Source organism: Amycolatopsis sp. NPDC043889, from assembly GCF_056435645.1.
The window spans coordinates 283077-339353 of the sequence record NZ_JBWKEC010000003.1; the positions used below are offsets into that span (position 1 = coordinate 283077).

Sequence of the window (56277 nt, forward strand, 5' to 3'; positions counted from 1 at the left end):
GAGGGCTCGGCCGGGCTGGTCCTCGATGTGAAGACCGGTTCGGGCGCGTTCATGAAGACGCTTCCGCAGGCCCGCGAACTCGCGCGGACGCTGGTGGAGATCGGGACCGCGCACGGCGTCGCGACGACGGCGCTGATCACGGACATGAACGTGCCGTTGGGCCATGCCGTCGGCAACGCGATCGAGGTCGCGGAGTCGGTCGAGGTGCTGCGCGGCGGCGGCCCGGCCGACGTCGTCGAGCTGACCGTGGCTTTGGCCAGGGAGATGCTGGCGCTGGCCGGATTGTCCGATGTGGACCCGGCGGCGGTGCTCGCGTCGGGGAAGGCCTACGAGACGTGGTGCCGGATGATCGCCGCTCAGGGCGGGGATCCCGAGGCGGAGCTGCCGCGGCCTAAGCACGTCCACGTCGTCTCGGCGCCTTCGGATGGTGTCTTGACGTCTTTGGACGCGTACTCGGTCGGGGTCGCCGCTTGGCGGCTCGGGGCCGGACGGGCGCGCAAGGAGGATCCGGTGCAGGCCGCGGCGGGTGTCCTGTGCCTGGCGAAGCCGGGCGACACGGTGTCGGCGGGGCAGCCGCTGCTGGAGCTGCACACCGATACGCCGGAGGCTGTTCCTTCGGCTCTCGCTGCGCTCGAAGACGCCTACGCCGTCTCCTCGGAGGCCTCGGCCTCCGCTCCGCTCGTCCTGGAGACCGTGCGGCCCTGACCTGCGTTTAGCCCCCTAATCGCGATCTGTCGGTGGTGCCGGCCCTGGTCGCGATCCCTGTGTCCTGAAGGCCCGCATTTAGTCCTCTGGATGCGGTACTTGCGCGTGCAACTACCGCATCCGGAGGACGAAATGCCTGGGGCGCAGGGCGTGGCGGCTGGGTCTTGCCGGGAGCCAGTGTCCCCAATGTGGCATTGGGGACACTGGGCGCCTCCAATGTCACATTGGGGACATCGACCCGGCCCGACCGCCGCCGGGCCTCGGACGTGCACCCTCGTCGAGGTTGGGCCCTGCCGCATCCAGAGGACGAAATGCCTGAGGGTGGGCGGATCGCGATTAGCCCGCTAAACGCAGGTCGTGGCCGGAGAAGCGTGAAGGCCCCTTCCCTCGGCGGAGCCGGAGGAAGGGGGCCTTCACGCGTTAAGAGAGCGTCAGTCGGTGGTCTCGTCGGCGCCGTCGGCCTTCGCCTTGGCGTCGGCCGCCTTGGGCGCCCGGCCGTTGCGCGAGCTGCGGCGCGGCTGACGCGGGGCGGGCGGCGGCGGGGCGATCTGCTGCACGGCCGGTCCGCCGCCGAGCATCAGCTCCGCGAAGGTCGCCATGGCCTCGTCCAGCTGGCCGCCGATGCGGCGCACGGACTCGTCGTTGCTCTTGCGCACCAGCGAGTCGACCGAGTCGGTGTCCGGCTGCTTCTGCAGCGTGCTCTCGACCTTCGACAGGCCGGAGCGGATCGAGCCGTCGAGGTCGCCGAGGCGCCCGGTGAAGCCGTCCTCGACCTTGTCGAGCCGCTCGGCCAGGTCGTCCAGTCGCGAGGTGACCTTCTCGAGGCGGTCGCCGAGGCCGTCGAGGCGCTCCGAGGCGTCGATCATCTCGCCGGTCTCGGTCAGCGCGGTCTTCAGCGCCTCGGTGTTCGCGGTGAGGCTTTCCTTGGTCGCCTTGTCGAGGTTCTCGACGCGGGTGCGCAGCTCGCGGTCGACGGTGTCGACGCGGTCCCGCAAGGTGGACTCGGCCTGCTCGACGCGCTCGCGCACCGGCCCGATCACCGACTGCGGCAGCGCGTCGGTCCTCACGTCCTGCTTGTCGAGGTGCGCGCCGAGCTCGTCGAGGCGGCGGTGGATGTTCTGGAGCTTGTCCTCGAGCCCGTCCATCCGGCCCCCGACGCCTTCCAGACGCGCGGCCATGCCGTCGAGGCGGCCGTCGAGCTGAGCGAACGGCTTGGCCAGCTTGTCGACGATGCTTTCGACGGCGCGGGTCAGCGCGGCGATCGCGGTGTCCTGCGCTTCGAGCCGCGACATGGTCTCGTCGAGACGTTCGGCGAGCACGCTGGTCTCGGTGCGGTCGGGCATCTCCGAGAGCCGCTTGCGCACCGCGCCGAGCGAGTCGACGGGGGCCAGACGTGCGTAGATGTCGTCGAGCGCGTCGAAGATCTGCTGCTGTTCGCTCTCACGCACTTCGGCCGCGCGCACCAGCATGTTGCGCATCCGGTCGAAGGACGGGGCTGCAATGTGGTTGTCAGTGGTCACTGCGGTGTCCTTCGTGGGCGGGGAAATGGGAGGGACGTGACGTGAAGCTTATCCATTGCGAAATTGCTCTGCGTATGGCCCCCGGGTATCGGACAATGCCGAGCTCTGCCCCTGATGGCCGATTCAGCCCGTGATCGACAAAGCCGAGGGTTAACCGGCTCGCGGAAGTTACCACCATGTAGGGGAATGACAGGCTGGTTACCGTTACGTATGTCCTCTGAAAGCAGCAGACCCAGCATCCCGGAGGCGGTACTGGCCCGCGCTCCCAAGGTTCTCCTCCACGACCACCTGGACGGCGGATTGCGGCCCGCCACGGTCGCCGAACTCGCCGAACAGACCGGGTATCGGGCCTTGCCGACCAGCGATCCCGTCGAACTCGGCCGGTGGTTCCGCGACGCGGCCGATTCCGGCTCCCTCGTCTCGTACCTTGAGACGTTCGCGCATACCTGTGGCGTCATGCAGACCGAGGAAGCGCTGGTCAGAGTGGCCGCCGAGGCGGTGGAAGACCTCGCGGTCGACGGCGTCGTCTACGCCGAGGTGCGTTACGCCCCAGAACTCTTCGTCGAACGCGGACTGTCACTCGATGCGGTGGTCGAGGCCATTCAGGCCGGGTTCGCCGAAGGTGAACGGAGAGTGGCGGCCGGCGGCGGCCGGATCCGCGTCGGGACGTTGCTCTGCGCGATGCGCCAGCACGCCAGGGCGCTCGAGATCGCCGGCCTCGCCGTCCGCTACCGCGACGCCGGTGTGGTCGGGTTCGACATCGCCGGACCGGAAGACGGTTTTCCGCCTACCAGAAATCTCGACGCATTCGAGTTCCTGCGGACGAATAATGCGCATTTCACCATTCATGCCGGTGAGGCGTTCGGGCTCGCGTCCATTTGGGAGGCGATTCAGCATTGTGGCGCGGAGCGGCTCGGTCACGGCGTGCGCATCGTCGACGACATCAAGACCGACAGCGACGGCACGGTCCATTTGGGACGGTTGGCCGCCTACGTCCGCGACCGGCGCATCCCGCTCGAGATCTGTCCCACGTCCAATGTCCAGACGGGAGCGGCGCGCTCGATCGCCGAGCATCCGATCGGCCTGCTCGCCAGGCTGCGGTTCCGGGTCACCGTCAACACCGACAACCGGCTGATGAGCGGCTGCTCGATGACCAGCGAATTCGCGGCACTGAGCGACGCGTTCGGCTACGGGGTGGCCGATCTCGAGTGGTTCACGATCAATGCGATGAAATCCGCCTTCCTCGATTTCGACCAGCGGCTCGACATCATCAACACGGTCATCAAGCCGGGGTATGCGTCCTTGCGTTCGTTAGCATAGCCAACTATTGTTCACTATGTAGGAGTTGGTTCCCATATAGTGAAACGGTGGCGAAGGTGGCGCAGGTCGTGGACGTGAGGAATGGCGGCAAACGACGCTGGCTCATCCTCACGCTCGGTCTCGCCGCGCAGACCGCGAGCTGTTCGTTCCTCTACGGGATCCCGTTCCTGGTGCCGTCGATGCAGAGTGCGGAGGGGCTCTCGCTCGCCGAAGCGGGGACTGTGGTCGCGGCGCCGAGCCTTGGCCTGTTGTTCACCTTGATCTTGTGGGGTGCGGCGGCGGACCGTTACGGAGAGCGTTTGGTAATGGCCATCGGGCTCGGCGTCTCGGGGTTACTCCTCGTGTACGCCGCCGTCGGCGACCACTCGCTCGGGACCCTCTTTGGGGTGTTCCTGCTCGCCGGCGCGAGCACCGCGTCAGTGAACGCCGCGAGCGGCCGGGCCGTCCTCGGCTGGTTCGGCCCGGCCGAACGCGGCCTCGCGATGGGCATCCGCCAGATGGCCCAGCCGCTCGGGGTGGGTGTCGCCGCCTTCGGGCTCCCGCCGCTCGCGGACCGCTGGGGCTTCCAGGTCTCGCTCCTGCTGCCCGCGCTGACCGCGATCGGTGTCGCGCTCCTGGTCGCCTGGCTCCTGGTCGATCCGCCGCGCCCGGAGGCCGAAGCGGGCAAGGTGGAGAAACCGCCGTCGCCGTACCGGAAGCCGGCGTTGTGGCGGGTCCACGGCGCGAGCGCGCTGCTCGTCGTCCCGCAGTTCGCGGTCTCCGCGTTCACCCCCGTGTACCTGGTGACCATGCACGGCTGGACGGCGGCGTCCGCGGGCTGGTTCGTCGGCGCCGTCCAGATCCTCGGCGCGCTGGGCAGGATCGCGTCGGGCTACTGGTCCGACCGCGCCGGCAGCAGGCTGCGGCCGATGCGGCGGCTGGCGGTCGCGAGCGCCGCGGTGATGCTGCTGGTCGCGCTCGGGGACGCGACGTGGCCGTGGCTGGTGCTGCTCGCGCTGGTCCTGGCCGCGGTGATCACCGTGTCCGACAACGGGCTCGGGTTCACCGCGTCGGCGGAGATGGCCGGGCTCGCGTGGGCGGGGCGGGCGATGGGCACGCAGAACACCGGCCAGAACATCGCCGCGGCCCTGACACCGCCGATGCTGGGGCTCGTGATCGGTGATTCGCGGTACGCCCTGGCGTTCTGCGTGGCCGCGATCTTCCCCGCACTCGCCGTGGCCCTGGTCCCCGTCAACCACGAAGCGACCATGGCCACGGCCCCAAGACCAGCGCGCCCCACCAAGTGACCGGCAGACCGTCTCTCGAAGCGCGCCAGCGCGACGAGAGACTTCACCTCGCGCGCCCTCTTTCGGGCCGAAGGCCCACGAAAACGCGATGAAGGGGCGCCTCCCCGCTCAACTCGACGTTGAAGCGGAACGACGCCCCTTCGGCGCGCTTTTCGTCAGCGCGCGACAACCAACACAGTCAGCGCGCGACAGCCAGCCTGTTCTCGAAGGTCTCGACGAGTTTGCGCCACTCCGACTGCTCGGCGTCGAACGGAGCGCTCGGCTCGAGGCGCGAGGGGTCCGGCCGCAGCACGAACGACACCAGCCAACCGAGGCTTTCGTTGGCGGCCAGCGCGGTTTCGACGCTGTCGTCGTCGGCCCACTCGGCGGCGTCGGTGATCAGCTCGACGGCCAGCTCCAGCTGGGTCGGGTCGATCGACTCCGGGCCTTCGGCGATGTCCTCGGCGATGCCGTTCAGCACGTACGTGTTCTCGGCGTCGACCTCGATCTCGAGCTCACCGGCGGTGGCCTTCGTGGCCACCTCGTCCCAAGTGGACACTTGGGCGAGGTCGTTGTCCGCCAGGTCCTTGCCGTCCGCGATCGCGCGGATCAGGGCCTTCTCGGAGGTGAAGACGTCGATCTCGCCTTCGCTGCCGAGGAAGATCGGCTTGTCGTCGAGGTAGCAGCGCAGCGTGTAGTACTCGGCGCCGGAGGTGATGATCTTGATCGGGTCGATGCCGACCTCGCCCCAGAAGCCGACGGGCTCGTCGTCTTCGTCGTCGTCCTCGTCCGCGTCGTCCACCAGGTCCGCGTCGACGGCGGCCGCTTCGGCCTCGGCGGACTCCGCGAGGAAGGTCGCGAGTTCCTCCGCGGTCTGCTCCAGCACCTTCTCGTCGACGTCGGGGACGGTCACGAGACCGTCGATCGCGTCGAGCACGGTGTCCCACTTCTCGGAGACCGCCTGCGACAGGTCCGCCCAGAGACGCTCGCCGTCACGGCCGGAGAAGGGCAGCGTGCCCTGGTCCAGCAGCGAGAAGCTCTCGTGCGCGTCGAGGACTTCGTGGACCTCTTCGAGCTCGCACACGTCCGCGAGCGAACGCACGATGCCGATGATCTCGGCCAGCTCGCCGAGCGTCCACTGGTCCGGCTTCTCGGCGACCAGCTCGGGGACGCCCACCAGGTCGTAGGTGTGGTCGTCGTCCGGGATGAGCTCGGGCACGTTCAGCGCCGGGACGACCTCCCACGCGGGGTGGTCGAGCAGGTCGTGCTGCTCGGAGGTCCGTACGAAAGCGGCGAGATGCGCGGCGTCCGGGAAGGCGTACAGGTCTTCCTCGTCGCCGAGGAAGGCTTCCCACTCCTCGCCGTCTTCCCGCCAGCGCGGCGCCCAGAGAGTGACGACGTCACCCTGTGGCAGGCCGAGTTCGATCGGGATGATGTCCTGTGCCATTCCTTTAGCCCTCTCGGATTACCGCCTGTGTGCGCGGCCGGGTGATGGTGCCCGGAAGGTGCGCGGTACCGCGAAGCCTACGGGTTTCCGGCGGAGGGCGCGATCACCCCTGGGCAAGAAGCGACCAACGGATGGCACGATAGGTCCTCTGATGACACTTACAGACCTCCTGCCTGCGGATCCCGATCCCGACTCGCTGTTCGAAGCCTTCTCCACCTGGACGGCCGAGCGCGGGTTGGAGCTGTACCCCGCGCAGGAAGAGGCCATCATCGAGGTGGTCTCCGGAGCGAACCTGATCCTGTCGACGCCGACGGGCTCGGGAAAGAGCCTGGTCGCGGTCGGGGCGCACTTCACCGCGCTCGCGCACGGCCGCCGCAGCTACTACACGGCCCCGATCAAGGCGCTCGTCTCGGAGAAGTTCTTCCAGCTGATCGAGATCTTCGGCCCGGAGAACGTCGGCATGATGACCGGTGACTCGGCGGTGAACGCCGACGCGCCGATCATCTGCTGCACGGCGGAGATCCTGGCGAACATGGCGTTGCGCTTCGGTGCCGACGCGCCGGTGGGCCAGGTCGTCGCCGACGAGTTCCATTTCTACTCGGAGCCGGATCGCGGCTGGGCGTGGCAGGTGCCGCTGCTGGAGCTGCCGAACGCGCAGTTCGTGCTCATGTCGGCGACGCTGGGCGACGTCTCGTTCTTCGAAAAAGATCTCACCCGCCGGACCGGCCGTCCGACCGCGGTGGTCACCTCGGCGCAGCGGCCGGTGCCGCTCACCTTCCGCTACGCGCTGACGCCGTTGCACGAGACGATGTCCGAGCTGCTCCACGGCGGGCAGTCGCCGGTCTACGTCGTGCACTTCTCGCAGGCCGCGGCGATCGAGCGCGCGCAGACGCTGATGAGCATCAACGTCACCTCGAAGGCGGAGAAGGAGGCCATCGCCGAGATGCTCGGCGACTTCCGCTTCTCGGCCGGGTTCGGGAAGACGCTGTCGAGGCTGGTCCGGCACGGGATCGGCGTGCACCACGCCGGCATGCTGCCGAAGTACCGGCGCCTGGTCGAGCAGCTCGCGCAGGCCGGGTTGCTGAAGGTGATCTGCGGGACCGACACGCTCGGCGTCGGCATCAACGTACCAATCCGCACAGTGGTCTTTTCGGCGCTGACGAAATACGACGGTGTGCGGCAACGGCATCTCAAGGCGCGCGAGTTCCATCAGATCGCCGGCCGCGCGGGCCGTGCGGGCTACGACACCGACGGTTACGTCGTCGTTCAGGCGCCGGACCACGTCGTCGAAAACGCCAAGGCGCTGGAGAAGGCGGGCGACGATCCGAAGAAGAAAAAGAAGATCGTCCGCAAGAAGGCGCCCGAGGGGTTCGTCAACTGGACGGAGAGCACCTTCGACCGGCTGATCGCGGCCGAGCCGGAGCCGCTGACGTCGAGTTTCCACGTCAGTCACTCGATGCTGCTGAACGTCATCTCCCGGCCGGGCAACGCCTTCGACTCGATGCGGCATCTGCTGGAGGACAACCACTCCGACCGTCCCGCCCAGCGGAAACTGATCCTGCGCGCGATCGCGATCTATCGCGCGCTGCTCGCGGCGGGTGTTGTGGAACGGCTCGACGAGCCCGACGAGCAGGGCCGCATCGTCCGGCTCACCGTGGACCTGCAGTTCGACTTCGCGCTGAACCAGCCGCTTTCGCCGTTCGCGCTGGCGGCGATCGAGCTCCTCGACGTCGAGTCGCCGTCCTATCCGCTCGACGTCGTGTCCATTGTGGAATCTACTGTGGACAATCCGCGTCCGGTCCTGTCGCAGCAGCAGTTCAAGGCGCGCGGCGAGGCCGTGCAGGCGATGAAGGCCGAGGGCATCGAGTACGACGAGCGGATGGAACTGCTCGAAAACGTCACGTACCCGAAGCCGCTGGAGGAACTGCTGGAAGCGGCGTACTCCCGCTACCGGCAAGGGCATCCGTGGGTCGAGGACTACGAGCTCAAGCCGAAGTCGGTCGTGCGCGACATGTACGAGCGCGCGATGAACTTCGTGGAGTACATCGGTTTCTACCAGCTGGCCCGCTCGGAAGGGCTGGTGCTGCGGTACCTCACCGACACGTACGACTCGTTGCGGCACACGGTTCCGGACGAGGCCAAGACCGAGGGGTTGCAGGACCTCATCGAGTGGCTCGGCGAACTGGTGCGCCAGGTCGACTCCAGCCTCCTCGACGAATGGGAAGCCTTGCGCCATCCCGAAGAGGAAGGCCCGGTCTCGACGCGGCCGCCGTCCGAGCCGCCCGCGGTCACGCGGAACGAGCGGGCGTTCCGGGTGCTCGTGCGCAACGAACTGTTCCGCCGGGTGGAGCTGGCGTCGCGGCGTGCCTACGGGACGCTCGGCGAACTGGACGCCGCCTCGGGCTGGGACGCGGACGCGTGGGAAGACGCCATCGAGGACTACTTCGACGAGCACGAAACGCTCGGCATCGGGCCGGACGCACGCGGGCCGAAGCTGCTGATCATCGAGCAGGAGAAGGAGATCTGGCGGGTGCGGCAGATCTTCGACGATCCGGCGGGCGACCACGACTGGGGTATCAGCGCCGAGGTCGACCTGGCGGCTTCGGACGAGGCGGGCTCGGCGGTCATCCGGATCACGGCGGTGGACCAGCTGGGACTTTCGGCCGGGTGACGGCGCGGCGGCGGACCAGCTGCACGATCAGCACGATCAGCGACAACGCCGGCAACGGATAGCCGAGCATCAAGCCCACCGTGATGTCGGTGAGCGGCGCGAGGACAGCGGCGACGAACACCCACGTCGGCGCTGTCGGCAGTTTCGCGCCCGAGCGGACCTTGCCCCACGGCTTCGCCACCGAAAGCCACGCCTGGAACGCGAGCGCGCTCGCCATCAGCGCGGTCCCGGCGACCAGCGCCACCGGTGCCGGATCACCGCCCACGGAATCCCGTAAAGCCCCCGACAGCAGGAAGATCCCGGCGTAGAGCTGGACGAGCGTGATCACGAACTTCGCCAGCACCCACCAGTGCCGGGTGAACCCCCAGGCCGTCCCCGCGGCGAGCATGAAGCCGGTGAAGGCCGAGGCGTTGGCAAGTGGGGCCAGCAGGAGCGTGTCGATTTCGTGCGCCATCGATGTCGCCGCGACGCGGACCGCGCCGTCCTCACTCGCCCGGCTGATCGCCAGGAGGGTGAACAGCGCCAGGGCCTGCCCCATCCAGCCCACCGAAGTGACGACGTGCAGCCACACGGTCAGCTGCCGCCAGGTCTTCGTCCGCATGCCGCACAGGCTCGCGTGACCGCCCGGCCCGGCACATCGGGGACGACCCTGAAATCACACCGGAAGGGGCGGAAAGCAGGCCTGGGCGTCGTGGCCGTCGAACCAGAGCCCGACCATGAACGCCATCGTCGCCTCCATGAGCGCGGCCCGGTCGAGGCCGCCCGCGACCAGCGGAACGCACCCGATGTCGCGGACCAGTTCGCTCACTTCGCCGACCTTGTCGCCGCAGATCGGGACCGCGAGCGGACGGCCGCCGAACACCGGCGGAGTCATCCGCCAGACGTCCACATGGCACAGGTTGAACGCCTTGACCACGTGCGCGTCCGGTGCGGCGGCGGCGATCCGGGCGGCCTGGTCGGGGACCGTGAGCGCGGCGCCCGGGCCGACCGCGTTGGTGCAGTCGATCAAGACCTTTCCGGCAAGATCCCCCGCGGCGGCAAGGATTTCCGTCACCGACGCGGCGGGAACGGCGAGGAGGATCACGTCACTGGCGCGGGCGGTCTCCTCCCAGGTCCCCACTCGCGGGGAGATTTCGGCGGCCTTGGCCAGGTCGCGGGCGGCGACCATCACCTCGTGCCCGGCCTCGGCCCAGTGGCCGCCGAGCGCCTCCGCCATCCCGCCCGCGCCGAAAATACCGATACGCATGTGCTGCTCCCTAAGATCGAGTGGACAACACGACGGTAGAAAGCCGCGCGGGTACCGAATGGTTACCGGAGGTCCGATGAACGACGTCTTCCTCGCCGATTGCCGTGCCCGGCTGGCCTTCGACCTGATGGCGAACACGTGGAACCCGGTCGTCCTGTGGGCCCTGCGCGAAGGACCACTGCGGCCGGCGGAACTGCGGCGACGGCTGGGCGGGATCAGCACGAAGGTGCTCACTGAGACGGTCCGGCGGTTGGAGTTCAACGGCCTGGTCAGCAGGCGCGACTGTGGCCGGACGGCGAAGGTCGAGTACTCGCTGACGGAACTCGGGACCACGCTGCTGGCGCCCATCGAAGCCTTCGGGGAGTGGGCGTTCAGGCATGGCGACGAGGTGATGGAGGCGCAGGACGAGGCGTCCCGTTTACGCGAACTCGCGTGATTGGGCGGCGAACACGTGAGGGCGGCTAGGGGAGCGGGCGGGCCTCGGCCAGCTTGAGCAGCGGGACGGCCGCGGCGGCGTCGGTGATCAGCGTCGAGACCATGCCCGAGCGCAAGACGGCGTCGATCGCTTCGGCCTTCGGTTCCGTGTAGCCCAGCGCGATCACTTCGGGGACGGCCAGGAGGTCCTCGGCGCTGATGGCCAGCACGTGGTGGGCGAGGCCGGTGGACATCGGGGTCCCGTCGGCGTCGAACAGGCGCGCGGAAACCTCGGCTTTGGCCCCGCGTTTCGCTATGGCGCCGCGCTCGGCCTCGTCGAGCGCGTCGTAGACCGTCGATTCCTCGGGCTTCCAGGCACCGATGCTGACGACGGCCTTGGTCAGGTTCTTGAACTGCCCGAAGGTCTCCGCGATGCCGGGCTGCCTGCGCAGCGTTTCGGTGGTGCGGCGGTCGGGGAGCACGAGCGGGCCGAAGATCGGGTACGGCTCGCCGCCGGACACCGACGCGACCCGGCTGACCGTCTCCACCGACCGGTCGCGCATGTCCATCCCCGCCTGCACCCCGCACAGTTGCACGATCGGGCATTTCGGCAGTGACTCGATCGCGTCGGTCATCGCGTTCACCGAACGTGCCCACGACAGGCCGAGGACGTCGCCGGGAGTGACGATTTCGGTCAGGAGGCGGGCGGCGAGCGTGCCGATCTTGCGCCGCGCCACTTCGCGGGATTCCGGTTCCGGCGCTCGTTCGAGCACGAGGACCCGGTCGAGCCGGTACGCCGCGCGGATCTCCTCGGACAGCACGAGATCGACCGGCGCCGGTAGCCGGAACTCGACCCGGACGATGCCGGTTTCCCTGGCCGTGTCCAGCATCCGCGCGACCTTGAACCGGCTGATCCCGAACTCCTCGGCGATCTCCAGTTTCGAGGCGCCCTGTTCGTAGAACCGCCGGGCCACCGCGGCCAGGTGAAGCGACTCCACCAGGCCGAGACCCTGCTTCTTCCCGCTCATATGAGCACTATACCGCGAAATCAACCCGAAAGGTTGACGTAACACCAGGGAAAAGTTCACCATGCCTGAACCTGCAGTCCGAAGCATAGGCCCATCCCGCTCATCTGAGCGGAGAGAAGAGGAGCTGGCATGCGTGCCGCGATCGTGGACAAGCCCGGGGAGATCAGGGTCGGCGAGGTACCCGATCCCCAACCGGGGGATCGCCAGGTCGTCGTCAAGGTGGGTGCCTGCGGGATCTGCGGGACCGACCTCCACATCGCCGACGGGCACTTCCCGCCGACGCCCTATCCGATCGTCCCCGGCCACGAGTTCGCCGGCGAGATCGTCGAACTCGGCGCGGACGTGCCGGGCGGCTGGAAGGTCGGCGACCGGGTGGCCGTCGACCCGTCGCTGTTCTGCGGCTACTGCAAGCCTTGCCGGTCCGGCCGCGGCAACCTCTGCGAGAACTGGAACGCCACCGGCGACACCGTGAACGGCGCTTTCGCCGAGTACGTCGCCGTCCCGTCCGCGAACTGTTACCGCATGCCGGACACGATGACCTGGGAACAGGGCGCCCTCGTCGAGCCGGTCTCCTGCGCGGTCCACGGCGTGCGCCGGATCGGCGTCGAGGCGGGGGAGCGGTTCCTCGTCGTCGGCGCGGGCACGATGGGGCTGATCATGCAGCAGTTGCTGCAGCGCGCGGGCGCCCACGTCACGGTGGTCGACCGCAACACCTCGCGGCTCGGCCGCGCCATGGACCTCGGCGCGGCCGCGGTCGCGGGTGACGTGAAGGACCTCGACGACGAGAAGTTCGACGCCGCGGCGGACTGCACCGGCGCCGCGCCCGCCATCGAAGCCGCTTTCGACTCGCTTCAGCGCGGAGGCCGCCTGCTGGTCTTCGGCGTCGCGCCCGCCGAAGCACGCGTCGCGCTTTCGCCGTTCCGGATCTACAACGACGAGATCACCGTCGTCGGCTCGATGGCCGTCATGAACAGTTTCGGTGCCGCGCTCGATCTGGTCGCCGACGGCGCCGTCGACACCGCCGCGCTGCTCACCGACACCCTGCCGCTGGAGCAGTACCCCGACGCTCTCGCCCTCATGCGCAGCGGCGCCGGCCTGAAGGTGCAGGTCATACCGGGAGGCGAAGGTGCGTAAAGCAGCCGCTCTGCTCGCGGTCCTTCTGCTGACCCTCACCGGTTGCGCCGGTGCGGGCGCGCTCGGGACCGGTGACCGGACGCTCGTCGTCGCGATCGTCGCGAACCCGCAGATGAAGGACGCCATCGAGCTTTCCGGCGAGTTCGAGAAGGCGAATCCCGGCGTCAGCCTCAAATTCGTGTCACTGCCCGAAAACCAGGCACGCGCGAAGATCACCGCGTCGACGGCCACCGAAGGCGGCGAGTTCGACGTCGTCATGATCAGCAACTACGAGGCGCCGCAGTGGGCCGCGAACGGCTGGCTGGAGAACCTCGGACCGCATATCGCGGCGAACCCCTCCTACGACGCGGACGATTTCATCCCCAGCATCAAGGAGTCCTTGTCGCACAACGGATCGCTCTACGCGGTGCCGTTCTACGGCGAGTCGTCGTTCCTGGCCTATCGGAAGGATCTGTTCGAGCAGGCCGGGATCACCATGCCCGCCAAGCCGACGTGGACACAGATCGCCGAGTACGCCGCGAAACTCGACGACAAGGCCAAGGGCATCGCCGGGATCTGCCTGCGTGGCAAGCCGGGCTGGGGCGAGAGTCTCGCGCCGTTCACCACGGTCGCCAACACCTTCGGCGCGCAGTGGTTCGACAAGGACTGGAACGCGAAGCTGACCAGCCCCGAGTTCAAGGCCGCCGCGGAGTTCTATGTGAACCTCGTGCGGAACCACGGCGAGGTCGGCGCGTCGAGCGCGGGCTTCTCCGAATGCGGCACGCGCTACACGCAGGGCCAGGCCGCGATGTGGTACGACGCGACGGTCATGGCGGGGACGAACGAGGACCCGTCGGCCAGCAAGGTCGTCGGGAAGTCCGGCTACGCCCCGGCGCCGGTGGAGAAGACGCAGGCGAGCGGCTGGCTCTACACCTGGGCGCTGGCGATCCCGAAGGTCGCCAAGGACAAGGAAGCCGCCTTCAAGTTCATGTCCTGGATGACCGACAAGGCCTACGTGCAGCGGGTCGCCCAGGAGTTCGGCGACTGGAACCGGGTCCCGCCGGGCGTGCGTAAGTCGACCTACGACATCCCGCAGTACCGCGAGGCCGCGAAGGCCTACGCGCAGCCGACGCTGGACGGGATCGCGGACGCCGACCAGCGCAAGGCGATGGTGAATCCGGTGCCCTACCCCGGGATCCAGTTCGTCGGCATCCCCGAGTTCCAGGATCTCGGCACCCGGGTGAGCCAGCAGCTTTCGGCGGCGATCGCGGGCCAGATCACCGTGGACGAAGCACTGGAGCAGTCACAGGAGTACGCGCAGACCGTCGGCAAGTCGTATCAGGAGGTGCAGTGATGGCCACGATCTCCGCTCCCGCCCGCACCGAGCCCGCCCACGCGAAGAAGGCGGCTCCGAAGCGCGGCACCGATACGCCGTTCAAACGACGGCTGCCGCTCCTGCCCGCCCTGCTGTTCGTCGTCGCCGTGACGCAGTTGCCCTTCGTGCTGACGGTGTTCTACTCGTTCCAGTCGTGGAACCTGGTGCGCCCTGGCTCGCGGCATTTCGTCGGGCTGCGGAACTACATCGACGTCTTCGCCGACTCGACGTTCCTCGGGGCGCTGCTGAACACCGTGGTGCTGACGGTCGTGTGCGTGTTCTTCTCGCTGTTGCTCGGCCTCGGGCTGGCGATCCTGCTGGACCGTAAGTTCCTCGGCCGCGGTGTGGTCCGCACCCTGCTGATCACGCCGTTCCTGATCCTGCCCGCGGCGGGCGCGCTGCTGTGGAAGACGACGATGTTCGACCCGACCTACGGGCTGCTGCACTTCGTGTTCGGTACCGACGTCGACTGGCTTTCGGAGTTCCCGCTGGCAGCCGTGATGGCCCAGGTCGTCTGGCAGTGGACGCCGTTCATGATGCTGCTGATCCTGGCCGGGTTGCAGAGTCAGCCGAAGGACGTGCTGGAGGCCGCGTCGGTCGACGGCGCCGGCCGCTGGCGGACGTTCACCGCGATCACGCTGCCGCATCTGAGCCGGTTCCTGCAGTTGGCGACACTGCTCGGCGCGATCTACATCGTCAACAGCTTCGACGCGATCTTCCTGATGACGCAAGGCGGTCCGGGGACGGCCAGCACGAACCTGCCGTTCTACATCTACCAGCGGGCGTTCCAAGGTTTCGACATCGGGCAGTCGTCCGCGATGGGCGTGATCGTCGTGATCCTGACGATGATCGTCGCGACCTTCGCGCTGCGGCTGATGTTCCGCACGTTCTCGGTCCAGGGAGGCGCGAAATGAAAAGCCGCTTCGGCCCCGGCGCGCTGACGGTCGCGACCTGGGTGATCGCGATCCTGTTCGTGTTCCCGCTGCTGTGGATGATCCTCACGGCCTTCAAACAGGAGGCCGACGCCTACACCGATCCGCCGCGACTATTCTTCACCCCGACCCTCGACCAGTTCGCGGGCGTGCTCGAACGCGGCTTCCTGCCGTACCTGTCGAACTCGGCGTTCGTGACCGTCGTTTCGACGCTTTTCGTGCTGCTGCTGGGAATCCCGGCGGCGTACGCGCTTTCGCTGGCGCCGGTGAAGGGGACGAGTAACGCGCTCGGCTTCTTCCTGTCGACGAAGATGCTGCCGATCGTGGCGGCGATCATCCCGCTCTACGTGATCTCGCAGAACACCCAGCTGCTGGACAACGTGTGGGCGCTGATCATCCTGTACACCTCGATGAACCTGCCGCTGGCGATCTGGATGATGCGGTCGTTCTTCCTGGAGGTGCCGCACGAGATGATCGAGGCGGGCCGGATCGACGGGGCCACCCTGCCGATCCTGCTGCGGAAGATCATCATGCCGGTGGTCGCGCCAGGGGTGGCCGCGACCGCGCTGATCTGCGTGATCTTCTCGTGGACCGAGTTCTTCTACTCGGTCAACCTCACCGCCGCGCGCGCCGGGACGGTGCCGGTGTTCCTCGTCGGGTTCATCACCAGCGAGGGCCTGTACTGGGCGCAGCTCTCCGCGGCCGCGCTGCTCGCGTCGCTGCCGGTGATGATCGTCGGCTGGATCGCGCAGAACCACCTGGTCCGCGGCCTGTCGATGGGCGCGGTCAAGTAACGGCCTCGTGAGTGGTAAGGACGGTTCTAACCGTCCTTACCACTCACGACGCCCGCGCCTCACGCGAGCGACAATGCCTGCCCAGGACAAATATGCACGGCGGTGCGGGCGTTCTCTTCCGCCTCTTCGCCTTCGGGCTCGGCGTTCAGCACGAGGACCGTCCCGTCGTCCTCGCTCTGATCGAACAGATCGGGATCGGTGAGCACGCACTGGCCCGCGCCCACACATTTCCCGGTGTCCGCGATGATCTTCATGGCTCCTCCTACCAGGTGACCGGAAGGGCGTGGAGGCCGTAGATCGTCGAATCGTGCTTGAACGGCAGTTCGTCGACCGGAACGGCGATCCGGAGGCCCGGTACTCGCCGGAACAACGTATCGAAGACGATCTGGAGTTCCAACCTCGCCAAGTTCTGGCCGAGGCATTGGTGCACCCCGAATCCGAAGGCGACGTGATGCCGCGCGCCGCGTTCGATGTCGAAGGTGTCCGGGTTCTCGAAGCCGTCCGGATCGTGGTTGCCCGCGTTGCTCAGGCCGACGACGCCTTCCCCCGCGCGGATGAGTGTTCCGCCGATCTCGACGTCGGCGGTGGCGAAGCGTGAGGTCGCCGTTTCCGCGATCGTGAAGACCCGCAGGAGTTCCTCGATGGCGGCGAGGGTCTTGCCCGGATCCGCCTTGATCTTCGCCAGCTGATCGGGATTCTCCAGCAGGGTCACCGTGCCGAGCGAGATCATGTTCGCCGTGGTCTCGTGTCCGGCGATGAGCAGCAGGAACGCCAGCCCGACCAGCTCGCCGTGGTCGGCCTCGCCCGTCTCCCGCTGCTTCAGGATCTGACGGCCGAGGAGGTCGTCCTCGGTGGCGTCCGCCTCCTTCTTGGTGACGAGTTCGTCGAGATAGTTTTCGAGCTGCTCGAACGCGGTCATCCGTTCTTCGGCGGTGACCTCCCGGCTGAGCATCCTCGAACTGCAGGACTGGAAGAACTCGTGGTCCGCGTAGGGGACGCCGAGCAGTTCGCAGATCACCAAGGACGGAACCGGCAGGGAAAGCGCCTGGACGAGATCGGCGGGTTTGGGGCCCGCGAGCAGTGCGTCGAGATGTTCGTCGACGATCTGCTGAATACGCGGCTGGAGCGCCTTCATGCGCTTGACGGTGAATTCCCCGACGACGTCACGCCTGGCCTGGCTGTGTTCCGGCGGGTCCATCGCGATGAGAGACGGGCGGAACGGCTTGTCCTCGCGGCGGATCTGCCGCGCGACCATCAGCGGGAACGACGGGCTCTGCCGGTCGGAACTGAAATGCGGGCTGCTCAGCATTTCGCGGATGTCTTCGAGCCGGGTGAGCGCCCAAGCCGTTTGGCCGGAAGGGAGACCGACCCGGGAAACCGGACTTTCCCGGCGAAGCCGCTCGTATTCGGGCGGTGGTGAAAACGGGCATTTCCGGGCCAGCGGCAAGGTCGCGGTGGTTTCCTCGACGTCAGTCATCGGGTTGTCCTTCCCCAGATGTCGGGTGGTTCGGGCGATAGCGGACAGGGGGCCCCAAAAGAACGTATGCGGATGGTTTCATTCCGCTTATGTCACCAAGGTACTCAAGTGGAGACGGGCCGTCCACTCGCGAAGGGGTGGTTTCGCGGGAGGCGTGAAGGGCACGCCCTTACGTGCGAGAATCACGGCCCTGAAGGACCTTTCGAGAGGCGAGGATCATGACAGCCGACCCCGAGACCCGCTTGCGCGCCGACGCGCGCCGGAACCGGGATCAGATCCTGGCCGCCGCGAGAGCCATCTTCGCCGCCCAAGGCGCCGAGGTCCCGATGGAGGAGATCGCGCGCTCGGCCGGTGTCGGCGTCGGCACCCTGTACCGGCGGTTCCCGGACCGCGACGCGTTGATCAGGGCGGTCGCCGTCGACAACTTCGACCGAGTCCTCAGGGACGCGAAGGCGGCGAGGGATCAAGAGGCCTCGGACTGGGAGGCGCTGGTCCGGCTGCTGCACCAGTCGATGGAGCTGCAGCTGAGCATCCAGCTCGCGATGGTGTCGCCACGGGCATTGGCGATCTTGAAGAGTGATCCCGCGATCAAGGCCCTGCGGGACGAGTTGCTCCTGGTGATGGACGCCTTCGTCCGGGGCGCGCAGGCGGAAGGCCGGCTCCGGACGGACGTCGCCACCGGTGACGTCGCGATCCTGTTCGCGACGCTGCTGCGGCAGATGCCGGGCAAGAGCGAGGAGGTCGCGCGGATGGCGACGAGGCGGTGCATCGGGATCATGATCGACGGCCTGCGGGCCGTCGGCACGCACGAGCCGCTGCCGGGCCGGGCGCTGACCGGGGCCGACCTGGACCCGTGAGTCCGTGAAGGCCTCCTTCCCTACTCCATCCATGCCCCCCGCCGCCGCCCTCAACGGACGCGCTGCGCGCGCAGCCTGGATTCAGGGTAGGGAAGGAGGCCTTCACGGACTTCAGGTGTCCAACTGCGCAAACCGGGCGGGTCAGACACCCAGCGGATGCCAGACGGTCTTCGCCTCCAGGTACCGCCGCAGCCGCGAGATGTCGGCGTCGGCGGTCCAGTCCGGCTCTGTGTCCGGAACGGTCAGGACCCGCTTCACGGTCCCTGCGGCCTCGCGCGCCAGGTCCGCCCGAGCGGACGGCTCGGCGCCGGTCGGGTCGAGGGCGTTGACGTCCCCGTGCGACGCGAGCCACGAGCCCAGCTCCGACGCGCGGCCGGTCAGGATGTTCGCGACCCCGCCGGGCAGGTCGGATGTCGCCAGCACCTCCGAAAGCGTGATCGCGGGCAGCGGCCGGTCCGCACTGGAGACGACCACCGCGGTCGAGCCGGTCGCCAGCACCGGGGCCAGCACGCTCACCAGGCCCAGCAACGACGACTGCTGCGGCGCCAGCACTCCCACGACACCGGTCGGCTCCGGCACGGTGAAGGAGAAGTACGGGCCCGCGACCGGATTGGCCGCGCCGAGCACGGTCGCGATCTTGTCCGTCCAGCCCGCGTACCAGACCCAGCGGTCGATCGAAGCGTCCACAAGGGACTGTGCCTTCTTCGCCGCGACGCCTTCGGACGCCGAAACCTCCGCGACGAACTGTTCGCGGCGGCCCTCCAGCATCTCCGCCACCCGGTACAGCACCTGGCCGCGGTTGTACGCGGTCGCCGCCGACCAGCCGCCGAAAGCCTTGCGGGCGGCGGAAACCGCGTCACGGACGTCCTTGCGGGACGCGTGCGAGGCGTTCGCCAGGAACTTGCCCTTGGTGTCGGTGACCGGGTACACGCGGCCGGATTCCGAGCGCGGGAACTTGCCGCCGATGTAGAGCTTGTAGGTCTTCGCCACCGAAATACGGTCAGACATCGAGGTAGGCCTCCAGTCCGGTGCGTCCGCCTTCGCGGCCGAAACCCGACTCCTGGTAGCCGCCGAACGGCGCGGCGGGATCGAAGCGGTTGAACGTGTTGGCCCAGACGACGCCGGCCCGGAGCTGGTTCGCCATCCAGAGAATGCGCGAACCCTTCTCGGTCCAGATTCCGGCGGAGAGTCCGTACGGCGTGTTGTTCGCCTTGGTGACGGCCTCGTCCGGCGTGCGGAAGGTCAGCACCGAAAGCACCGGCCCGAAGATCTCTTCGCGGGCGATGCGCATCGACTGCTGGACATCGGAGAACACGGTGGGGGCGAAGAAGAAACCGCGTTCCGGCACCGGGCACGGGCTGGTCCAGCGCTGCGCGCCCTCGGCGTCGCCGGACTCCACGAGGCCCTTGATCTTCGCGAGCTGCTCGGCGGAGTTGATCGCGCCGATGTCGGTGTTCTTGTCCAGCGGGTCGCCCAGCCGCAGCGTCGAAACGCGGTAGCGCAGCTTCTCGAGCAGCTCCTCGGCGATGGACTCCTGCACCAGCAGGCGCGAGCCCGCGCAGCACACGTGGCCCTGGTTGAAGAAGATCCCGTTGACGATCCCCTCGACAGCCTGGTCCAGCGGAGCGTCATCGAAGACGACGTTCGCCGCCTTGCCGCCCAGCTCCAGCGTCAGCTTCTTCGCGGTGCCCGCGATCTGACGCTGGATGGCCTTGCCGACCTCGGTCGATCCGGTGAAGGCGACCTTGTTCACGTCGCCGTGGCCCACGAGCGCGGCGCCGATGTCCCCGGCGCCGGGCAGGATGTTCACCACGCCGGGCGGGAGTTCGGCCTGCTGGCAGATCTCCGCGAACACCAGCGCGGTCAGCGGCGTGGTCTCCGCGGGTTTGAGCACCACGGTGTTGCCGGTGGCCAGCGCGGGCGCGATCTTCCACGCCAGCATCAGCAGCGGGAAGTTCCATGGGATGACCTGGCCCGCGACCCCGAGCGGCTTCGGGTTCGGACCGTAGCCCGCGTAGTCGAGCTTGTCGGCCCAGCCCGCGTGGTAGAAGAAGTGCGCGGCCGCCGTCGGCACGTCGGAATCGCGCGATTCCTTGATCGGCTTGCCGTTGTCGAGGCTTTCCAGCACGGCCAGCTCGCGCGACCGTTCCTGGATCAGCCGCGCGATACGGAACAGGTATTTGGCGCGTTCGGAGCCCGGCATCTTGGACCAGACACCGTTGTACGCCTTGCGCGCGGCCTTCACCGCGGTGTCCACATCGGACACCGATGCGGTGCCGACCTCGGCGAGCACCTCTTCGGTGGCCGGGTTGATCGTCTTGAGCGGCTCACCCGAGCCGTCGACGAATTCGCCGTTCACGAACGGACGGTAATGCGGTTTGAGGTTCGCGAGGTCGCGCGATTCGGGCGCGGGCGCGTACTCGAAGATGCCCATGGATCAGTCCACCGTCACGTAGTCGGGACCGCTGTAGTGGCCGTCGGCCTGGGTGCGGCGCTGCAGCAGGAGGTCGTTGAGCAGGCTGGACGCTCCGAACCGGAACAGGTCCGGGTTCAGCCACTGCTCGCCGGCGACCTCGTGCACCGCGACCAGGTACTTGATCGCGTCCTTGGTCGTCCGGATGCCACCGGCCGGTTTGACGCCGCGCAGTTCACCGGTCTGGACGAACCAGTCGCGGACGGCCTGCAGCATCACGTGGGTGACCGGCAGCGTCGCGGCGGGTGAGACCTTGCCGGTGGAGGTCTTGATGAAGTCGCCACCCGCCAGCAGCGCGAGCCAGGACGCGCGGCGGACGTTGTCGTAGGTGGCGAGCTCACCGGTCTCGAGGATGACCTTGAGGTGAGCACTGCCACAGGCGGCCTTGATGGCCTGGATCTCCTCGAAGATCTCCAGGTAGCGGCCTTCCAGGAACGCGCCGCGATCGATCACCATGTCGATCTCGGCGGCGCCGGCGTCGACGGCGATCTTGGTGTCGGCCAGCTTGATCTCGCGGCTCGTGCGGCCTGCCGGGAAGCCGGTCGCGACACTCGCGACGTGGATGCCGGTGCCGCGAAGCGCCTCGACAGCCGTCTCGACCATGTCCGGGTACACGCAGACGGCCGCGACCTGCGGAGTGTCCGGGCGTTCCGGATCCGGCCGCATGGCCTTCGCGGCGAGCGCGCGGACCTTGCCCCGGGTGTCGGCGCCTTCGAGGGTCGTCAGGTCGACCATCGAAATGGCGGTGTCGATCGCCCAGAGCTTGGCGGCCTTCTTGATGCTGCGCGTGCCGAGTCCCGCCGCCCGCTGCTCGACGCCGACCTGGTCGACACCAGGCAGCCCGTGCAGGAACCGGCGCAGGCTCGCCTCGTCGCGAGTCGCGTCCGCCAGCGGCGACGGGGTGGCCGTCGCCGCTGACGAGCTGGTCGTAGCTGTCATACGGGTGAGTGTAAGCGGCCTACAAGCTGGGCACCGGGGCCTGGGCGACCGCCCTGGTCGAGGGCACCGCCGGGGCGCAGAACTCGGAGATCATCGGCAGCTGACGCTTGAGCGCGGCGTCCGGCGACGCGGTGATGTCCACGGTGGCCAGCGTGGAGATGTTCTTGCCGGAGTCGTCGTGGAAGCTGAGGGTGGCGAACCCCGGAAGGTCGCCGCCGTGCCCCCAGATCGAGATGTCCTCGGCACAGGCGCCCGCCGCCTTGAGATTCAGCTTCATCAGGCCGAGCCCGTACTCCATACCGCCGCCCACCGGGACGGTCTTCTTCATCTGCGTCACCAGATCGGCGGGCAGCAGGCGCCCGCCGAACAACGCCTCGAAGAACCGGTTGAGGTCCTTGCCCGAGGACACCATGCCGCCCGCGCCGAAGTAGCGCGAGTAGTTGTAGGTGGTGACGTCGGTGAGGCCGCGCGGCGCGTCGTACAGCTGCTCGTAGCCGCGGGCGGCAGGGCGGATCAGGAACGGGAAATCGCGGGGGAGCGACGTGTCTCGCAGGTGCAGCGGCCCGGTGACACGCTCCGCGAGCGCACGTTCCAGCGGCTTCCGCGTGATCTTCTCGACCAACAGGCCGAGGACGTTGTAGCCGGTGTTCGAGTACGCCCAGCTCGTGCCGGGCTTGAATTGCAGCGGCTGCTTCGACACGCTCAGACGGATCTGGTCGTCGCTGTCGAAGTGCTCGAAGCGTTCGGTGTCGACCTCCGGCCCCGTCGCCCAGGAGTCCTCGGGGGCGAGGTCACGCGGGAGCCCGCTGGTGTGTTGCAGCAGCTGGCGGACGGTGATCGGCTCCGGATACGGCAACAGCCCAGGCAGGTAACGCTGTACGGGCTCGTCGAGCCCGACGCGCTTTTCCGCCGCGAGCTGCAGGACCAGCGTCGCGACGAACACCTTCGACACACTCGCGATCCGCCAGCGGCCCGACGCGTCGGGTTTGCCCGGCCGTTCGATGTTCGCGACGCCGCTGACACCGCGGAAATCGTCTGAGACGGCGACCATGCCGGGGATGCCCGCGGCGACCGCCGCGTCCATCGCGGCTTGGCGCGGATCGGTCTTCTCGGCGGCCACCGCCGGAAACGCGGTGGCCGAAAGCAGTGCGGCACAAGCGATCGCGACGAAACTTCGGCGCATGTGGTGAACCCCCCAGTCCAGGTCAGGCTTCCAGTTCGGGTACGTCCTTCTTACGTGGCTTCCGTATGACGGTGACTCCGCCCCAGAAAGCCAGGCCGGTGATCTTCACCGTCGGCGCCGTCGGCGGCGCCGGGGGAGTCCCGGCGCGATCCTCCAGTTCGAAGGCGCCCATGAAGCCGATTCCGGTGACGTCCACGTTGATGTCGTCGGGCACGACGATGTCGATCCCGCCCATGATCGCGACCGCGGTGATCGTCGAGTGCTTCTCGGCGAACCGCGCGTGCCGCAGGTCGAGATCGGCGCCGCCCCAGAACGCGAAACTGTTGTGCTGCGGCGGGACCACCCAGCTGCCCTTGCGCGACGCGCCCGACATGACGGCGATCGAGGCGCCGGAGCCAGGATGCCCGCCGATGCGGTCGTCGGGCAGGCCGAGCGCGCGCGAGGTCGCCGGCTGGATCGCCGTGCTCGACTGGGGCAGATCCGCGGTGACCGGCTTGAGGTCGCCGACGGTCTTGGCCGCGTAGACGGTGGTGAGCCGCTCTTCCAGCTCGTTGATGGTGATGCGCCCTTCGGACATCGCCGCGTGCAGCACCTGCGCGACCTGCTCGCGATCGGCGTCGGAGATGCGCATCTGTTCGGGGCCCGGCAGGGCCGGCTCTTCACTCACCTGGAGGAGCCTAGCGCCGACGAGAGGGCCAAGCGTCCATCTTCTGGTCGACAGTGGCATCCTCCCGTGATGGGGAACTCACTACCCGGCGCCGTCGAGCTGCCGGACGGGATCAAGGTGCGCGGGCGGGGCCTGGGTCGTCCCTGGCCAGACGGGCCCTCACCGGATTTCGGACTGTATTTGGGCGGCGCGAAACTGCGCCGGAAGCACGATCACAAAATGGACTGGGAGCGGGCGTGGATCCGCTGGCCCGACTTCCTGCTACCGACGGACTGGTCGGACGCGCGGCGCCGGATCGTCGACCTGCACACCCGGGCGGCGGCGGGCGAAGGCGTCGAGGTCGCCTGTTACGGCGGAGTGGGGCGAACCGGCACGGTGCTGTCCTGTCTCGCCACCCTTTCCGGGCTGAGCGCCGGCGAGGCGGTGGCATGGGCGCGGGCCAACCACGACAAGCGTTCGGTGGAGACGCCCTGGCAGCGCCGCTGGGTCGGCTGGTTCGCGCGGCAGGCGTGACGGGCTAAATTGACCGGCATGGATGTGCACGTCGTTGATCACCCGCTGGCCAAAGCCAGGCTCTCCACCATGCGCGACGCGCGCACCGACAGCGCCGCCTTCCGCGCGGCACTGCACGAACTGACCGTCATGCTGGTCTACGAAGCCACCCGCGACATGCCCGTGCGGATCGAGCGGATCCACACGCCGGTGGCGCGCACCGACGGTTACGCGCTGGCGAGCCCGCCGCTGCTCGTACCGGTGCTGCGGGCCGGGCTCGGGATGGCGGACCAGGCGCACAAGCTGATCCCGGACGCCCAAATGGGTTTCGTCGGCCTCGCCCGCGACGAAGAGACGCTCAAACCGACGCCGTACCTCGAGTCGCTGCCCGAATCGCTCGCCGACCGGCCGGTGATGGTGCTCGACCCGATGCTCGCGACCGGCGGCTCGATGGAGTACACGATCCGGTTGCTCACCGACCGGGGCGCCACCGACGTCACCGCGATCTGCGCGCTCGCCGCGCCCGAGGGCATCGAGCACCTGGAGAAGACCGGGCTGCCGCTGCGCGTGGTGACCGCGAGCATCGACGAGCGGCTGAACGACTCCGGGTTCATCGTGCCCGGCCTCGGGGACGCGGGGGACCGGCAGTACGGGGCCGTCTGACCCGGTTCGCAACAACTCCGCCGTTGCCGGTCACTGACAGGTGTGACCAGAACAGTGACCGGAACGGTGGGGGTGCCGGTGGACTCGTGCGAACCTCCTCCCGACAGGAGCGACACGGAGCTTTGGCGGGCGGCCGCGGGCGGTGATCACCCGGCGTTCACCGAGCTGTTCGAACGGCATGTCCAGTCGGTGTGGAACCACGCCTACCGGCTCACCGGGTCGTGGGCGTCGGCCGAAGACCTGACGTCGACGACGTTTCTCACCGCCTGGCGGCGCCGGGCGGACATCACGCTCATCCGCGACAGCGCGCTGCCGTGGCTGTACACCGTCGCGGGGAACCTCGCGCGCAGCGAACACCGCAGCACCGGGCGGCGGCTCCGGCTCGTCCGGCGGTTGCCGGAGCCCCGGTCGGTATCCGACCACGCCGACACCGTCGTCGACCAGCTCGACGGCGAAGACCGCCTCCGGCAGGTGCTCGCCTTGGTCGCGAAGCTGCCGAAATCGCAGCGGCAAGCCGTCGAACTCTGCCTGCTCGGAGATCTCTCCTTCGCCGACGCCGCCGAACTGCTCGGTGTCGCCGAGGTGACCGTTCGCGCCCACATCTCGCGGGCCCGTACGCAGCTGCGGGCCGCCCTGGAGGAGAAATGACCGACGACCTCGGCCTGCCCGGCAGGCGCGAACTCCCTCCGGAAGTGCTCGACAACCTGCGGATGTCCTTGCGGGAGGGCATGGGAAAACCCGAGCGGCGGCGATGGCCGATCGCCGTCGCCGCGGCCGCCGTGGTCCTGATCCTCGCGGGAGCTCTGGTCACGACCGTGCTCATCCGGGAGCCGGACGGGCCGGGACCCGCCGTCGCGAGCGACCCTGATTTCGCTCTTGACCTGCCGAAGGCCGTCCCGGCCATGGATCGGTGCTGGGCGGCGCTCCAGACCCGCGGCAGGGCCGCCGGTTTCCCCGCCCGTGACGAATGGGTGCCGCAGTTCACCGTCGCCCCTTCCTGGACGTCCGTGACGGTCGTCGCGGTGCGCGCGGGCGGCAAGGTCTTCTTCTGTGAAACCACGTCGATCACGGTGACGGTGTCCGACCCGGACGCCGCCCCGTCCTACGCCACGGGGACCAAGGCCGCGGCACTGCTGATGAGCCGCGCCGGAACGGTCGCCGGGGTGGCCGACCCCGGCTGGGAGAAGATGGAGCTCTTCAGCCGGACCGCCGATTCGACGGCCTCGTCCGATGTGCCGATCTTCCGGAACGGGAACCTGTTCGTGGTGCTTTCGCAGTCCAAACCTTCGCGGACCACGTACTCGGTCGGGCCGTACACCGGGGAGCCGGGCGACGGCGTCACCGTCGCGCCGCACGGCCTTCGGCCCGCGCCCGAACCGGCTGTGACGGACATCGATCGCGTCCCGCCCGTGGTGCCGGACCGGGGCACACCGGCGGGGAAGTTCTTCCAGACCTGTGTGGAGGGAGCGACCGAACCGCTGTCCGACGTGGACGCGTACGAGACCGGGACACTGCTCGAAGGCGATGACGTCAAGGTGGTCGTCGCCCGGCTCGGCGACAGGTTCGTCGTCTGCCAGGGCGGGCTCGGGTATCACGACGGCACGAGCGAGTACTACCGCGTCTTCGCCGGCCCGGACGCCGATCCGCGATCAGTGGGCAAACTGTCGACCGAAACGCTCGGCGGCTCCGAGCAGGGCGGGGTCGGCAGCGCGAAGAATCCGTTCATCGGGATCGTGCCGCGGACCGCGACCACGGTGAAGCTCGATTTCGGGGCGGGCAAGAAGGTCGAGGCGGCGGTCACCGACGGGACTTTCGCGGTCTGGCGACCGGAGCTTCCCGGGGCTATGGACCCGAACGCGCAGGTGGGCGTTGTCGTCCTCGATGCCGCAGGGAAGACGCTCCATGAGGGCACCCTCGCGCTCTACTGAGTACCCGGATCGCGTTTAGCCCGCTAAACGCGATCCGGCGCACGGCCGAGCGGCGAGGTAGTGAAGGCCTCCTTCCCTACCCTGACGGTAGGCAAGGAGGCCTTCACGGCATCCCTCAGCAGGTCTGGCGGCAGGGCGCGTTTAGCGGGCTAAACGCGGCGCAGCCAGCCCGCAGCGTTCACCCGCAGCGCGGTCTCGTAAGCCGTGCTCACGGTGTACTGCTCCGGAAGGTTCCCGTTCAGCTCCAGCGACACGAGCCCGTGCACGAACCCCCAGCACGCCACCGTGACGACCTCGGGCGGCACGTCGAGGAAGACGCCGTCGGCGACGGCCTTGCGGATCGTTCCCTCCAGCGGCGCCATCGTGGCGCGAGCCTGCTCGGACGTCTCCTCCGCCGGTTCGAAACCCGGCACCGACTTCGTGAACATGATCGCGTAGAGATGCGGGTCGGCCAGCGCGCTTTCCCGGTACGCGACGCTGAGCCGCACCAGATCCTCGACCGGGTCACCGCTCAGCGTGACCCCGGACATCCGGCGGCCGAAGCGGCGGAAGCCCTCGGTGAAGAGGGCGCTGACGAGGTCCGTCTTGCCGCCGAAGAGCGAATAGACCGCGGTGGTGGACGTGCCGACGTCGGCGGCCAGTTTGCGGAGGCTCAGCGCCTTGGGGCCGTCGGCCGAGATGAGTTCACCGGCGCGGTCCAGCAGTTTCAGCCGGAGGTTCTCGTCGTGCGTCCTGGGGCGGGGCATGCGCAGAGGGTATCGCAACGCTGTTATCAATCGCTCGGATTCGGAGTTGACCTGGAGCGCACTCCAGGTCGTAGTGTCGTTCGCATGAGCTACTCGATAGCGGAAGCCGCGCGACGTAGCGGACTGTCCATCGACACTCTCCGGTACTACGAGCGCATCAAACTCGTCGAGCCCCCGGCGCGGGACGCCGCAGGCCGCCGCGCCTACAGCGACGACGACCTCGGGTGGCTGGGGTTCCTGACCAAGCTCCGCCTGACCGGCATGCCCATCAAGCGGATGCGGGAGTACGCCTCCCTGCGCCACCACGGGGCGGCGAGCGCGGGAAGGCGCAAGGCGATCCTTGTCGACCAGCGTAAATCGGTCGCCGACCGGATCGCCGAGTTGCAGACCTGCCTCGACATCCTCGACTACAAGATCGACCACTACGACCAGGTGGAGCGGAAGGTGCTCGGCACCGGAGCCACCGTGGAGGGAATTTCAGCGTGATCAGCACCAGGAGGCTCGGCGGTCTGGAGGTCGGGGCGCAGGGGCTCGGCTGCATGGGGATGAGCCAGGCCTACGGCGTCCGCGACGACGACACGGAGTCGATCGCCACCGTCCACCGCGCGCTCGAGCTGGGCGTGACCCTGATCGACACCGCGAACGTCTACGGCGCCGGAGCGAACGAAGAGCTGGTCGGCCGGGCGATCGCGGGCAAGCGGGACCAGGTGGTGCTGGCGACCAAGTTCGGCATCGTCTGGGACAAGGACGGCGGGATGTCCGCTCGCGGCGACGCGGCGTACGTCAAGCAGAGCTGCGAAGAGTCCCTTCGACGGCTGAACGTCGACCACATCGACCTCTACTACCAGCACCGGGTCGACCCGAACACGCCGGTCGAGGAGACCTGGGGCGCACTCGCGGAGCTGGTCCAGGAGGGAAAGATCCGGTTCGCCGGGATCTCCGAGGCCAGTGCCGAGACGATCCGTCGTGCGCACGCCGTCCACCCGGTGACCGCGCTGCAGAGCGAGTGGTCCCTGTGGACCCGCGGCATCGAAGGCGAGATCCTCTCGACCGTTCGCGAGCTGGGCATCGGCGTCGTGCCGTTCTCGCCGCTCGGCCGCGGTTTCCTCACCGGCAGCGTGACGTCGGTGAAGGACCTTCCGGCGGACGACCTGCGCCGCGGGCTGCCCCGGTTCGCCGAGGGCAACTTCGAGCGCAACATGGCCATCGTCGAGGCGCTGCGCGAGCTGGCCGAGCAGAAGGGCGTCACCGCGGGACAGCTCGCGCTGGCCTGGGTGCAGGCGCAGGGCGACGACGTCGTGCCGATCCCGGGCACCAAGCGCCGCGAGTACCTCGAAGAGAACGCCGTCGCCGCGGACCTGAAACTGTCCGAAGTGGACATGGAGGCCATCGAAAAGGCCGCGCCCGCCGAGGCGATCGCCGGTGAGCGTTACCCGGAGCGGCTCGCCCGCGCCGCCGGAAAGTAAACCCCAGAGAATCGCGGAGAAATCATGACGGGTTCCACCCTGCCCACCCGCGGGCTCGGCACGCTGGAAGTCGGCGCGCAGGGGCTCGGCTGCATGGGCATGAGCGAGTTCTACGGCCAAGGTGACGACACCGAATCGATCGCGACGGTCCACCGCGCGATCGAACTGGGCGTCACCCTGATCGACACCGCCGACATGTACGGCTTCGGCCGCAACGAGGAACTGGTCGGCCGCGCCCTCGCGGGCAAGCGGGATCAGGTGGTGCTGGCGACCAAGTTCGGCATCGTGCGCGACGAGGCAGACCCCTCGAAGCGCGGGATCCGAGGTGACGAATTCTATGTGCGCCAACAGGTCGAGGCTTCGCTTCGCCGGTTGAACGTCGATCACATCGACCTCTACTACCAGCACCGCGTCGATCCGAATGTGCCGATCGAAGAGACCGCGGGCGCGCTGTCCTCGCTGGTCGAGCAGGGGAAGATCCGGCACATCGGGTTGTCCGAGGCCGGCCCGGAGACGATCCGCCGGGCACACGCCGTGCATCCGGTGACGGCCGTGCAGACCGAGTGGTCGCTGTGGTCGCGCGACATCGAGAACGAGGTCGTCCCGGTCTGCCGGGAGCTCGGCATCGGACTGGTGCCGTATTCCCCGCTGGGCCGCGGTTTCCTCACCGGGCGCTTCAAGTCCAAAGAGGACTTCGCGGACGGCGACTTCCGTCAGACGACCCAGCCGCGGTTCGCTGAAGGCAACCTGGAGCGGAACCTGGCGATCGTCGAGGCGCTGCGCGCGCTGGCCGAGCAGAAGGGCGTCACCGCCGGTCAGCTGGCGCTGGCCTGGGTGCAGGCCCAAGGCGACGACGTCGTGCCGATCCCGGGCACCAAGCGTCGCAAATACCTGGAAGAGAACGTGGCGTCCGCCGGTCTGAAGCTGACCGCCGAGGACATCGCCGCCATCGAGGCGGCGGTCCCGGCCGACGCGGTCGCGGGGGAGCGCTACCCCGAAGCGGCCATGCGGATGCTGTCCCGCTGAGGCGAAAGAAGCCGGCGCCCCGGTCAGGGAGCGCCGGCTTTTTCGTTGTCAGAGCGAGGAAGTGACCGCTTCGACCACGCCGTCGACGGCCACCGTCTGCTGCTCGCGGGTCGCGAGACCGCGCACCGTCACGTTCCCGGCGTCCCAGTCTTCCTGGCCGACGATCACCACGGCCCGCGCCCCGGCCTTGTCCGCGCGGGTGAGCTCCTTGCCCAGCTTGCGGAGTTCGACGGGCGTGGACGTGCGCAGTCCGGCCTTCCGAAGCCGTCCCGCGACCTCGCGCGAGGCGTCGGTGAGTTCTTCGGTCACCGGGATCACCACGACGTCGACCTCGCTGCGCGGCTTCGGGGTGAGGCCGTGCGTGTCGAGGAAGTCGATCAGTGTGACGTCGCCCATGCCGAAGCCGATCCCGGGGATCTGCTGCGACGTGAACAGCGACGCCAGGTCGCTGTACCGGCCGCCGCCGAAGAGGGCGCGACGGTTCTCCGGAGAGGTGTCGAAGACCTCGAACACGGTCGACGTGTAGTACGCGAGCCCGCGCACGATCATCGGGTCGAACGTGATCAGGTCCGCGGCGCCGCTGTTCAGCACCTTGACCAGGTTCGAGTTCTCCTTGACCTGGTCCGGCAGCTCGTCGAGCAGGGCCACGCCGGAGGTCAGGATCTCGGTCAGCTTCTCGAACTGCTTGTCGGTCAGGCCGATCTCGCTCGCGGTGTCGCTCAGCTTCGTCCGGTCCGACTTCTCCCAGCGGTCCACCAGGGTGAACACCTGCGGCAGCTGTTCCGCGGTCACGCCGACGATGTCGGTGAGCGCCGAAGAGAGCAGGTTCCGGTCGTTGGCCCGCACCTGGAACATGTCCGGGGTCGCGCCGAGCGCGCTCATCATGTCGTGGACGAGCTCGAAGATCTCGATCTCGCAGTTCGCGCTGTCCGAACCGAAGATGTCCGCGTTGATCTGCCAGTGCTCACGGACCCGTCCACGCTGCGGCCGTTCGTAGCGGTGGCAGTTCGGGTGGCTGTACCAGCGCACCGGGAACTGCAGCGACTTCGCGTTGCCCGCGATCATCCTGGCGACCGACGGCGTCATCTCCGGGCGCAGCGCCAGCCGCTCGCCGCCCTTGGTGGTCAGCGTGTACAGCTGCTGGTCCGCGATCTCCTGCCCGGATTTCCGCTCGTAGATCTCGGCGGGTTCGAGGATCGGCCCGTCGTAGCGGAGGAAACCGCGCAGTTCGAGCACGTCGTAGAGATGGCCGAACACCTGCGTCCGGACGGACATCTCGGCGGGCAGGAAGTCGCGGGTCCCCTTGGCGGGGGCTGTCGGCAGGTATTCAGGCACGTCAACCAGCTTAACCAGCGAAGGCCACGCCGTACGCGGTGGTCAGGATCGCCGCCCCGAGCAGCACCGCCCCGGCGCTGGTGACCCGCCCGCCGAGCTTGCCCTTGCCCGGTGCCAGGTGCAGGAAGAAGCCGCCGGACTGGGCGAGCACGCCGAACAGCAGCAGGAAGCAGACGATCCACAGCGCGGCGGCCGGGAGCCCGGTCTGCCCGAGGATCTGCAGCGCGACCAACGCGAGAACCAGCAGGACACCGGCGTGCGCGTGGCCGGCGCGGAACATCCCGCGCTGGTGTTCGGTCAGCTTCTTCTCGCGCAGGACACCCATCAGCGCGTAACCGCCGTACATCACCGTCGGCAGCGATACGAGCGCGATGACGGTGAAGAGCCTGATCGGGCCTTCCATGGTGGTTCCTTTCGCGGCGGGTGGGGAGCGACGACAACAATAACACCGTTTTAAAACAGTGTCACCAAAGATGGCGTCCCACTTTCGGGAGTCAGGCTCGGACGCCCCGCGAAAGGACCAGGCGAACGTTCCGGAGCGCGGAAAGATCGGCGAGCGGATCGCCGTCGACCACCAGGACGTCGGCGCTCAGACCGGGGGCGAGCCGCCCGGTGACGTCGCCGAGGCCGAGCCCGGCGGCGGAGTCCTCGGTCGCGATCTCGAGGATCCGGCGCCTGCCGAAACCCAGCCATTCGTAGAGTTCGAGGGCGCCGACGGGATCGTCGAAGACCGAACCGGGCAGCCCGGCGTCCGTCCCCGACAGCAGCGGGACACCCAGCTCCTCCAGCCAGGACAGCCGTCCGTAGACGGTCTTCGCGAGCTCCTCGCCCATGCGCTCGGCCAGCATCCGCCAGTTGCGGCTGCTCGTCGAACACGCCGCGATACCCTCGGCCGCCATGCGCTTGGCGACGCCTTCGCGCCTGTCCTGACGCTGGGGCCCGGTCATCCAGGTGCAATGCTCGATCGTGCGGACGCCCGCCTCGACCGACGCCTCGATCGCGTCGGAGCCATGGGCGTGCGCCGCGACCGGGAGCCCGTGGCGCGCCGCGTGCTCGACGATCAGGCGCAGCGCCTTGACGTCGAACTGGGACTCCCACATGTCCGCGCCGCCCTCGGTGATCTGGCCGCCGCTGGCCATCACCTTGATCACGTCCGCGCCGGCGGCCGCGTTGGCGTCGATCAGTGCCCGGATCGCGTCGTCGTCCGCGACCTCGCCGCCGAAGAAATGGCAGTGTCCTTTGAGGACGGTCAGGGGTGACCCCGCGGTCAGCAGGCGCGGAGCGGCGGCGCCTTCGGCGTCGAGTTCCGCGCGGACCCGTGCGCCCAGCGCGTCGCGATCGCCGAGATCCCGCACCGTCGTGACGCCGCTGCGCAGCAGCTGTCCCAAGCGTTCCTTGGCGCCTGCGCGCAGCGCTTCGTCTTCGCTCGCCAGGAAGTTCGGCAACATCTCGCGGGAGGCGTCGAACGCCAGGTGCACGTGGGCGTTGAACAGGCCGGGCAGCAGCGTCGCTTCGGGGAAGCCGAGCCTTTCGGCGTCCGGCGACGCCTGAGCCACGACCTCGGCGCGAGGGCCCGCCGCGAGAATCCGGCCGCCCTCCACGAGCACGGCGCCGTCCTCGACCGGTGTGCTCGGACGCGGCAGGACGCGGCCGGCCGTCAGCAGCAGTTGTGCGGTCATGCTTCGCTCCTGGAGACGGCGGCGGACAGGGCGAGCAGGGGGCGCACGTCGGATTCGATGTCGGAGGCGCCGCCCGGGAGCACGAGCTTCGCCCGCCCGTCGGTCTCCTCGCCCGCGGTCTGCCTGGCGATCGCCATCTTCAGCGCTTCCGCCGCCGCCCGCGGGTCGTCGGTGGCGAGCGCGGTGAGGTCGGTTTCCAGATAGGGGCTCAGCTGTACGAGCCCGTCCCGGATCTCGATCACGCGGCGGTAGTACCGGCGGTGGACCGTGCGCGGGCGCCACCGCTCCCACCTGCCCTGCGGCGTGGTCCGGAGCACGATGTTCGGGTAGATCCCGGCCAGTGCGGTCCACAACGGGGTGAGCTCGTCGTGGTGGCGCCGGTGCTGGCGGCGGCGCCGCAGCGCGGCGAACCGCGCGCGGACGCCGGGATAGGTGATCCCGGCGAGGAAGAGCGCGATCCCGAGGATCACCAGCGGGACGGCGACGGTGAGCAGAAGCCGGACCGACGGTCCGAACGCCCATGCGATCACGATGTAGAGCGCGCGGAACACACTGCCGGCGGAAAGGCAGATCAGCCCGGCGGCGCTGAGTTTCAGCCCGGTCTTCAGATGGCGGTCCGCGGTGCGGATGTAGCGGAAGATCCACCAAGCGCACGCGGCGAGGCCGTAGATCAGGTAGATCCCGGCGCCGAGGTAGAACAGCGCCACCCCGGGCACGTGCACGAGCTTCGGGCTCAGCGCGAGCCCGCGTACCTCCGGCGGGGTGAGGGCCATCGCGACCAGCATGAGCGCGATCGCGCCGGACAGCGGGACGAGCTCGAACAGGACGCGCCGTGGCCTGCGCGGGCCCAGCGCGGAGCCGAGGAAAACGATCAACAGCGCGCACACCCCGATGGCGAGCATGATGTTGTTGACCAGGCGCCCCGTGCCCTTGCCGGTCAGGCCGTCGAGCCAGCCGGAGATGACCTTCTGCTGGGCGAGGAAGGATCCGGCGACGCAGACGATCGTGATGGTGATCGCCCAGTTCGGCAGCAGCCGGGGCGCCCGGTACGTCTGGTAGATCCGCCAGGCGAGCGCGGTCGCGAACAGCACCATCGCCGCGACGTTGAGAGGGGAGAACAGCGAGTTCACAGCCACCCTTGATGGTCGCCCAGCGCGCCTTGGACACGGCGGACGTCATCGTCGTCGGCGCGACGGGGAATCGTGTAGTTCAAGACCGACGCCCATTCGAGGATGATGGTCGCCACGGTCTCGGCTTCCCATTCGTGCGCCTCATCGTAGGAGGTGCGGCGTAAAGCGCGGTGTACCGCGTCGCCGTCGAGCCCGGGCGCGGGGCCGCGCAGGAAGTCGGCGGGTTCGGCGTCGCCGCCGGGATGGTGATCGGCGAGCATATGCCCGAGTTCGTGCAGGATGATGTGATCCTGGTGGGACTTCGTGGTCTCTTGCTGGAAGAAGATGTAGTCCGCCGAACCGGTGGCGATCCAGCAGCCGAACGGACCGGGTACCTCGAGCGGATACGGCATCAGCCGGATCGGCCTGCCACGCTGTTCGCCGAGCCGCTCGCAGAGCACGCCGACGTCGAGCGGTGGCTCGATGTCGAGCTTGTTCAGCATCTTGCGGCAGCGTTTGCGGAGCTCCCGTTCCTTCATCGGCTTTCGTCCGGCTGGTCGCGCTCGGCCCGTTCGTATCGCTCGACGAGCTCCAGCAGGTCCATGACCTGGCGACGGCCTTGCGGGGAAAGCTCCTGCGCGCGCATGGCCATGAGCTTCGCCTCTCCGACGGGCTGCGGTTCCTGGTCTTCGAAGAAGTAGGTGATCGGAACCCCGAACAGCTTCGCCAGCGCCTCGACGTAGTGGATCTTCGGGTTGACGCGCTTGCCCGTGGCGAGCTGCTGGAGGTACGCGGGCGACATGGTGGGCCCGCCGGCGCGATCGATCGCCGCGGACAGCTCGCGATAGCTGTGCGGGGCGCCTTCGTTCGCGCGTGCCGAATCGATCAGCGCGCTCAGTTTCTGGGCGAAGGTCTGGTACGGCGACATGACCCCCCATCCGTTCACTGGTCCCGTTCCGTAGTGGAAGTGTAACGCGATACAGCCTGTCCGCAGCTGTTGACAGCTCCTGTATGCAGTGGTTTACAGTTGTCAAGCGGTTTCGTGCCGTGTCCGGTCTCTCACTCCGGAATCCGTGCCCTGGGGGTGTACGGACGCCGGAGTGAGAGCCGTTTTTCCCGGTGGGTGCACAAGATCGTGCCGGATGTAGTACGCTGAGGCAGCCAAGGTTGATCGCCGTCACGGCGAACCCTTGGTCTCGGCCTGTTGCCGGAGGTCGACCCCCAGGGCTTCCGGTGACAGGCCCCTTTACTTTCTCCCGCGTTTAGTCCTCTGAATGCGGTCGTTCGTATGGCCAACTACCGCATTCAGAGGACGAAATGCGGCGAAGGGGTCAGGGCATCAGCGTGGCGGCCAGGGTGCCACCCAGTTCGAAACAGGCTTCCAAATCCGCTTTGCCCGGTTCTCCGGTGACGAGCACCGGAGAAGCCGCGCTCTCCCAGCCGAGTCCGGTGGTGATGCTCTCGATCCCGCGCACGGTGCCGGAGGTGTCGTTGTTGCCGTGCACGAAGAACCCGAACGGCCGTCCTCGCGTGGAATCCAGGCACGGGTAGTAGACGGTGTCGAAGAAATGCTTCAGCGCGCCGGACATGTACCCCAGATTCGCCGGGGTGCCGAGCAGGTAGCCGTCGGCGTCCAGGACGTCGGGCACGGTCGCGCCCAGCGCCGCGCGGCGCACGACGTCGACGCCCTCGATGTCCGGATGATTCGCGCCGGAAAGCACGGCCTCGAACATCGCCTGCGTCGAGGGCGACGGCGTGTGGTGGACGATCAGCAGCTTCGGCATGTCAGGCCAGCCGGGACTCGATGTCGGCCCGCAGCGCGGCCAGCCGCGCGTGCGCCGCGGTGCGTGCCTCGGCGAGATCGCCGGAGACCGGCTCCTTCACCTGCAAATACGCCTTCAGTTTCGGCTCGGTCCCGGACGGCCTGATGACCACGCGCAGGCCCTCGCCGGTCAGGCGCAGGACATCGGCGTCGGGCAGGAGGTCCTCCATCGTGACGCCGGTGCCGCCCAGCGACGCCGGGGGAGTGGCGCGCAGGCCCGCCATCAGCCGCTCCCGCACCGACAGATCGGTGACCCGCAATGAGACCTGATCCGTCACGTGCACCCCGTGCTTCACGGACAGTTCGTCGAGGACGTCCAGCGGCCCGCGGCCCGCCGCACGCAGGGAAGCGGTCAACGACGCGGCGAGCACGGCGGCGGCGATGCCGTCTTTGTCCCGTACGAAACCGGGGTTCACGCAGAGGCCGAGTGCCTCTTCGTAAGCGAAGACGAGCCCTTCGCCCGCGCGGACCAGCCATTTGAACCCGGTCAGGGTCTCCGCGTAGCGCGCCCCGAATTCCTCCGCGACCTCGCCGAGCATCGACGACGACACGATCGTCGTGGCCACGAGCGGATCAGCACTATCCACAGTGGACAGAACATGCCACCCGAGGAGCACGCCGGTTTCGTCGCCGCGCAGCATCCGCCACGAACCGTCCCGTTCACGCACGCCCAGCGCGCAGCGGTCGGCGTCGGGGTCGAGCGCGATCGCCAGGTCCGCGTCCACTTCGGACGCCAGCGCCAGCAAAAGGTCCGTCGCGCCCGGTTCTTCCGGATTCGGGAAGGCGACCGTCGGGAAGCCGGGATCGGGTGTGGCCTGCTCGGCCACCAGATGGAGATCGCCGAAACCCGCCCGCTCGAACGCGGCGCGCAGGGTGTCCGCGCCGACGCCGTGCAGCGCCGTCGCGGCAACCTTGACCTCGCGCTCCGGGCCACGCGGCAGAAGCGCGACCTTCGCGAGGTACGCGTCCAGGAGTTCGTCGCCCAGCACCTCGGCGCCAGGCTCGCGCGGCACGCTGATCGCCGGGGGAGCGGTTTCGATGGCCCGCTCGATCTGACCGTCCGAAGGCGGGACGATCTGGCCGCCCGACGCGTCGTAAAGCTTGTAACCGTTGTCGGCCGGGGGATTGTGCGACGCGGTGATCTGGATGCCCGCGACCGCGCCGAGTTCCAGCACGGCGAACGCGAGCACGGGGGTGGGCAGCGGGCCGGGCAGCGTCTTCACCTCGAACCCGGCGGCGGTCAGCACCTCGGCGGCGGCCTCGGCGAAGGCTTCCGAACCGTGCCGTGCGTCGCGGCCGACCACCACGACCCCGCCCGCGTGTCCTCGCGAGCTCAGCCAGGCCGCGACCCCGGCCGTGGTCCGGGTCACGACCGCGACGTTCATCCCGTTGGGGCCCGCGCGCACCGGGCCGCGCAACCCGGCGGTGCCGAATTCGAGCGGGCCCGCCATCCGGTCCGCGAGCTCGTCCGCCGCGCCCGCTTCGCCGCCCATCGCGCGCGCGAGGATGTTCTGCAGCTCGACACGGGAATCGTCGTCCGGGTCGTCGGCGATCCAGCGGAACGCCCGATCCCGCAGCTCCGAGGTCAAGGAAGTCGTCACCGAGTCAGCCTACGGGTACGTTGGGGAGGGTGCGATTGATCTTCACTTCTCTGGTGAGTCATGGTCATCTCTATCCCCTACTACCGCTCGCCGTCGCCGCTCGCGACGCCGGGCACGAAGTCCTCTTCGCCACGGGTGACGACATGCTGCCGGTGGTCGAAAAGGCCGGGCTGGCCGCGGAAAGCGCCGGATTCGGGATGCGGGAGGCGTTCGAGTCGGTCGCCGGACCCGATGCTCCCAAACCCAACGCCTCCGATGCTCCGCCCGAGTCGTTCCATCCCGTTATCGGCGAAGTGTTCGGAAATGTGATGCCTCGGCGGTTCGTCGCCGATCTCACGCCGTTGCTGGAGCGGCACCGGCCGGATCTCGTCGTCTACGAAAGCGGCAACGCAGGGGGCGCCATCGCCGCCCACCTCGCCGGCATCCCCGCGATCGGGCACGGTTTCGGCCGGTTCTCGCGGGATGACGTCATGGACGTCATTTTCGGCCGCCTCGCGGAATTCGCCGCGGAGGTCGGTCTCGACGGCGTGAACGTGCCGTCCTTCGGCGACCCTGTCGTCGATATCTGCCCGGAATCGGTGCAGGCGCCCGATTTCCTGGCGGAAGCGAACAGGATCCCGTTGCGTCCCGACGGCTGGGCCGAGCCGGGAGATCTCCCGGCGGGCGTGGTCGGCCGGGACAAGAGCCGTCCGCTGGTCTACCTCACCCTCGGGACCGCGTTCGGCGACGAAAACGTGTTGAAGCGAGCGATCGGCGGTCTGGCGCGGCTCGACGTGGACGTCATCGTCGCGGCGGGTCCGACGGTGGATCCGGCGGCGCTGGGCGACGTCCCCGGCAATGTCCGTGTCGAGGCTTGGGTGCCGCAGGTCGACCTCCTGCCGCACGTCGACCTCGTGGTCCACCACGGCGGCAGCGGGACGACGCTCGGGGCCTTCGGCGCCGGGCTGCCGCAACTGGTGCTGCCGCAGGGTGCGGATCAGTTCACGAACGCCGAAGCCGTCGTCGCCGCTGGAGTCGGTACGCAGCTGATCGGCGCCGGCGTCGTCGAGGACGCCATCTCCGAGCAGGCGCGAAAGCTGCTCACGGACGAAACGGTGTTCGGCGCGGCGCGGAAACTCGCCGACGAGGTCGCCGCGATGCCGTCACCCGCGGAGGTCGCTCAGCGGCTTCCCGAGTTCGCCGGCTGAGAAGCGCGTGAAGGCCCCCTTCCCCTTGGCTCAGCCGAGGGAAGGGGGCCTTCACGCGCAAAGCGTCAGGCGCGAGCGACGAGTTCCTTGAGCAGGGTGCCCATGCGGGTCGCGGACTGCCGGCCCGCCTCGAGGACCTCCTCGTGGTTCAGCGGTTCCCCGGTCATCCCGGCCGCCAGGTTGGTCACCAGCGAAAGGCCGAACACCTCGACCCCGGCGGCGCGCGCGGCGATGGCCTCCAGCACCGTCGACATGCCGACGAGATCGGCGCCGAGTGTCCGCAGCATGTGGATCTCCGCAGGCGTCTCGAAATGCGGCCCGGTCAGCCCCGCGTAGACGCCTTCTTCCAGCGAAGGGTCGATCTCGCGTGCGATGTCGCGCAGCCGCTTCGCGTAGAGATCCGTCAGGTCGACGAAGTTCGCGCCGACGATCGGCGAGCGCGCGGTCAGGTTCAGGTGGTCGGAGATCAGCACCGGCTGCCCGACCCGGAAGCCCTCGCGCAGGCCGCCCGCGGCGTTGGTCAGCAGCACCGTCCTGGCGCCCGCCGCCGCGGCGGTGCGCACGTTGTGCACGACCGGGTCGATGCCCTTGCCCTCGTAGAAATGCGTGCGGCCCAGCAGGATCAGCGCGCGCTTGTCGCCGACGCGGACCGACCGGACTGTCCCCCCGTGCCCGACCGCGCCCGGCGCGACGAATCCGGGCAGCTCGCCCAGCGGGATCTCCGCTTCGGGCTCCCCGATGACGTCCGCCGCCGGGCGCCAGCCCGAACCGAGCACGACGGCGATGTCGTGCTTCTCGACGCCGGTGCGTTCGGCGATGGCGGCGGCCGCCGCGACCTCGTTCTCACTCATGCGACGAGCGTATCCGGACGGTTCTCACGAGCAGGAACGCCACCAGCCCGAACGGGGACAGGAAGATCGTGAGCGCCAGGATCGGGCCGGTCACCAGCGGGTGGATCCGGTGCTCGCGGGATTCGAGGTACATCCAGCGGGCGACGAACAGGTCGAAGGCGATCAAATGGGCCCAGATCGTGGCCGCCCCGTACGGCGTGCCGGTGAACGCGCTGAGCACGTCGAGGTCCGGCCTGCTTACCGCCGTCCAGAGTTCGCCGAGATGCGCGATGGCGAGCACGAAGTACGGAATCAGCGGCAGCAGCGGCGTCCAGGGCGAGGACATGATCCGGCGGGTCCAGGACCAGCCCGGCAGGAAGATCATCAGCAGCCAGAACGGCGTCGCCAGCGGGAAGGTCCAGGTGAACAGCGTCTCGACGCTCATCGCAGCGAGACCTCCAGCTCCCGCGACGGCCGCCCGATCGCGATTAGCCCGCTAAAGGCGACGCCCGCCACGAGCAGGGCGAAGGCGGTGAGGGTCTGGGAATCGGGGGCGACGATCGACTGGCCGCGCAGCGCCTGCCAAGTCAGCAGCGCGAGAAGGCCTGCGTAGCCGACACCGGCGATCACCACGAGCCGCAGCCGGAGGACGTCGTCGCGAAGCCGCGGGTAGCGCGCGGCCAGGACACCGAGGGCGAGCGCGAGCAGCGGAAGCACCTGAAGACCATGCAGGCCGAGGAAATGCGGGATCCGCAGGTCGCCGCCGACCGTGCTCCAGCCGAGGACCGGCAGGCCGGGGCCGCCGTCGGGGAGACCGACGGTATGCGCGCCGATCATCGCGGACTGGCCGGTCGCGTCGAGCAGGGCCTGCTGGTCCGAGGTAGGGCCGCTCATCAGTGTCGCCAGCGAGATCCCGATCATGCCGAGGATCGCGCCGATCCTGGCCGCCCACGCCGTCGCGCGGTCGGGGATCCGGGTGAACAGGACGGCGATCGTCAGCACGAGGTTGACCATCCACAGCACGGCGATCATCCCGCCCATGACCTGGAAGATCGTGTTGTCCAGCGGGGTCGCGTTGTTGAAGTGGCTCGCGCGGACGCGGGCGGCCTGGAACACCACCAGCGCGTACTCGGCCGCGAAGATCACGACGAGCGCGTTCGCCAGCCAGTCCGCGGTCCGCCGGAACTTCGGCAGCAGCGAGACGAGCCAGCTCCAGGTGAAGAAGTACAGCACGGCGGAGACGGCGAATTTGAACGGTTTCGCCCAGAGCGGCGCGCCGTTCAGCGTCCGCTGGTCGACCAGCATGGCCAGGACGCACAGCACGGTGATCACGGCGAACGCCTGGGCCAGCCGATAGGAACCCCGGTGCCAGGTGCGGGTTCTCTCCTGGAGATCGGTCAAGATGGTCATGGATCCCTCCCATAACGGATAGTCATACTCTCCATTATGGGAAGCTAAACTATCCATCCTGAGAATTCTTCAGGGATGACCCTGGAACCGTCCCCGAGATCGGAGAACGCACGCGTGCGGATGGCCGAACTGAGCGAAAAAGCCGGGCTTCCGGTCGCCACGATCAAGTACTACCTGCGGGAAGGGCTGCTCCCGCCGGGTGAGCGGACCAGCCCCAACCAGGCGAAGTACGACGACGGGCACGTTCAGCGGATCAAGCTGATCAGGGCGCTGATGGAGGTCGGCGGCCTTTCGCTCGCGACGGTCGGCGAGGTGCTCGCCGCCGTCGATGCCGGGGAAGCCAGCCCCCACCACGTCCTCGGCATCGCCCAGCAGGGCATCACCACCTCCCGGCAGGTCGCCGACGACGAAGCCAGGGCATGGGCGCTCGCCACGGTCCGTGACCTCGCCGAACGCCGAGGCTGGCCCTGCAAGGCCGACGACGACCTGGTCATCCAGGCCCTGGTCGGCGTCCTGTGCACGATCCGCGAGGTCGGGCACGGCTGGTACCTCGACAAACTCGACGCCTACGCCGAGATCGCCGACCGGACCGCCGATCTGGACCTCGAAGGCATCGCCGGGATCGAGTCGCTGGAGCAGATCATCGAGATCGCCGTCGTGGAGACGGTGCTCGGGGACAGGCTGCTCTCGGTGTTGCGGAGGCTGGCGCAGCAGCGTGCCTCGAAGGCCTATTTCGCCCAGGAGGGCTAAAGCCGCTTTCTCGCGTGTCGGTACAGGGGCCGTGAGGCACCGAGACTTTCTTGCGCGCCCGATTTGAGCACTTTGCGGGGAGGGGTAAGTCAACGTGTCAGGTCCCGAAAGCCTCGACCCGGTCGTCGCAAAGATCCGACGCGCTACGACTGTCCATAAGGGACTTGAGATCGGTTTTCGGGGCCCGATTCGGGTACTTTGCGCAGCTTCGCGCTGGGATTGTGAGTGGTAAAGGGGGTTGGAGCCCAATGTCACGTAGCTTAAGTTGATCTTGGGCGGGATTGACGGGTGGGGTGAAGGCTCCCTTCGCTGCGCCTGATGCGACGAAGGGCTGGTCGTGGGTCGGGTTGGTCGTGAGTGGCGTTTCGGGTTCTAACCCGAAACGCCACTCACGACCCCCTCGTGCAATCGCCCTCCGGGCATCGATCGGACATTGAGTCAGCGAAGAGTGTCCTTTGTGGACACTCGGGGGCGCGGTCGGCTCCTGTCGGCCAGGGCAGCCGAGCGCGTGACCTGCGGCAATCCTCACCGCTTACGATCAAGACCCCCACCCAAGATCAACTTAAGCTACGTGGCATTGGGTTAGAACGACCATTGCCACTCACGACCCCCCGCGCAAAGTGCTCAGATCGGACACTCAGTGGGTCTTGGTGTCCTTTACGGACGATCGGCGTCGTGATCGGCTTGCGCCACGAAGAGCCTGCTTGGCAGTCGGCGGGAACAGCCTCCACGGCACGTTCGCCTTACCTCTCAACGGAACGCCCCCGGCGGGGAATCCCGCCCGGCTAACCGTCGACGATGAACGAAAGCGCCACCGGTTCGAAGATCCCGGTCTTCGCCGAGTTCTCCTGCTCGATCGTCGAAGTCACCGAGAGGATCCACAGATCCGTGCCGCCGCTGAACAGGTCCATGTACGTCGTGCGCGTGATGCTCTCGTTCACCGCGTCCCGGCTCCCGGCGGCGCGCTCGGTCGTCCGATAGGTGTACCGCTGGCTGTTGTCGCCCCGGCCGGGCACGGTGGTGGGGTCACCGATGGGGGCGATCTCCGGATGCTGGCTCTTCAGCCAGCTGAAGTAGGCGGACGGCGGGCTGTCGGCCAGGAAACCGGTCAGCCGCTCGACCCGGATGACCTGGCGGCCGTCGGGCGAGACGTACTGGACCACGGTGCTCGGCACCCCGCGGGTGACATGCGGCGCGACGAACTTCTGCCAGCCTTCCGGGACACCGATGCTGAACCGGCCGCCCTTGAGGCCGTTCACCGTGCTGGCGTCACCCTGCTGCGTGATCAGTTTCGGCGGCGGCCGAGTGATGATCGTGTCGCCCTGCTGCACCTTCTCCGGTGGCCGCAGATCCTGCCCGCCGACGGCCCTGGCCAGCACGAACCCGCCTCCCGCGGCCAGCAGAAAGAGGACGACCGACGTGAGCGCCAGCACCACCGTGCCCACCGTGGACCGGCCCTGCGGGCGGGGCTGCGGCGGCGTGACGGTCGGCATCGGCGCGAGTTCGACGGGAGGCGCCGGCGCGGGCTGATTCAGGAACGGCAGCGGGCCGGGGTCGGCGGCGAGTTCGGAACTCGTGCCCTCGCCCGGCTTTTCCGGCCCGACCTGCTTGATCACCTGGGTGTCGGTCGCGTCGAGGTGCGCGGTGGTCTTCTTGCCGTCGGGCGTGTGGAACAGCTCGGCGGGGAAGAGGTCGATGAGTGTCTTGGCCTGCAACGGATACAGGCGGCGGCGCACCTCGCGCAGGGTGATCCGCTTCGACGGCTCCTTCTTCATGAGCGCGCCGATCACTTCGGCCAGCGGACCGGGACCGGGCTTCGGCACCTTCCCGTTGACGACCTTGCCGACCGTTTCGAGCGGGTCGCCGTCGGCGTCGTAGGGCGGCGAGCCCTCGATGGCGGCGAACAGCGTCGCGCCGAGGCCCCACAGGTCGGCGGCGGGGACGACGGCGCCGCCGGAGGCGACCTCGGGCGCGATGTAGGCGGGCGAACCCAGCATCATCCCGGTCCGGGTCATGGTGGCTTCGGAGACGTTGCGCGCGATGCCGAAGTCGGTGAGCTTGATGCGGCCGTCACCCGCGACGAGGACGTTGCCCGGTTTGACGTCACGGTGGGTGATGCCGGCGGCGTGCGCGGCTTCGAGCGCGGACGCCACCGCGATGCCGACCGCCGCCGCCTGCTCGACCGTCAGCGGCCCGTGGTCGCGCAGGATGTGCGCGAGGCTTCGCGACGGCAGCAGCTCCATGACCACGAACGGTTCGTCGTTCTCGCGCGCGACGTCGTGCAGGATGATCACGTTCGGGTGACTCAGGACGGCGATCGCGCGGGCTTCGCGCAGGGTCCGCTCGCGCAGCTCGTCGGCTTGCGCCGCCGGCACGCCGGGCGGGAGGCGGACCTCTTTGACCGCGACGGGACGGTGCAGGAACTCGTCGTAGGCCGACCAGACCGTGCCCATCGACCCTGATCCGATGACCGAGCGCAACCGATATCGACCGGCGACCACACGCTTCTCGTCGCCGGGACTCTCGCTGGGCTCGGTGGTGTCGGACGGCACGGCCCAATTGTGTCGTATGCCCGTGTGACGGACCCATGCGCCGTGCCCTGTCGGAGTGAACACGTCACTGGGAACAGGTCGTCGGTGCAGCGAGAACGGTGATTCGGGTCAGGTCCGTGAAGGCCTCCTTACCTACCCTGAAGGTAGGGAAGGGGGCCTTCACTACCTTTCAAGATCGCCACTCACGACCAGCGCGCCCCAACTTCGCCACCGCCGCCCAGTCACCCCTTCGGCGCGACTAGCGTCACAGGTAACGCCACTTGAGGGCCGTTAGCATCGATGGTTATGACGGAAGTGGCCGAGACGGAGTCAGTGCCGACCCCAGGCGAGCCCGACGCGCCCGAAGAGCTGAAGCTCGCGGCGGAGTTCCCGGAAGCGAGCCGGGAGCAGTGGCGGGAACTCGTGGCCGGAGTGCTGCGCAAGAGCGGCGCCATCGACGAGTCGTTCGACGGCCTGCCCGAAAGCAAGCTCGTCACCCGGACGTACGACGGCCTGGAGATCCAGCCGCTCTACACCGCCGAAGACGCCGTCGAGGGGACAGGTTTCCCCGGCCTTCCGCCGTTCGTGAGAAGCGCCCGGCCCGAAGGAGCGGTGACGACCGGCTGGGACATCCGTGCCCGGTACGCGCGCCGTGACGCCAAGGCCACGAACGCCGCGATCCTCGCCGACCTCGAAGGCGGCGTCGGCTCCATCTGGCTGCGCGCCGGCGCGACCGGCGTCCCCGTCACCGATCTGGGCGACGCGCTGAACGAGGTCTACATCGACCTCGCACCCGTCATCCTCGACGCGGGCGACGAGTACGAGGCCGCCGCGAACGAGTTGTTCGCCCTTTTCGCCGAACGCGAGATTCCGGCGAGCGCGGTCACCGCGACCCTCGGCGCCGACCCGATCGGGGCGGCCGCGCGCACCGGTTCGGCGCGTCCGCTCGCCCCCGCCGCGGAATTGGCGGCGCGGGTCGCCGTCAGTCACCCGAAGGTGCGGACGATCGTCGCCGACGGCCTGCCGTTCCACGAGGCCGGCGGCTCGGACGCGCAGGAACTCGGCGCGGCCATCGCCGCGGGTGTCGCCTACCTGCGGGCGCTCACCGAAGCGGGGCTGGACGTCGACACCGCGGCCGGGCAGATCGAATTCCGGCTCGCCGCCACGGCCGACCAGTTCCTCACGATCGCCAAGTTCCGCGCCGCGCGGCGTCTGTGGGCCCGGGTCACCGAAGTGTCCGGTGGCAAGGGTGCGGGCATGCGGCAGCACGCGGTCACTTCGCCCGCGATGCTGACCCAGCGTGACCCGTGGGTGAACATGCTGCGGACCACGCTCGCCTGCTTCGGCGCCGGGGTCGGCGGCGCGGACGCGATCACCGTGCTCCCGTTCGACGCCGCGATCGGCCAGCCGGACGCGTTCTCCGCGCGGATCGCGCGCAACACGCACGCCGTGCTGCTGGAGGAGTCCAAACTGGCCGGTGTCATCGACCCGGCGGGTGGTTCCTGGTACGTCGAGAACCTCACCGAAGACCTGGCCAAGGCCGCGTGGCGCGAGTTCACCGCCATCGAGGCGGCCGGTGGGATCGAGGCCGAGCTGGCCTCCGGAGCGCTCGCCGCGCGGCTCGCCGAAACCTGGGAGAAGCGGTCGAAGCGGCTCGCGACCCGGCGTGATCCGATCACCGGTGTCAGCGAATTCCCCAATTTGACGGAAAAAGCGGTCGTTCGCGACGCCGTCGAAGACCTGCCGGGCGGCGGCCTGCCCCGGCACCGGTACGCCGAAGCGTTCGAGGCCCTGCGGGACCGGGCGGACGCGCATCCGAACCGTCCCCGCGTCTTCCTCGCCACGCTCGGCCCGGTCGCGGCGCACACCGCACGGGCGAGTTTCGCGGCGAACCTGTTCCAAGCGGGCGGGATCGAGGCCGTGAACCCCGGCGCGCCCGAGGACGTCGTAGCGGAATTCCGGGCCAGCGGCACGAAGATCGCCTGTCTCTGCGGAAGCAACACTTCCTACGCGGAGGAAGCCGACAGCGTTGCGAAGGCCCTGAAGGAAGCCGGCGCCACGTCGGTGCTGCTCGCCGGAAAGCCCGGCGACCACCCGGACGTCACGGGCTACCTCTACACGGGCTGCGACGCCCTGGAAATCCTGACCGGCACGTTGAACGAGCTCGGAGTGCAGTGATGACCATCCCGAACTTCGCCGGAATCGAGCTCGGCGGCCCCGACCCCGCCGACCGTCCTCAGTGGACCGAAGCACTGCACGCCGCCACCGGCAAGGGGCCCGACGCGCTCGCGTGGGAGACACCCGAAGGCATCGGCGTCAAACCGGTCTACACCGCCGACGATCTGTCCGGAGTGGACTTCCTCGGCACGTATCCGGGTATCGCGCCTTATCTGCGCGGCCCTTACCCGACGATGTACGTCAACCAGCCGTGGACCATCCGCCAGTACGCGGGTTTCTCCACCGCGGAGGAATCGAACGCCTTCTACCGCCGCAACCTCGCGGCCGGGCAGAAGGGCCTTTCGGTCGCCTTCGACCTCGCGACGCACCGCGGCTACGACTCGGACCACCCGCGCGTCGCCGGTGACGTCGGCATGGCGGGCGTCGCGATCGACTCGATCTATGACATGCGCCAGCTCTTCGACGGCATCCCGCTCGACAAGATGAGCGTTTCGATGACCATGAACGGCGCCGTCCTGCCGGTACTCGCGCTGTACGTCGTCGCGGCCGAGGAACAGGGTGTCACGCCGGACAAACTGGCCGGGACCATCCAGAACGACATCCTCAAGGAGTTCATGGTCCGCAACACCTACATCTACCCGCCGCAGCCGTCGATGCGGATCATCTCGGACATCTTCTCGTTCACCTCGCGGAACATGCCGAAGTACAACTCGATCTCCATCTCCGGCTACCACATGCAAGAAGCCGGGGCGACCGCCGACCTGGAGCTGGCGTACACGCTCGCGGACGGCGTCGAGTACATCCGCGCCGGAGTCGAAGCCGGGCTGGACGTCGACAAGTTCGCGCCGCGCCTGTCCTTCTTCTGGGCGATCGGGATGAACTTCTTCATGGAGGTCGCGAAACTCCGCGCGGCGCGACTCCTCTGGGCGAAGCTGGTGAAGGGCTTCGACCCCAAGAGTTCCAAGTCTCTGAGCCTGCGGACCCACTCGCAGACCTCCGGCTGGTCCTTGACCGCCCAGGACGTCTACAACAACGTCGTCCGCACCTGCGTCGAGGCGATGGCGGCGACCCAGGGCCACACGCAGTCGTTGCACACCAACGCCCTCGACGAGGCGCTGGCGCTGCCGACCGACTTCTCCGCGCGCATCGCGCGGAACACGCAGCTGCTGCTGCAACAGGAATCCGGCACCACACGCGTCATCGACCCGTGGGGCGGCAGCGCGTTCGTCGAGAAGCTGACCTACGACCTCGCGCGCAAGGCGTGGGGCCACATCACCGAGGTCGAGCAGGCGGGCGGGATGGCGAAGGCGATCGACGCCGGCATCCCGAAGCTGCGCATCGAAGAGGCCGCGGCGCGGACGCAGGCGCGGATCGACTCCGGTCGCCAGCCGGTGATCGGCGTCAACAAGTACCAGGTCACCGACGACGAGCAGATCGACGTGCTCAAGGTCGACAACGCCGGGGTGCGCGCGCAGCAGCTGGAGAAACTGCGCCGGCTGCGCGAGGAGCGGGACGAGGACGCCACACAGGACGCGCTGCGGCGGCTCACCGCGGGCGCCGAGTCCGACGGGAACCTGCTCGCCCTGGCCATCGACGCCGCCAGGGCGAAGGCCACCGTCGGCGAGATCTCCGACTCGCTGGAGAAGATCTGGGGGCGGCACTCCGGCCAGATTCGTACCATCTCCGGTGTGTACCGCGAGGAGGTCGGCAAGGCCGAGAACGTCGAGAGGGCCCGTGAACTGGTCGAGAGTTTCGCACAGGAAGAGGGCCGCCGTCCCCGGATCCTGGTCGCGAAGATGGGCCAGGACGGCCACGACCGCGGCCAGAAGGTGATCGCGACCGGCTTCGCCGACATCGGCTTCGACGTCGACGTCGGCCCGCTGTTCTCCACCCCCGGCGAGGTCGCGCGGCAGGCGATCGAGGCCGACGTGCACGTCATCGGCGTTTCGTCGCTGGCGGCGGGACACCTTTCGCTGGTCCCCGCGCTGCGCGCCGAACTCGCCGACCAGGGCCGCGAGGACATCATCGTCGTGGTCGGCGGCGTCATCCCGCCGCAGGACTACGAGGAGCTGCGCGCGGCGGGCGCGGCGGCGATCTTCGGCCCCGGCACGGTGATCGCCGAAGCAGCGATCGATCTCATCGGACAGCTGACCGCCCAGGAGTCCTGAACCTTGCCGCGCAAGATCGACGTCGGGGCGCTCGCCAAAGGGGTCCTCGCGGGTGACCGCGGCCTGCTGTCGCGGGCGATCACGCTCGTCGAGTCCAACCGGGAGGACCACCGGGCGCAGGCGCAGGAACTGCTGGTCGAGATGCTCCCGCACGCGGGCGGCGCACGGCGCGTCGGCATCACCGGCGTTCCCGGTGTCGGCAAGTCGACCTTCATCGACCAGCTCGGCACGGATCTGACCGAGGCCGGGCACAAGGTCGCCGTACTGGCCGTCGACCCGTCGTCGACGCGGACCGGCGGCTCGATCCTGGGCGACAAGACCCGGATGGCGCGCCTCGCCGTGGACCCGAAGGCGTTCATCCGCCCTTCGCCGACTTCGGGCACGCTCGGCGGCGTCGCGCGGGCGACCCGCGAGACGATCGTGCTGATGGAAGCGGCCGGGTACGACATCGTGCTGGTCGAGACCGTCGGTGTCGGGCAGTCCGAGGTGACCGTGGCGAACATGGTCGACCACTTCCTGTTCCTGACCCTGGCCCGCACCGGCGACCAGTTGCAGGGCATCAAGAAGGGTGTCCTCGAACTGGCGGACGTCATCGCGGTCAACAAGGCCGACGGCGACCACGAACGCGACGCGAAACGCGCGGCCCGCGAACTCGCCGGCGCGCTGCGGATGATCTACGGACGGGACGCCGAGTGGACGCCCCCGGTGCTGACCTGCAGCGCGCTCACCGACGTCGGACTCGACGACGTGTGGGCCGAAATCAGCCGTCACCGCGACGTATTGACCGCTTCGGGTGAACTGGACGGACGGCGACGACGGCAGCAGGTGGAGTGGACCTGGTCGATGGTCCGGGAACAGCTCCTCGGACGGCTCGCTTCGCATCCGGACGTGCGAGCGGTCGTCCCGGACGTCGAACGGGCGGTCCGGGACGGTGAGCTGACCCCGACGCTGGCCGCGCAACGGATTCTGGAGGCGTTCTCCGGTCCTCCGCGTGGCGGCTGACGCGGGAACCCGGCAGAGTGCAGAATCGGGTTCGCGCCACGCCGTCGAAAGGGAATCATGCCGAAAAGGTCTCGTCTCGGGCAGCTTGCCGGACTCGTCGCCGCCGGGCTGGTCGTCTGCGCGCCTGTCGCGCAGGCCGTGGAGATCCAGGCGCCCGCGCCGGTGATCGCGCAGGCAGCGGCGGTGCACGAGGTGCCGTCGCAGGCGCCTCCGGGGCCGGTGCTCGACCCCGCCGAGACCGACAAGGCCAACAGCCAGGAGACCAAGCGGAAGATCATCGCGGGCGTCGCCGCGGCCGTCCTGCTCGGCCTGGTGATCCTCGGCCGCCGCGCCCGTTCCAAGAAGAAGTCCTGAACCGCTACCGGTAAGTAGAAGGACTCTCCGCTTAGCCTGGGCCGAACTCTCACAGCCGTTCATCGCAGATCCACTACCGGCCGTCTCCGGCTCGATCACTCGACGAGCGGCTTGTCATCTGCATGGTGCACGATCTATCGCAAATGCGTATCACAGATCGAACGGCACCCAGCGTGCCTTCAGCGACCACTCGTACGGTGGTAGACGAAGGTGACTGTGTCGCGGGAGGAGGTGCGGCGTGACGGTGCTCGATTCACGTCCGGACATTCCAGGTGACCCCGAGGGTCGCGTCGTTGCCCCTATGGAGGCGCCCACCGCGCTGATCTCCGAGGCCGGCGTCAGCATGGCACCTGTGCATGACCTTGGTGCCGGACGCGGCCCTTTCTGGCTCGACGACTGGCTCCGCGCGAACGCCACCGACGTCGTCGCGTGGCGCCGTCACATCCACGCGCACCCGGAGCTCTCCCGCCACGAGTTCGCCACGACCGAAATGGTCATGTCGCTGCTCCGCTCGGTCGGGCTCAAGCCATGGGTGCTCCCCACGGGCACCGGCGTGGTCTGCGACATCGGCAGCGGCGACCGCTGCGTCGCGCTGCGCGCCGACATGGACGCCCTGCCGCTGACCGAGGCCACCGGCCTCCCGTACGCCTCCAAGACCGACGGCGCCGCGCACATGTGCGGGCACGACGCGCACACCGCGATCCTGCTGGGCGCGGCTCGGGCGCTGGCGGGCGCGCCGGAGCTGCCCGGCCGCGTGCGGCTGATCTTCCAGCCGGCCGAGGAGGTCATGCCCGGCGGCGCGCTGGACATGATCGCCGCGGGCGCGATGGAAGGCGTCGAGCGGATCTACGGGCTGCACTGCGACCCGCGGCTCGAGGTCGGCAAGGTCGGCCTGCGCGAAGGCGCGCTGACGTCGGCCGCCGACCTCATCGAGCTGCGGCTCACCTCGCCGGGCGGGCACACCTCGCGGCCGCACCTGACCGCGGACCTGGTGCACGCGCTGGGCACCGTGATCACGTCGCTGCCCGCGGTGCTCTCGCGGCGGGTCGACCCGCGCTCCGGGACCGTGCTGGTCTGGGGAGCGGTGCACGCCGGGCAGGCCGCCAACGCCGTCCCGCAGGACGGGGTGCTGCGCGGCACGCTCCGCACCGCGGACCACGAGGTCTGGACGATGCTGGAGCCGCTCGTCGCGGCTTCGGTGGAGTCGCTGCTCGCGCCGACCGGGGTCGGGTTCTCCCTCGACTACCGCCGCGGCGTGCCGCCGGTCGTCTCCGATCCGGAGTCGCACGCCCTGATGCGGGCCGGCGTCGAGGCCGCGCTGGGCGAGGCCGCCGTCGCCGGGACCGAACAGTCGTCCGGTGGCGAAGACTTCGGGTGGTACCTGGAGCACGTCCAGGGCGCCTTCGCTCGCCTCGGCGTTTGGTCCGGTGAAGGCCCGATGGCCGACATCCACCGCCCGACCTTCACCCTCGACGAGCGTTCGCTCCTGTGCGGAGTCCGCACGCTGGTCCACACGGCCCTGGCCACCCTGGCCTGAGTTCCGCCTCCAAGCACGCGAGTTCCGTCTTCAAGCACGCGAGTTCCGCCCCTGTGCACGGATGTTCGCCCTAACGGGTCCGAACATCCGCGCACAGGGTTATCCACAGCCTGGGCGAGTTATCCACAGCTTGGGAAAACAGGTCTTCCCAAGGCCGATCTGATCTTCGATTCTCGAAGACGTGATCAACTGGGGAGGACGTCATGGGGTGGTCTCGCGTAGTGAGGCCGACAGGATCTTGGGGCGGAGGGCCGTCCGCGAAGGGATGGCGCGCGGTGCGCTGGCGCAGCCGTGGCGAGGCGTGGTCGTCCACGCCGCGGATCTGCTCAAGCTGCCGACTCTGGCGCAGGCGGCACTGCTCGCGATCGGGCCGCCCGCGGTGCTGTCCGGCGTCACTTCTCTTGCCCTGCATGGGATTTCGGCTGCGGAAGGCACCACGGTCCACCTGACCGTCCCGTACTCGAGACGGGTCGAATCGAGGTCGGGGCTCGTGGTGCACCGGGCAGAATTTCACCCGTCCGATATCGTCGAACTGGACGAACTTCCCGTGTTCTCGTTGGATCGCGCGCTGGCCGACCACCTCTGCGACGGCGACAAGCGAACAGCGTTCGCCGCACTCGAAGAGGCCATGCACAACCTCGCGCCGAACCATCGGGCGGTCCTTCACACCAACGTCCGGGATCGCCTTCTCGACCGTCGCGACCGGCGAGGTATCCACAGGGCGCAGATGCTGCTCGCGCTCGCGACGGGCGAGGCCGAATCGCCGTCGGAGAGCATCCTTCGCTTGATCGTCGTGGAGGCCGGGCTGCCGGTACCGGTCGCCCAGTACGAGATCGGCACCATCGACGGACGGAAGCTGTACGTCCTCGACCTCGCGTGGCCTGAACTGCGTATCGCCCTGGAGTACGACGGCTATGCCGCTCATGAGGGCAGGCAGGACTATGACGCCGAGCGGGACGCCCGGATGGCGGCGCGCGGATGGATCACGGTTCGCGCGACGGCGGCCGACCTGCGGGATCCGCGACGGTTACTGGCGGAGTTGCGGGGAGCGTTCGAGCGTCGTACGGCGCGACTCGCGTGATTGAAGCCGTGACTCGCGTGCTTGGGGGCGGAACTCGCGTGCTTGGGGGCGGAACTCGCGGGTCAGCCGGAGATGCCCTGGCAGGGGCGGGTGCGGAGGGCGTCGACGTAGTCGGCGGGGGCGCCGGCGGCCTCGGCCGCATCGGCCAGGACGCCGAGGTAGCGCGCGGACGGGAGGCCGCCCTCGTAGGCGTCCAGGACGTACAGCCACGCCAGCACGGAGCCGTCCATGGTCTGCACGCGGAGCCGGATCTTGGAGTGAATGCCCAGCTCGCCGCCTTCCCAGCGGTCGAGGTTGGGTTCGTCCAGCGAGGTGACGTCGTACAGCACCACGAAGACCCGGGAGCCCGGGTCTTCGACGATGGTCGCCAGCGCGCCTTCCCAGCCGAGGTCTTCGCCCCCGAAGGTCAGCCTCCAGCCCTCCAGCCAGCCGGTGCCGGCCATGGGCGAGTGGGGAGCGCGCTCCAACATCTGGGAGGGCTCCATATTGGATCCATACGCGGCATACAACGGCACGGCCACAGCCTAGCGACCCGGCGGTCACCCGGCTGGACGCACATGCCGTGTCCGGCCACTCAATCCGCCCAACGGTCGCCCGCGTACGGTAAACGCAGTCACAGACACCGCTGCGAGGAGGAGACCAGTGACCAAGATCGTGATCATGGGCGGAGGCCCCGCCGGTTACGAAGCGGCACTGGTCGCGGCCCAGCACGGAGCCGACGTCACCATCGTCGAGCGTGACGGCCTGGGCGGCGCGTGCGTGCTCTACGACTGTGTCCCGTCGAAGACGTTCATCGCCTCCTCCGGCGCGCTGGCGAACATGCACGACCTTCGCGAGCTCGGCATCAACACCGACATGGCCGACACCAGCGTCGACCTGCCGACCGTCCACGGCCGGGTGAAGGGTCTCGCGCTCGCGCAGTCCGCCGACATCCGCGCCCGCGTCCAGCGCGAGGGCGTCCGCGTCGTCATCGGCCAGGCCCGCTTCGACGACGAAGAGGCCGGGCTCGCCACGCACAAGGTCGCCGTCACCGCCCCCGACGGCTCGACCGAGGTGCTCGACGCCGACGTCGTCCTCATCTCCACCGGTGCCACCCCGCGCGTGCTGCCCGGCGCCGTGCCGGACGGCGAGCGCATCCTCGACTGGCGCCAGCTCTACGACCTGCGCGAGCTGCCCGAGCACCTGGCCGTCATCGGTTCGGGTGTCACCGGCGCCGAATTCGCCTCGGCCTACACCGAGATGGGTGTCAAGGTCACCGTCGTGTCCAGCCGCGACCGCGTGCTCCCGCACGAGGACGCCGACGCCGCCGCCGTGCTCGAAGAGGTCTTCTCGCAGCGCGGCACCACGGTCGTCAAGCAGGCCCGCGCCGACAAGGTGGAGCGCACCGAAAAGGGCGTCGAGATCCACCTCGCCGACGGCCGCGTGATCGAAGCCAGCCACGCGTTGATGACCGTCGGTTCGGTGCCCAACACCACCGACATCGGCCTGGAGAAGGTCGGCATCGAGCCCGGCCCCGGCGGCTTCATCGGCGTCGACCGGGTTTCCCGCACCAGCGCGCCCGGGATCTACGCCGCCGGCGACTGCACCGGGGTGCTCATGCTGGCTTCCGTGGCCAGCATGCAGGGCCGCATCGCGATGTGGCACGCGCTCGGCGAGGGTGTCGCGCCGATCAAACTCAAGACCGTCGCCGCCAACGTGTTCACCCACCCCGAGATCGCGACCGTCGGCATCAGCCAGCAGGCGATCGACTCGGGTGAGGTGCCCGCCCGCACCATCATGCTCCCGCTCGCGACGAACGCCCGCGCGAAGATGGAAGGCCTGCGACGCGGTTTCGTGAAGCTGTTCTGCCGCCCCGCCACCGGTGTGGTCGTCGGTGGGGTGGTCGTGGCGCCGACGGCGAGCGAACTCATCCTTCCCATCGCGCTCGCCGTCCAGAACCAGCTCACAGTGGAACATCTGGCACTGACATTTTCGGTGTACCCGTCGCTGTCGGGGTCGATCACCGAGGCGGGCCGCCAGTTGATGCGCCACGACGACTTGGACTGATCGCCTCCGGCGAAGCAACCCTCGCGGGGGCGGCCGCGTCTAGCGCGTGTCGGTGTTTCGTTGACAGCTAGGGGTTTTCCGTGATTCGCAGGGTTCTCGCCGGAGTGGTGGCGATCGGTGCGGCGGTGCTGGCGGGGGCGTCAGCCGGTTTCGCACAGCAACCCGAGCCGGATCCCGGTGTCACGGTGCAGCTCAACGACGACACCGCCTACGAACTCGGGCTCGTCAACAAGTTTGTGCACGGTGACTCCAACGTGGCGCTGGCGCGATGCCCCGGCGGCGACGGGCTGAAGGCGCCGTCGTCGACGACGTTCTCTTCGCCGGTGCTGAGCATCGGGAAGTACGACTACGGCCCGCTCATCGGGGTGCCGGCGAACGTCAGCGCCGACGTCGAACTCAAAGACGGCACCGCGCCCGGCAGCTACCCGCTGACCGTCAACTGCAACGGAAAGTCTTATACGGCAACATTCACCGTTCCTCCCCGGCAGGTGAGCGCGGTGCCTTCCGGTGCCGCTCACGCGGGCGACGGCAGCATGGCCTCCTGACCGCTTCCCGAAAGGGGTGAGCATGAAGGTGCGATGGGCACCGCTGGTGCTCGCGGTGGTTCTGGCGGCCGTCTTGGCGTTCGTCCAGTCCGGACAGGACGAGGTCGTTCCGCCGCGAGTCCCGGAGCGGGCCGCGGGGGCCGTCACCCGAGGACTGCCGAAGGCCGATCCGGTGTCGATCGACGTGCCGAAGATCGAAGCGCGGTCCAGCCTGATCCCGCTGGGGCTCAACGGGGACGACACCATCGAGGTGCCGCCGGTGACCCGGCCGATGCAGGCGGGCTGGTACGTGCACGGGCCGACACCGGGGGAAATCGGGCCTTCGGTGATCCTCGGGCACGTGGACGGGAACAAGCAGAAGGGCATCTTCTTCCGGCTGAAGGAACTGACGCCCGGCGACAAGGTCTCGATCACCCGCAAGGACGGCGTGACGGTCGAGTTCGCGGTCACGAGGGTCGAGCGGGTGGCGAAGGACGAGTTCCCCACCGACGCCGTCTACGGCGACACAACCGAGCCGGAACTGCGGCTCATCACCTGCGGCGGGGTCTTCGACAAGGCGTCGCGCAACTACCTCGACAACGTCATCGTGTTCGCCCGGATGATCTCGTCCCCGTAGCGCGTGAAGGCCCCCAACCGCTTGGGAAGGGGCCTTCACGCGCAAAGCGGCGGGTCAGTCTTCGTCGACCCAGTCGAAGGTCTTCGTGACCGCCTTCTTCCAGTTCCGGTACTCGGATTCGCGGCGGGCCTCGTCCATCGACGGGTCCCACTGCTTGTCCTGCGCCCAGTTGTTGCGGATGTCGTCCTCGCTCTCCCAGAACCCCACGGCGAGCCCGGCCGCGTAGGCGGCGCCGAGCGCGGTGGTCTCGTTGACCACCGGCCGGATCACGGGCACGCCGAGGATGTCGGCCTGGAACTGCATGAGCAGTTCGTTGACGACCATCCCGCCGTCGACCTTCAGCGACTTCAGCGGGACGCCGGAGTCGGCGTTCATCGCGTCGATCACCTCGCGCGACTGGAACGCCGTCGCCTCCAGGACCGCCCGCGAGATGTGCCCCTTGTTGACGAACCGGGTGAGTCCGACGATCGCGCCGCGGGCGTCGGAGCGCCAGTACGGCGCGAAGAGACCCGAGAACGCCGGTACGAAGTACGCGCCACCGTTGTCCTCGACGGTGCGGGCGTGCTGCTCGACCTCGGCCGCCGAACCGATCAGGCCGAGGTTGTCGCGCAGCCACTGCACGAGCGAACCGGTGACCGCGATCGAGCCTTCGAGCGCGTACACCGTGTCGTTCGAGCCGATCTTGTAGCAGACCGTGGTGAGCAGCCCGTTGTCCGACATGACCTTCTCGGTGCCGGTGTTGAGCAGCA

Annotated in this window: 55 protein-coding genes (2 of these 55 running past the window's edge); 28 read left to right on the plus strand and 27 right to left on the minus strand. The window is 68.6% G+C overall.

Annotation, left to right across the window (positions count from 1 at the left end):
* Nucleotides 1-705: the 3' portion of a thymidine phosphorylase gene (locus AC0685_RS09370; protein WP_478225093.1), read on the plus strand. It extends 576 nt beyond the left edge of the window; the window shows 705 of its 1281 coding nt (coding positions 577-1281); its start codon lies off the left edge, out of view; its stop codon occupies nucleotides 703-705.
* 431 nt (nucleotides 706-1136) lie between these two features.
* Here AC0685_RS09370 and AC0685_RS09375 read toward each other — a convergent pair whose 3' ends face one another.
* Nucleotides 1137-2225 (minus strand): PA containing protein, encoded by a 1089-nt coding sequence (locus tag AC0685_RS09375; RefSeq protein ID WP_340684609.1) that lies wholly within the window; start codon nucleotides 2223-2225, stop codon nucleotides 1137-1139.
* A gap of 210 nt (nucleotides 2226-2435) precedes the next feature.
* On the opposite strand from AC0685_RS09375, the gene AC0685_RS09380 reads away from it, so the two are divergent.
* Both AC0685_RS09380 and AC0685_RS09385 read left to right on the plus strand, forming a co-directional pair.
* Entirely contained in the window at nucleotides 2436-3545 is a 1110-nt protein-coding gene (locus tag AC0685_RS09380) for an adenosine deaminase (protein WP_478225094.1), read from the plus strand.
* 47 nt (nucleotides 3546-3592) lie between these two features.
* A complete protein-coding gene (locus AC0685_RS09385; protein WP_478225095.1) occupies nucleotides 3593-4831 on the plus strand; it encodes an MFS transporter in 1239 nt (412 codons plus the stop codon).
* A gap of 178 nt (nucleotides 4832-5009) precedes the next feature.
* Here AC0685_RS09385 and AC0685_RS09390 read toward each other — a convergent pair whose 3' ends face one another.
* The gene (locus AC0685_RS09390; RefSeq protein ID WP_478225096.1) at nucleotides 5010-6257 is read right to left on the minus strand and encodes a primosomal protein; all 1248 of its coding nucleotides are present in this window, start codon (nucleotides 6255-6257) and stop codon (nucleotides 5010-5012) included.
* Between the two features lie 151 nt (nucleotides 6258-6408).
* Between AC0685_RS09390 and AC0685_RS09395 the strand changes: the two genes are divergently transcribed.
* Nucleotides 6409-8928, plus strand: a complete 2520-nt coding sequence (locus tag AC0685_RS09395; RefSeq protein WP_478225097.1) for a DEAD/DEAH box helicase — start codon at nucleotides 6409-6411, stop codon at nucleotides 8926-8928.
* Here AC0685_RS09395 and AC0685_RS09400 read toward each other — a convergent pair.
* Nucleotides 8891-9529: a hypothetical protein gene (locus AC0685_RS09400; protein ID WP_478225098.1), complete on the minus strand. Its 639-nt coding sequence runs from the start codon at nucleotides 9527-9529 to the stop codon at nucleotides 8891-8893. The two genes, AC0685_RS09395 and AC0685_RS09400, sit on opposite strands and share 38 nt — an antisense overlap.
* A 54-nt stretch (nucleotides 9530-9583) precedes the next feature.
* Complete coding sequence (locus tag AC0685_RS09405; RefSeq protein ID WP_478225099.1) at nucleotides 9584-10174, minus strand: NADPH-dependent F420 reductase; 591 nt, start codon at nucleotides 10172-10174, stop codon at nucleotides 9584-9586.
* Between the two features lie 76 nt (nucleotides 10175-10250).
* Between AC0685_RS09405 and AC0685_RS09410 the strand changes: the two genes are divergently transcribed.
* Nucleotides 10251-10610 carry a winged helix-turn-helix transcriptional regulator gene (locus AC0685_RS09410; RefSeq protein ID WP_478225100.1) on the plus strand — a complete coding sequence of 120 codons (360 nt, stop codon included), beginning with the start codon at nucleotides 10251-10253 and terminating at the stop codon, nucleotides 10608-10610.
* A 25-nt stretch (nucleotides 10611-10635) separates the two neighbouring features.
* Here AC0685_RS09410 and AC0685_RS09415 read toward each other — a convergent pair whose 3' ends face one another.
* On the minus strand, nucleotides 10636-11616 hold the full coding sequence (locus AC0685_RS09415; RefSeq protein ID WP_478225101.1) for a sugar-binding transcriptional regulator: 981 nt from the start codon (nucleotides 11614-11616) through the stop codon (nucleotides 10636-10638).
* Nucleotides 11617-11745: 129 nt separating this feature from the next.
* Between AC0685_RS09415 and AC0685_RS09420 the strand changes: the two genes are divergently transcribed.
* Genes AC0685_RS09420 through AC0685_RS09435 form a run of 4 tightly spaced genes read left to right on the plus strand, consistent with a single transcriptional unit; the run spans nucleotide 11746 to nucleotide 15830 of the window.
* Nucleotides 11746-12750, plus strand: a complete 1005-nt coding sequence (locus AC0685_RS09420) for a zinc-dependent alcohol dehydrogenase family protein (protein WP_478225102.1) — start codon at nucleotides 11746-11748, stop codon at nucleotides 12748-12750.
* Nucleotides 12743-14083, plus strand: coding sequence for an ABC transporter substrate-binding protein (locus AC0685_RS09425; protein WP_478225103.1), 1341 nt, complete (start codon nucleotides 12743-12745; stop codon nucleotides 14081-14083). The genes AC0685_RS09420 and AC0685_RS09425 overlap by 8 nt, the downstream gene beginning before the upstream one ends.
* On the plus strand, nucleotides 14083-15018 hold the full coding sequence (locus tag AC0685_RS09430) for a carbohydrate ABC transporter permease (protein ID WP_478225104.1): 936 nt from the start codon (nucleotides 14083-14085) through the stop codon (nucleotides 15016-15018). The genes AC0685_RS09425 and AC0685_RS09430 overlap by 1 nt, the downstream gene beginning before the upstream one ends.
* Nucleotides 15015-15830, plus strand: a complete 816-nt coding sequence (locus tag AC0685_RS09435; protein WP_126735250.1) for a carbohydrate ABC transporter permease — start codon at nucleotides 15015-15017, stop codon at nucleotides 15828-15830. Before AC0685_RS09430 ends, AC0685_RS09435 begins: the two co-directional genes overlap by 4 nt.
* Before the next feature lie 59 nt (nucleotides 15831-15889).
* Here the strand turns inward: AC0685_RS09435 and AC0685_RS09440 are convergent, their stop codons facing one another.
* Nucleotides 15890-16084 carry a ferredoxin gene (locus AC0685_RS09440; RefSeq protein ID WP_034304647.1) on the minus strand — a complete coding sequence of 65 codons (195 nt, stop codon included), beginning with the start codon at nucleotides 16082-16084 and terminating at the stop codon, nucleotides 15890-15892.
* A gap of 8 nt (nucleotides 16085-16092) precedes the next feature.
* Entirely contained in the window at nucleotides 16093-17307 is a 1215-nt protein-coding gene (locus tag AC0685_RS09445) for a cytochrome P450 (RefSeq protein WP_478225105.1), read from the minus strand.
* A gap of 218 nt (nucleotides 17308-17525) precedes the next feature.
* Here AC0685_RS09445 and AC0685_RS09450 point away from each other — a divergent pair, with 218 nt between their 5' ends.
* Nucleotides 17526-18164 (plus strand): TetR/AcrR family transcriptional regulator, encoded by a 639-nt coding sequence (locus AC0685_RS09450; protein ID WP_478225106.1) that lies wholly within the window; start codon nucleotides 17526-17528, stop codon nucleotides 18162-18164.
* A 141-nt stretch (nucleotides 18165-18305) separates the two neighbouring features.
* Here AC0685_RS09450 and AC0685_RS09455 read toward each other — a convergent pair whose 3' ends face one another.
* Genes AC0685_RS09455 through AC0685_RS09475 form a run of 5 tightly spaced genes read right to left on the minus strand, consistent with a single transcriptional unit; the run spans nucleotide 18306 to nucleotide 23390 of the window.
* Complete coding sequence (locus AC0685_RS09455) at nucleotides 18306-19172, minus strand: aldehyde dehydrogenase family protein (protein ID WP_478225107.1); 867 nt, start codon at nucleotides 19170-19172, stop codon at nucleotides 18306-18308.
* Nucleotides 19165-20598 (minus strand): aldehyde dehydrogenase family protein, encoded by a 1434-nt coding sequence (locus AC0685_RS09460; RefSeq protein ID WP_478225108.1) that lies wholly within the window; start codon nucleotides 20596-20598, stop codon nucleotides 19165-19167. The genes AC0685_RS09455 and AC0685_RS09460 overlap by 8 nt, the downstream gene beginning before the upstream one ends.
* A 3-nt stretch (nucleotides 20599-20601) precedes the next feature.
* On the minus strand, nucleotides 20602-21576 hold the full coding sequence (gene deoC, locus AC0685_RS09465) for a deoxyribose-phosphate aldolase (RefSeq protein WP_478225109.1): 975 nt from the start codon (nucleotides 21574-21576) through the stop codon (nucleotides 20602-20604).
* 19 nt (nucleotides 21577-21595) lie between these two features.
* Nucleotides 21596-22759, minus strand: coding sequence for a serine hydrolase domain-containing protein (locus tag AC0685_RS09470; RefSeq protein WP_478225110.1), 1164 nt, complete (start codon nucleotides 22757-22759; stop codon nucleotides 21596-21598).
* 22 nt (nucleotides 22760-22781) lie between these two features.
* Nucleotides 22782-23390, minus strand: a complete 609-nt coding sequence (locus AC0685_RS09475; protein WP_478225231.1) for a DUF1707 SHOCT-like domain-containing protein — start codon at nucleotides 23388-23390, stop codon at nucleotides 22782-22784.
* Between the two features lie 105 nt (nucleotides 23391-23495).
* Here AC0685_RS09475 and AC0685_RS09480 point away from each other — a divergent pair, with 105 nt between their 5' ends.
* Genes AC0685_RS09480 through AC0685_RS09495 form a run of 4 tightly spaced genes read left to right on the plus strand, consistent with a single transcriptional unit; the run spans nucleotide 23496 to nucleotide 26509 of the window.
* Nucleotides 23496-23939: a protein-tyrosine phosphatase family protein gene (locus tag AC0685_RS09480; RefSeq protein WP_478225111.1), complete on the plus strand. Its 444-nt coding sequence runs from the start codon at nucleotides 23496-23498 to the stop codon at nucleotides 23937-23939.
* Nucleotides 23940-23957: 18 nt separating this feature from the next.
* Nucleotides 23958-24581 (plus strand): uracil phosphoribosyltransferase, encoded by a 624-nt coding sequence (gene upp / locus AC0685_RS09485; RefSeq protein WP_037332384.1) that lies wholly within the window; start codon nucleotides 23958-23960, stop codon nucleotides 24579-24581.
* A gap of 54 nt (nucleotides 24582-24635) precedes the next feature.
* Nucleotides 24636-25229: an RNA polymerase sigma factor gene (locus AC0685_RS09490; RefSeq protein ID WP_340684592.1), complete on the plus strand. Its 594-nt coding sequence runs from the start codon at nucleotides 24636-24638 to the stop codon at nucleotides 25227-25229.
* A complete protein-coding gene (locus tag AC0685_RS09495) occupies nucleotides 25226-26509 on the plus strand; it encodes a hypothetical protein (RefSeq protein WP_478225112.1) in 1284 nt (427 codons plus the stop codon). Before AC0685_RS09490 ends, AC0685_RS09495 begins: the two co-directional genes overlap by 4 nt.
* 149 nt (nucleotides 26510-26658) lie before the next feature.
* On the opposite strand, the gene AC0685_RS09500 is transcribed toward AC0685_RS09495, so the two are convergent.
* The gene (locus AC0685_RS09500) at nucleotides 26659-27255 is read right to left on the minus strand and encodes a TetR/AcrR family transcriptional regulator (protein ID WP_478225113.1); all 597 of its coding nucleotides are present in this window, start codon (nucleotides 27253-27255) and stop codon (nucleotides 26659-26661) included.
* Between the two features lie 84 nt (nucleotides 27256-27339).
* On the opposite strand from AC0685_RS09500, the gene AC0685_RS09505 reads away from it, so the two are divergent.
* The 3 genes from AC0685_RS09505 to AC0685_RS09515 are packed head-to-tail and all read left to right on the plus strand — an operon-like array spanning nucleotide 27340 to nucleotide 29747.
* The gene (locus tag AC0685_RS09505; RefSeq protein ID WP_340684589.1) at nucleotides 27340-27741 is read left to right on the plus strand and encodes a MerR family transcriptional regulator; all 402 of its coding nucleotides are present in this window, start codon (nucleotides 27340-27342) and stop codon (nucleotides 27739-27741) included.
* Nucleotides 27738-28721 (plus strand): aldo/keto reductase, encoded by a 984-nt coding sequence (locus AC0685_RS09510; RefSeq protein WP_478225114.1) that lies wholly within the window; start codon nucleotides 27738-27740, stop codon nucleotides 28719-28721. The genes AC0685_RS09505 and AC0685_RS09510 overlap by 4 nt, the downstream gene beginning before the upstream one ends.
* Nucleotides 28722-28745: 24 nt before the next feature.
* Nucleotides 28746-29747 (plus strand): aldo/keto reductase, encoded by a 1002-nt coding sequence (locus tag AC0685_RS09515; RefSeq protein ID WP_478225115.1) that lies wholly within the window; start codon nucleotides 28746-28748, stop codon nucleotides 29745-29747.
* Nucleotides 29748-29795: 48 nt separating this feature from the next.
* Here AC0685_RS09515 and hisS read toward each other — a convergent pair whose 3' ends face one another.
* The 8 genes from hisS to AC0685_RS09555 all read right to left on the minus strand — a co-directional run bounded on the left by hisS (nucleotide 29796) and on the right by AC0685_RS09555 (nucleotide 37293).
* On the minus strand, nucleotides 29796-31082 hold the full coding sequence (hisS, locus tag AC0685_RS09520) for a histidine--tRNA ligase (RefSeq protein WP_478225116.1): 1287 nt from the start codon (nucleotides 31080-31082) through the stop codon (nucleotides 29796-29798).
* Nucleotides 31083-31092: 10 nt separating this feature from the next.
* Nucleotides 31093-31485 carry a hypothetical protein gene (locus AC0685_RS09525; protein WP_478225117.1) on the minus strand — a complete coding sequence of 131 codons (393 nt, stop codon included), beginning with the start codon at nucleotides 31483-31485 and terminating at the stop codon, nucleotides 31093-31095.
* 91 nt (nucleotides 31486-31576) lie between these two features.
* On the minus strand, nucleotides 31577-32761 hold the full coding sequence (locus AC0685_RS09530; protein WP_478225118.1) for an amidohydrolase family protein: 1185 nt from the start codon (nucleotides 32759-32761) through the stop codon (nucleotides 31577-31579).
* Entirely contained in the window at nucleotides 32758-33891 is a 1134-nt protein-coding gene (locus tag AC0685_RS09535) for an MAB_1171c family putative transporter (RefSeq protein WP_478225232.1), read from the minus strand. The genes AC0685_RS09530 and AC0685_RS09535 overlap by 4 nt, the downstream gene beginning before the upstream one ends.
* Complete coding sequence (locus AC0685_RS09540) at nucleotides 33888-34409, minus strand: hypothetical protein (protein ID WP_016331300.1); 522 nt, start codon at nucleotides 34407-34409, stop codon at nucleotides 33888-33890. Before AC0685_RS09540 ends, AC0685_RS09535 begins: the two co-directional genes overlap by 4 nt.
* Nucleotides 34406-34798 (minus strand): helix-turn-helix domain-containing protein, encoded by a 393-nt coding sequence (locus tag AC0685_RS09545; RefSeq protein ID WP_378444729.1) that lies wholly within the window; start codon nucleotides 34796-34798, stop codon nucleotides 34406-34408. Before AC0685_RS09545 ends, AC0685_RS09540 begins: the two co-directional genes overlap by 4 nt.
* 403 nt (nucleotides 34799-35201) lie before the next feature.
* Nucleotides 35202-35654 (minus strand): flavodoxin family protein, encoded by a 453-nt coding sequence (locus AC0685_RS09550; RefSeq protein WP_219145985.1) that lies wholly within the window; start codon nucleotides 35652-35654, stop codon nucleotides 35202-35204.
* 1 nt (nucleotide 35655) lies between these two features.
* Nucleotides 35656-37293, minus strand: a complete 1638-nt coding sequence (locus AC0685_RS09555; protein ID WP_478225119.1) for a phospho-sugar mutase — start codon at nucleotides 37291-37293, stop codon at nucleotides 35656-35658.
* A gap of 29 nt (nucleotides 37294-37322) precedes the next feature.
* Between AC0685_RS09555 and AC0685_RS09560 the strand changes: the two genes are divergently transcribed.
* Nucleotides 37323-38480, plus strand: coding sequence for a glycosyltransferase (locus tag AC0685_RS09560; protein WP_478225120.1), 1158 nt, complete (start codon nucleotides 37323-37325; stop codon nucleotides 38478-38480).
* A gap of 65 nt (nucleotides 38481-38545) precedes the next feature.
* On the opposite strand, the gene AC0685_RS09565 is transcribed toward AC0685_RS09560, so the two are convergent.
* The 3 genes from AC0685_RS09565 to AC0685_RS09575 are packed head-to-tail and all read right to left on the minus strand — an operon-like array spanning nucleotide 38546 to nucleotide 40720.
* Entirely contained in the window at nucleotides 38546-39331 is a 786-nt protein-coding gene (locus AC0685_RS09565; RefSeq protein WP_340684579.1) for a purine-nucleoside phosphorylase, read from the minus strand.
* On the minus strand, nucleotides 39324-39755 hold the full coding sequence (locus AC0685_RS09570) for an ABA4-like family protein (protein ID WP_478225121.1): 432 nt from the start codon (nucleotides 39753-39755) through the stop codon (nucleotides 39324-39326). The genes AC0685_RS09565 and AC0685_RS09570 overlap by 8 nt, the downstream gene beginning before the upstream one ends.
* Nucleotides 39752-40720, minus strand: coding sequence for a hypothetical protein (locus tag AC0685_RS09575; protein WP_478225122.1), 969 nt, complete (start codon nucleotides 40718-40720; stop codon nucleotides 39752-39754). The genes AC0685_RS09570 and AC0685_RS09575 overlap by 4 nt, the downstream gene beginning before the upstream one ends.
* A 75-nt stretch (nucleotides 40721-40795) precedes the next feature.
* Between AC0685_RS09575 and AC0685_RS09580 the strand changes: the two genes are divergently transcribed.
* A complete protein-coding gene (locus AC0685_RS09580; protein ID WP_478225123.1) occupies nucleotides 40796-41470 on the plus strand; it encodes a MerR family transcriptional regulator in 675 nt (224 codons plus the stop codon).
* A gap of 785 nt (nucleotides 41471-42255) precedes the next feature.
* On the opposite strand, the gene AC0685_RS09585 is transcribed toward AC0685_RS09580, so the two are convergent.
* Nucleotides 42256-44022, minus strand: a complete 1767-nt coding sequence (locus AC0685_RS09585) for a serine/threonine-protein kinase (RefSeq protein ID WP_478225124.1) — start codon at nucleotides 44020-44022, stop codon at nucleotides 42256-42258.
* 285 nt (nucleotides 44023-44307) lie between these two features.
* Here AC0685_RS09585 and AC0685_RS09590 point away from each other — a divergent pair, with 285 nt between their 5' ends.
* From AC0685_RS09590 to AC0685_RS09615, 6 genes are all read left to right on the plus strand, one after another.
* Entirely contained in the window at nucleotides 44308-46179 is a 1872-nt protein-coding gene (locus AC0685_RS09590) for a methylmalonyl-CoA mutase family protein (protein WP_478225125.1), read from the plus strand.
* Nucleotides 46179-48347, plus strand: a complete 2169-nt coding sequence (scpA, locus tag AC0685_RS09595) for a methylmalonyl-CoA mutase (protein WP_478225126.1) — start codon at nucleotides 46179-46181, stop codon at nucleotides 48345-48347. The genes AC0685_RS09590 and scpA overlap by 1 nt, the downstream gene beginning before the upstream one ends.
* Nucleotides 48348-48350: 3 nt before the next feature.
* Nucleotides 48351-49349 (plus strand): methylmalonyl Co-A mutase-associated GTPase MeaB, encoded by a 999-nt coding sequence (gene meaB / locus AC0685_RS09600; protein WP_478225127.1) that lies wholly within the window; start codon nucleotides 48351-48353, stop codon nucleotides 49347-49349.
* A gap of 57 nt (nucleotides 49350-49406) precedes the next feature.
* Nucleotides 49407-49703, plus strand: coding sequence for a hypothetical protein (locus AC0685_RS09605; RefSeq protein ID WP_478225128.1), 297 nt, complete (start codon nucleotides 49407-49409; stop codon nucleotides 49701-49703).
* Nucleotides 49704-49941: 238 nt separating this feature from the next.
* Complete coding sequence (locus tag AC0685_RS09610) at nucleotides 49942-51240, plus strand: amidohydrolase (RefSeq protein WP_478225129.1); 1299 nt, start codon at nucleotides 49942-49944, stop codon at nucleotides 51238-51240.
* A 238-nt stretch (nucleotides 51241-51478) separates the two neighbouring features.
* Complete coding sequence (locus AC0685_RS09615) at nucleotides 51479-52321, plus strand: DUF559 domain-containing protein (protein WP_478225233.1); 843 nt, start codon at nucleotides 51479-51481, stop codon at nucleotides 52319-52321.
* 62 nt (nucleotides 52322-52383) lie between these two features.
* On the opposite strand, the gene AC0685_RS09620 is transcribed toward AC0685_RS09615, so the two are convergent.
* Nucleotides 52384-52836 (minus strand): gamma-glutamylcyclotransferase family protein, encoded by a 453-nt coding sequence (locus AC0685_RS09620; RefSeq protein ID WP_185927259.1) that lies wholly within the window; start codon nucleotides 52834-52836, stop codon nucleotides 52384-52386.
* Between the two features lie 127 nt (nucleotides 52837-52963).
* Between AC0685_RS09620 and AC0685_RS09625 the strand changes: the two genes are divergently transcribed.
* From AC0685_RS09625 to AC0685_RS09635, 3 genes are all read left to right on the plus strand, one after another.
* The gene (locus tag AC0685_RS09625) at nucleotides 52964-54367 is read left to right on the plus strand and encodes an NAD(P)H-quinone dehydrogenase (protein ID WP_340684569.1); all 1404 of its coding nucleotides are present in this window, start codon (nucleotides 52964-52966) and stop codon (nucleotides 54365-54367) included.
* 83 nt (nucleotides 54368-54450) lie between these two features.
* Nucleotides 54451-54912, plus strand: a complete 462-nt coding sequence (locus AC0685_RS09630; RefSeq protein WP_478225234.1) for a hypothetical protein — start codon at nucleotides 54451-54453, stop codon at nucleotides 54910-54912.
* Nucleotides 54913-54934: 22 nt separating this feature from the next.
* Nucleotides 54935-55528: a class F sortase gene (locus AC0685_RS09635; protein WP_478225130.1), complete on the plus strand. Its 594-nt coding sequence runs from the start codon at nucleotides 54935-54937 to the stop codon at nucleotides 55526-55528.
* 54 nt (nucleotides 55529-55582) lie between these two features.
* Here the strand turns inward: AC0685_RS09635 and glpK are convergent, their stop codons facing one another.
* Nucleotides 55583-56277, minus strand: the end of a protein-coding gene (gene glpK / locus AC0685_RS09640) for a glycerol kinase GlpK (RefSeq protein WP_340684567.1). Its footprint extends 817 nt past the window's final position; 695 of the gene's 1512 nt are visible here — the last part of the coding sequence; its start codon lies beyond the right edge, outside the window; the stop codon is at nucleotides 55583-55585.

Coding starts and splice junctions, on each gene's coding strand:
- AC0685_RS09505 (WP_340684589.1), top strand. CDS start 27,340: ATGAGCTACTCGATAGCGGAAGCCGCGCGACGTAGCGGACTGTCCATC.
- AC0685_RS09390 (WP_478225096.1), bottom strand. CDS start 6,257: ATGGCACAGGACATCATCCCGATCGAACTCGGCCTGCCACAGGGTGAC.
- AC0685_RS09570 (WP_478225121.1), bottom strand. CDS start 39,755: ATGAGCGTCGAGACGCTGTTCACCTGGACCTTCCCGCTGGCGACGCCG.
- AC0685_RS09460 (WP_478225108.1), bottom strand. CDS start 20,598: ATGGGCATCTTCGAGTACGCGCCCGCGCCCGAATCGCGCGACCTCGCG.
- AC0685_RS09580 (WP_478225123.1), top strand. CDS start 40,796: ATGACCCTGGAACCGTCCCCGAGATCGGAGAACGCACGCGTGCGGATG.
- AC0685_RS09545 (WP_378444729.1), bottom strand. CDS start 34,798: ATGTCGCCGTACCAGACCTTCGCCCAGAAACTGAGCGCGCTGATCGAT.
- upp (WP_037332384.1), top strand. CDS start 23,958: ATGGATGTGCACGTCGTTGATCACCCGCTGGCCAAAGCCAGGCTCTCC.
- AC0685_RS09495 (WP_478225112.1), top strand. CDS start 25,226: ATGACCGACGACCTCGGCCTGCCCGGCAGGCGCGAACTCCCTCCGGAA.
- AC0685_RS09440 (WP_034304647.1), bottom strand. CDS start 16,084: ATGAAGATCATCGCGGACACCGGGAAATGTGTGGGCGCGGGCCAGTGC.
- AC0685_RS09480 (WP_478225111.1), top strand. CDS start 23,496: ATGGGGAACTCACTACCCGGCGCCGTCGAGCTGCCGGACGGGATCAAG.
- deoC (WP_478225109.1), bottom strand. CDS start 21,576: ATGACAGCTACGACCAGCTCGTCAGCGGCGACGGCCACCCCGTCGCCG.
- AC0685_RS09565 (WP_340684579.1), bottom strand. CDS start 39,331: ATGAGTGAGAACGAGGTCGCGGCGGCCGCCGCCATCGCCGAACGCACC.
- AC0685_RS09380 (WP_478225094.1), top strand. CDS start 2,436: ATGTCCTCTGAAAGCAGCAGACCCAGCATCCCGGAGGCGGTACTGGCC.
- AC0685_RS09590 (WP_478225125.1), top strand. CDS start 44,308: ATGACGGAAGTGGCCGAGACGGAGTCAGTGCCGACCCCAGGCGAGCCC.
- AC0685_RS09475 (WP_478225231.1), bottom strand. CDS start 23,390: ATGCGCATCTCCGACGCCGATCGCGAGCAGGTCGCGCAGGTGCTGCAC.
- AC0685_RS09470 (WP_478225110.1), bottom strand. CDS start 22,759: ATGCGCCGAAGTTTCGTCGCGATCGCTTGTGCCGCACTGCTTTCGGCC.
- AC0685_RS09420 (WP_478225102.1), top strand. CDS start 11,746: ATGCGTGCCGCGATCGTGGACAAGCCCGGGGAGATCAGGGTCGGCGAG.
- AC0685_RS09415 (WP_478225101.1), bottom strand. CDS start 11,616: ATGAGCGGGAAGAAGCAGGGTCTCGGCCTGGTGGAGTCGCTTCACCTG.
- AC0685_RS09450 (WP_478225106.1), top strand. CDS start 17,526: ATGACAGCCGACCCCGAGACCCGCTTGCGCGCCGACGCGCGCCGGAAC.
- AC0685_RS09430 (WP_478225104.1), top strand. CDS start 14,083: ATGGCCACGATCTCCGCTCCCGCCCGCACCGAGCCCGCCCACGCGAAG.
- AC0685_RS09605 (WP_478225128.1), top strand. CDS start 49,407: ATGCCGAAAAGGTCTCGTCTCGGGCAGCTTGCCGGACTCGTCGCCGCC.
- AC0685_RS09550 (WP_219145985.1), bottom strand. CDS start 35,654: ATGCCGAAGCTGCTGATCGTCCACCACACGCCGTCGCCCTCGACGCAG.
- AC0685_RS09515 (WP_478225115.1), top strand. CDS start 28,746: ATGACGGGTTCCACCCTGCCCACCCGCGGGCTCGGCACGCTGGAAGTC.
- AC0685_RS09395 (WP_478225097.1), top strand. CDS start 6,409: ATGACACTTACAGACCTCCTGCCTGCGGATCCCGATCCCGACTCGCTG.
- AC0685_RS09635 (WP_478225130.1), top strand. CDS start 54,935: ATGAAGGTGCGATGGGCACCGCTGGTGCTCGCGGTGGTTCTGGCGGCC.
- AC0685_RS09445 (WP_478225105.1), bottom strand. CDS start 17,307: ATGACTGACGTCGAGGAAACCACCGCGACCTTGCCGCTGGCCCGGAAA.
- AC0685_RS09410 (WP_478225100.1), top strand. CDS start 10,251: ATGAACGACGTCTTCCTCGCCGATTGCCGTGCCCGGCTGGCCTTCGAC.
- AC0685_RS09530 (WP_478225118.1), bottom strand. CDS start 32,761: ATGACCGCACAACTGCTGCTGACGGCCGGCCGCGTCCTGCCGCGTCCG.
- AC0685_RS09500 (WP_478225113.1), bottom strand. CDS start 27,255: ATGCCCCGCCCCAGGACGCACGACGAGAACCTCCGGCTGAAACTGCTG.
- AC0685_RS09405 (WP_478225099.1), bottom strand. CDS start 10,174: ATGCGTATCGGTATTTTCGGCGCGGGCGGGATGGCGGAGGCGCTCGGC.
- scpA (WP_478225126.1), top strand. CDS start 46,179: ATGACCATCCCGAACTTCGCCGGAATCGAGCTCGGCGGCCCCGACCCC.
- AC0685_RS09435 (WP_126735250.1), top strand. CDS start 15,015: ATGAAAAGCCGCTTCGGCCCCGGCGCGCTGACGGTCGCGACCTGGGTG.
- AC0685_RS09400 (WP_478225098.1), bottom strand. CDS start 9,529: ATGCGGACGAAGACCTGGCGGCAGCTGACCGTGTGGCTGCACGTCGTC.
- AC0685_RS09540 (WP_016331300.1), bottom strand. CDS start 34,409: ATGAAGGAACGGGAGCTCCGCAAACGCTGCCGCAAGATGCTGAACAAG.
- AC0685_RS09525 (WP_478225117.1), bottom strand. CDS start 31,485: ATGGAAGGCCCGATCAGGCTCTTCACCGTCATCGCGCTCGTATCGCTG.
- AC0685_RS09575 (WP_478225122.1), bottom strand. CDS start 40,720: ATGACCATCTTGACCGATCTCCAGGAGAGAACCCGCACCTGGCACCGG.
- AC0685_RS09455 (WP_478225107.1), bottom strand. CDS start 19,172: ATGTCTGACCGTATTTCGGTGGCGAAGACCTACAAGCTCTACATCGGC.